This is a genomic window from Ruegeria sp. AM9, from assembly GCF_056540565.1.
In genome coordinates this window covers 173,014-230,684 of sequence record NZ_JBQFWY010000005.1, presented here as the reverse complement: position 1 = coordinate 230,684, position 57,671 = coordinate 173,014, and the positions used below count along the sequence as shown (strand labels likewise).

The 57,671-nt window shown below is 59.5% G+C and carries 45 protein-coding genes (2 of these 45 only partly in view); 24 read left to right on the top strand and 21 right to left on the bottom strand.

What is annotated here, in order from left to right; translation table 11 throughout:
- The 5 genes in view from ACR0DO_RS11665 to ACR0DO_RS11645 are tightly spaced (at most 7 nt apart) and all read left to right on the top strand, a layout consistent with a single transcriptional unit that may run on beyond the window.
- On the top strand, nt 1-2,251 hold the 3' portion of the coding sequence (locus tag ACR0DO_RS11665) for an Ig-like domain-containing protein (RefSeq protein ID WP_480558901.1). 1,583 nt of this gene lie to the left of the window's left edge; the window shows 2,251 of its 3,834 coding nt (coding positions 1,584-3,834); its start codon lies off the left edge, out of view; the stop codon is at nt 2,249-2,251.
- A 3-nt stretch (nt 2,252-2,254) separates the two neighbouring features.
- Nucleotides 2,255-3,130, top strand: a complete 876-nt coding sequence (locus ACR0DO_RS11660) for a SapC family protein (RefSeq protein ID WP_480558899.1) — start codon at nt 2,255-2,257, stop codon at nt 3,128-3,130.
- Nucleotides 3,131-3,137: 7 nt separating this feature from the next.
- Nucleotides 3,138-4,481 (top strand): TolC family protein, encoded by a 1,344-nt coding sequence (locus ACR0DO_RS11655; RefSeq protein WP_480558897.1) that lies wholly within the window; start codon nt 3,138-3,140, stop codon nt 4,479-4,481.
- The gene (locus ACR0DO_RS11650; RefSeq protein ID WP_480558895.1) at nt 4,478-6,625 is read left to right on the top strand and encodes a type I secretion system permease/ATPase; all 2,148 of its coding nucleotides are present in this window, start codon (nt 4,478-4,480) and stop codon (nt 6,623-6,625) included. The genes ACR0DO_RS11655 and ACR0DO_RS11650 overlap by 4 nt, the downstream gene beginning before the upstream one ends.
- Complete coding sequence (locus ACR0DO_RS11645; RefSeq protein WP_480558893.1) at nt 6,609-7,919, top strand: HlyD family type I secretion periplasmic adaptor subunit; 1,311 nt, start codon at nt 6,609-6,611, stop codon at nt 7,917-7,919. Before ACR0DO_RS11650 ends, ACR0DO_RS11645 begins: the two co-directional genes overlap by 17 nt.
- Before the next feature lie 60 nt (nt 7,920-7,979).
- Here the strand turns inward: ACR0DO_RS11645 and ACR0DO_RS11640 are convergent, their stop codons facing one another.
- From ACR0DO_RS11640 to ACR0DO_RS11625, 4 genes are all read right to left on the bottom strand, one after another.
- Nucleotides 7,980-9,767, bottom strand: a complete 1,788-nt coding sequence (locus tag ACR0DO_RS11640; protein ID WP_480558891.1) for an ABC transporter ATP-binding protein — start codon at nt 9,765-9,767, stop codon at nt 7,980-7,982.
- 284 nt (nt 9,768-10,051) lie between these two features.
- A complete protein-coding gene (locus tag ACR0DO_RS11635) occupies nt 10,052-10,753 on the bottom strand; it encodes a response regulator transcription factor (RefSeq protein WP_480558889.1) in 702 nt (233 codons plus the stop codon).
- The gene (locus ACR0DO_RS11630; protein ID WP_480558887.1) at nt 10,753-12,648 is read right to left on the bottom strand and encodes a PAS-domain containing protein; all 1,896 of its coding nucleotides are present in this window, start codon (nt 12,646-12,648) and stop codon (nt 10,753-10,755) included. Before ACR0DO_RS11630 ends, ACR0DO_RS11635 begins: the two co-directional genes overlap by 1 nt.
- A gap of 96 nt (nt 12,649-12,744) precedes the next feature.
- Nucleotides 12,745-14,277 carry an alkaline phosphatase family protein gene (locus ACR0DO_RS11625; protein WP_480558885.1) on the bottom strand — a complete coding sequence of 511 codons (1,533 nt, stop codon included), beginning with the start codon at nt 14,275-14,277 and terminating at the stop codon, nt 12,745-12,747.
- Between the two features lie 262 nt (nt 14,278-14,539).
- Here ACR0DO_RS11625 and ACR0DO_RS11620 point away from each other — a divergent pair, with 262 nt between their 5' ends.
- From ACR0DO_RS11620 to ACR0DO_RS11605, 4 genes are read left to right on the top strand one after another with little or no spacing between them, the layout of a single operon-like run.
- Nucleotides 14,540-15,664, top strand: a complete 1,125-nt coding sequence (locus tag ACR0DO_RS11620; protein WP_480558883.1) for an ABC transporter permease — start codon at nt 14,540-14,542, stop codon at nt 15,662-15,664.
- 1 nt (nt 15,665) lies between these two features.
- Nucleotides 15,666-16,481 carry an ABC transporter ATP-binding protein gene (locus ACR0DO_RS11615; protein WP_480558929.1) on the top strand — a complete coding sequence of 272 codons (816 nt, stop codon included), beginning with the start codon at nt 15,666-15,668 and terminating at the stop codon, nt 16,479-16,481.
- Between the two features lie 5 nt (nt 16,482-16,486).
- Nucleotides 16,487-17,803, top strand: coding sequence for an MlaD family protein (locus ACR0DO_RS11610; RefSeq protein ID WP_480558881.1), 1,317 nt, complete (start codon nt 16,487-16,489; stop codon nt 17,801-17,803).
- Entirely contained in the window at nt 17,800-18,450 is a 651-nt protein-coding gene (locus ACR0DO_RS11605) for an ABC-type transport auxiliary lipoprotein family protein (RefSeq protein ID WP_480558879.1), read from the top strand. Before ACR0DO_RS11610 ends, ACR0DO_RS11605 begins: the two co-directional genes overlap by 4 nt.
- A 48-nt stretch (nt 18,451-18,498) precedes the next feature.
- Here the strand turns inward: ACR0DO_RS11605 and ACR0DO_RS11600 are convergent, their stop codons facing one another.
- From ACR0DO_RS11600 to ACR0DO_RS11590, 3 genes are all read right to left on the bottom strand, one after another.
- Nucleotides 18,499-20,484, bottom strand: a complete 1,986-nt coding sequence (locus ACR0DO_RS11600; RefSeq protein WP_480558877.1) for a vWA domain-containing protein — start codon at nt 20,482-20,484, stop codon at nt 18,499-18,501.
- Nucleotides 20,481-21,020: an RNA polymerase sigma factor gene (locus ACR0DO_RS11595; RefSeq protein WP_480558875.1), complete on the bottom strand. Its 540-nt coding sequence runs from the start codon at nt 21,018-21,020 to the stop codon at nt 20,481-20,483. Before ACR0DO_RS11595 ends, ACR0DO_RS11600 begins: the two co-directional genes overlap by 4 nt.
- 61 nt (nt 21,021-21,081) lie before the next feature.
- A complete protein-coding gene (locus ACR0DO_RS11590; RefSeq protein WP_480558873.1) occupies nt 21,082-22,662 on the bottom strand; it encodes an FMN-binding glutamate synthase family protein in 1,581 nt (526 codons plus the stop codon).
- Between the two features lie 199 nt (nt 22,663-22,861).
- Between ACR0DO_RS11590 and ACR0DO_RS11585 the strand changes: the two genes are divergently transcribed.
- Nucleotides 22,862-23,269 (top strand): fluoride efflux transporter FluC, encoded by a 408-nt coding sequence (locus tag ACR0DO_RS11585; RefSeq protein ID WP_480558871.1) that lies wholly within the window; start codon nt 22,862-22,864, stop codon nt 23,267-23,269.
- Complete coding sequence (locus ACR0DO_RS11580; protein ID WP_480558869.1) at nt 23,266-23,628, top strand: fluoride efflux transporter FluC; 363 nt, start codon at nt 23,266-23,268, stop codon at nt 23,626-23,628. The genes ACR0DO_RS11585 and ACR0DO_RS11580 overlap by 4 nt, the downstream gene beginning before the upstream one ends.
- On the opposite strand, the gene ACR0DO_RS11575 is transcribed toward ACR0DO_RS11580, so the two are convergent.
- The 6 genes from ACR0DO_RS11575 to ACR0DO_RS11550 are packed head-to-tail and all read right to left on the bottom strand — an operon-like array spanning nt 23,625 to nt 30,067.
- Nucleotides 23,625-25,148, bottom strand: coding sequence for a DHA2 family efflux MFS transporter permease subunit (locus ACR0DO_RS11575; protein ID WP_480558867.1), 1,524 nt, complete (start codon nt 25,146-25,148; stop codon nt 23,625-23,627). The genes ACR0DO_RS11580 and ACR0DO_RS11575 overlap by 4 nt on opposite strands.
- Nucleotides 25,145-26,128 carry an HlyD family secretion protein gene (locus ACR0DO_RS11570; RefSeq protein WP_480558865.1) on the bottom strand — a complete coding sequence of 328 codons (984 nt, stop codon included), beginning with the start codon at nt 26,126-26,128 and terminating at the stop codon, nt 25,145-25,147. Before ACR0DO_RS11570 ends, ACR0DO_RS11575 begins: the two co-directional genes overlap by 4 nt.
- A 22-nt stretch (nt 26,129-26,150) precedes the next feature.
- Entirely contained in the window at nt 26,151-26,477 is a 327-nt protein-coding gene (locus ACR0DO_RS11565) for a cytochrome o ubiquinol oxidase subunit IV (protein ID WP_170446781.1), read from the bottom strand.
- Nucleotides 26,470-27,102: a cytochrome c oxidase subunit 3 gene (locus ACR0DO_RS11560; RefSeq protein WP_480558863.1), complete on the bottom strand. Its 633-nt coding sequence runs from the start codon at nt 27,100-27,102 to the stop codon at nt 26,470-26,472. The genes ACR0DO_RS11565 and ACR0DO_RS11560 overlap by 8 nt, the downstream gene beginning before the upstream one ends.
- On the bottom strand, nt 27,099-29,183 hold the full coding sequence (locus tag ACR0DO_RS11555) for a cbb3-type cytochrome c oxidase subunit I (protein WP_480558861.1): 2,085 nt from the start codon (nt 29,181-29,183) through the stop codon (nt 27,099-27,101). Before ACR0DO_RS11555 ends, ACR0DO_RS11560 begins: the two co-directional genes overlap by 4 nt.
- Nucleotides 29,180-30,067, bottom strand: coding sequence for a cytochrome ubiquinol oxidase subunit II (locus tag ACR0DO_RS11550; RefSeq protein WP_480558859.1), 888 nt, complete (start codon nt 30,065-30,067; stop codon nt 29,180-29,182). The genes ACR0DO_RS11555 and ACR0DO_RS11550 overlap by 4 nt, the downstream gene beginning before the upstream one ends.
- Before the next feature lie 248 nt (nt 30,068-30,315).
- Here ACR0DO_RS11550 and ACR0DO_RS11545 point away from each other — a divergent pair, with 248 nt between their 5' ends.
- From ACR0DO_RS11545 to ACR0DO_RS11515, 7 genes are all read left to right on the top strand, one after another.
- Nucleotides 30,316-31,551, top strand: coding sequence for a lytic murein transglycosylase (locus ACR0DO_RS11545; protein WP_480558857.1), 1,236 nt, complete (start codon nt 30,316-30,318; stop codon nt 31,549-31,551).
- A gap of 399 nt (nt 31,552-31,950) precedes the next feature.
- On the top strand, nt 31,951-33,579 hold the full coding sequence (locus ACR0DO_RS11540) for a peptide ABC transporter substrate-binding protein (RefSeq protein ID WP_170673948.1): 1,629 nt from the start codon (nt 31,951-31,953) through the stop codon (nt 33,577-33,579).
- Nucleotides 33,580-33,644: 65 nt separating this feature from the next.
- On the top strand, nt 33,645-34,568 hold the full coding sequence (gene oppB, locus ACR0DO_RS11535) for an oligopeptide ABC transporter permease OppB (RefSeq protein ID WP_170446771.1): 924 nt from the start codon (nt 33,645-33,647) through the stop codon (nt 34,566-34,568).
- 10 nt (nt 34,569-34,578) lie between these two features.
- A complete protein-coding gene (locus ACR0DO_RS11530; RefSeq protein ID WP_170446769.1) occupies nt 34,579-35,508 on the top strand; it encodes an ABC transporter permease subunit in 930 nt (309 codons plus the stop codon).
- Nucleotide 35,509: 1 nt separating this feature from the next.
- Nucleotides 35,510-37,315 (top strand): ABC transporter ATP-binding protein, encoded by a 1,806-nt coding sequence (locus ACR0DO_RS11525; protein ID WP_480558854.1) that lies wholly within the window; start codon nt 35,510-35,512, stop codon nt 37,313-37,315.
- A gap of 305 nt (nt 37,316-37,620) precedes the next feature.
- Nucleotides 37,621-38,514 carry a UTP--glucose-1-phosphate uridylyltransferase GalU gene (gene galU / locus ACR0DO_RS11520; RefSeq protein WP_480558852.1) on the top strand — a complete coding sequence of 298 codons (894 nt, stop codon included), beginning with the start codon at nt 37,621-37,623 and terminating at the stop codon, nt 38,512-38,514.
- Nucleotides 38,515-38,686: 172 nt separating this feature from the next.
- Nucleotides 38,687-39,763 (top strand): DUF2793 domain-containing protein, encoded by a 1,077-nt coding sequence (locus tag ACR0DO_RS11515; RefSeq protein WP_480558850.1) that lies wholly within the window; start codon nt 38,687-38,689, stop codon nt 39,761-39,763.
- 31 nt (nt 39,764-39,794) lie between these two features.
- On the opposite strand, the gene fcl is transcribed toward ACR0DO_RS11515, so the two are convergent.
- From fcl to ACR0DO_RS11500, 3 genes are all read right to left on the bottom strand, one after another.
- A complete protein-coding gene (gene fcl / locus ACR0DO_RS11510) occupies nt 39,795-40,772 on the bottom strand; it encodes a GDP-L-fucose synthase (RefSeq protein ID WP_480558848.1) in 978 nt (325 codons plus the stop codon).
- A gap of 10 nt (nt 40,773-40,782) precedes the next feature.
- Nucleotides 40,783-41,907, bottom strand: a complete 1,125-nt coding sequence (gene gmd / locus ACR0DO_RS11505; RefSeq protein ID WP_480558846.1) for a GDP-mannose 4,6-dehydratase — start codon at nt 41,905-41,907, stop codon at nt 40,783-40,785.
- A 195-nt stretch (nt 41,908-42,102) separates the two neighbouring features.
- On the bottom strand, nt 42,103-42,987 hold the full coding sequence (locus ACR0DO_RS11500) for a phytanoyl-CoA dioxygenase family protein (protein ID WP_480558844.1): 885 nt from the start codon (nt 42,985-42,987) through the stop codon (nt 42,103-42,105).
- 103 nt (nt 42,988-43,090) lie between these two features.
- On the opposite strand from ACR0DO_RS11500, the gene ACR0DO_RS11495 reads away from it, so the two are divergent.
- Nucleotides 43,091-43,981 (top strand): LysR family transcriptional regulator, encoded by an 891-nt coding sequence (locus ACR0DO_RS11495; protein ID WP_480558842.1) that lies wholly within the window; start codon nt 43,091-43,093, stop codon nt 43,979-43,981.
- On the opposite strand, the gene ACR0DO_RS11490 is transcribed toward ACR0DO_RS11495, so the two are convergent.
- Genes ACR0DO_RS11490 through ACR0DO_RS11480 form a run of 3 tightly spaced genes read right to left on the bottom strand, consistent with a single transcriptional unit; the run spans nt 43,954 to nt 46,371 of the window.
- Nucleotides 43,954-45,033: a helix-turn-helix domain-containing protein gene (locus tag ACR0DO_RS11490; protein WP_480558840.1), complete on the bottom strand. Its 1,080-nt coding sequence runs from the start codon at nt 45,031-45,033 to the stop codon at nt 43,954-43,956. The two genes, ACR0DO_RS11495 and ACR0DO_RS11490, sit on opposite strands and share 28 nt — an antisense overlap.
- 58 nt (nt 45,034-45,091) lie before the next feature.
- Entirely contained in the window at nt 45,092-45,838 is a 747-nt protein-coding gene (locus tag ACR0DO_RS11485; protein ID WP_480558838.1) for an anti-sigma factor, read from the bottom strand.
- Nucleotides 45,835-46,371, bottom strand: coding sequence for an RNA polymerase sigma factor (locus ACR0DO_RS11480; protein WP_480558836.1), 537 nt, complete (start codon nt 46,369-46,371; stop codon nt 45,835-45,837). Before ACR0DO_RS11480 ends, ACR0DO_RS11485 begins: the two co-directional genes overlap by 4 nt.
- A gap of 229 nt (nt 46,372-46,600) precedes the next feature.
- On the opposite strand from ACR0DO_RS11480, the gene ACR0DO_RS11475 reads away from it, so the two are divergent.
- On the top strand, nt 46,601-48,907 hold the full coding sequence (locus ACR0DO_RS11475; RefSeq protein ID WP_480558834.1) for a Tex family protein: 2,307 nt from the start codon (nt 46,601-46,603) through the stop codon (nt 48,905-48,907).
- A 38-nt stretch (nt 48,908-48,945) separates the two neighbouring features.
- Here ACR0DO_RS11475 and ACR0DO_RS11470 read toward each other — a convergent pair whose 3' ends face one another.
- Nucleotides 48,946-50,205, bottom strand: coding sequence for a replication initiation protein (locus tag ACR0DO_RS11470; RefSeq protein WP_480558832.1), 1,260 nt, complete (start codon nt 50,203-50,205; stop codon nt 48,946-48,948).
- 581 nt (nt 50,206-50,786) lie between these two features.
- Here ACR0DO_RS11470 and ACR0DO_RS11465 point away from each other — a divergent pair.
- Entirely contained in the window at nt 50,787-52,172 is a 1,386-nt protein-coding gene (locus ACR0DO_RS11465; protein ID WP_480558830.1) for an AAA family ATPase, read from the top strand.
- A complete protein-coding gene (locus tag ACR0DO_RS11460; RefSeq protein ID WP_480558828.1) occupies nt 52,165-53,250 on the top strand; it encodes a ParB/RepB/Spo0J family partition protein in 1,086 nt (361 codons plus the stop codon). The genes ACR0DO_RS11465 and ACR0DO_RS11460 overlap by 8 nt, the downstream gene beginning before the upstream one ends.
- 589 nt (nt 53,251-53,839) lie before the next feature.
- On the opposite strand, the gene ACR0DO_RS11455 is transcribed toward ACR0DO_RS11460, so the two are convergent.
- Complete coding sequence (locus ACR0DO_RS11455) at nt 53,840-54,616, bottom strand: FadR/GntR family transcriptional regulator (protein WP_170673923.1); 777 nt, start codon at nt 54,614-54,616, stop codon at nt 53,840-53,842.
- A gap of 333 nt (nt 54,617-54,949) precedes the next feature.
- Here ACR0DO_RS11455 and ACR0DO_RS11450 point away from each other — a divergent pair, with 333 nt between their 5' ends.
- A complete protein-coding gene (locus ACR0DO_RS11450; protein ID WP_480558826.1) occupies nt 54,950-55,999 on the top strand; it encodes a TRAP transporter substrate-binding protein in 1,050 nt (349 codons plus the stop codon).
- A gap of 116 nt (nt 56,000-56,115) precedes the next feature.
- Nucleotides 56,116-57,671: the 5' portion of a TRAP transporter large permease subunit gene (locus tag ACR0DO_RS11445; protein ID WP_480558824.1), read on the top strand. 508 nt of this gene lie beyond the right edge of the window; the window shows 1,556 of its 2,064 coding nt (coding positions 1-1,556); the start codon lies at nt 56,116-56,118; its stop codon lies beyond the right edge, outside the window.

The following is a 57,671-nucleotide window of genomic DNA, read 5'->3' as shown; positions in this document are numbered from 1 at the left end:
GACAGTCCCCGCCGCCGATCTGGCCGCCCTGCCTGACGGAGGGAATTTCACAATCTCTGCGGACGTTTCGGATGCCGATGGTCTGTCAGCGCCTCAGGCCAATGTACCTTTGGCCAAGGACGCGACCGCCCCAACACTGTCAGTCGACAGTTTCTCGGACGGAGCCGTGCTGAACGCGGCTGAGCAAGGCACCAACCTGACCATCACGGGTTCGACCACGGCCGAAGACGGCCAGACCGTGACCGTTTCGATGAATGGTCAAACCTACACCGGTGCAGCATCCGGTGGTGCGTGGTCCGTCACCGTTCCTGCTGCGGATTTGGCAGCCTTGTCGGATGGGGCCACCATTGCGGTCACCGCAGATGTGACCGACCAGGCAGGGAACCCTGCGATCCAGGCCAGCAACAGCTTTGATACCGATTTCACCGCCCCGACGGTGAGCATCACAAACCTGTCGGATGGAGCTATCATGAACGCCGCGGAACAGGGCACTGACCTGACAGTGACCGGCACCTCTGACGCTGCCGATGGCACGGTGATCACGGTCGAAATCGCCCGCCCCGACGGGACTGTTGACGTCACCGGCACCGCAACGGTCAGCAGCGGCACCTGGAGCTACACGGCCCCGGCCGCGGACTTGGGCGCACTGCAGGATGGGGTCACTTACGAAATGGACGCGTCGGTGTCGGATGCGGCTGGCAACTCCGCCCAAAACAGCGCAAGCTTTGACACTGATTTCACTGCGCCGACCGTAACACTCGACCCCTTGTCCGTGGGTTCCGAACTGGACGTGACCGAGCAAGGCAGTGACCTGACCATCACGGGCACAACCAGCGCCGAAGACGGGCAAACTGTATCTGTCACCCTGAACGGCCAGACCTATTCCGGTGTCGCCTCGGGCGGTACGTGGTCGGCAACTGTTCCAGCAGTCGATCTTGCCGCTTTGTCTGACAGCACCGGCTATCCGATCTCGGCCAGCGTCGCCGATCAGGCCGGCAACTCGGCGACACCGGCCACGACCACTCTGACTACGGATTTTAGGCCGGTTTTGACGCTGAACCCTGTCGGCACGAACAACGCTGTTTCGCTGGCTGACGCCCAAGCATCGGGTGTTACCGTTTCGGGAACCTCAACCGGCCTGAGTGCTGGCCAGGCAGTTGATATTTCCCTCAACGGAAGCACGATTGGCAGCACGACCGTGGCAGCCGACGGCAGCTGGTCTCTGGCGGTCCCGGCCTCGGACTTCTCGGGCATCGACTCGGGTGATGCCCTTGATTTTTCGGCGGACGCAACGGTTTCCGGCGGACCGGACCCGCTGACGGCAACCGACGAAAACACGGCGCACGAACCCGCAGGCTATGTCATTACACAGGCCGGGATTTCCGGGAACACAGTGACCTTCGAGGTCTACGCCGACTCGGACATGGACATTTCGGGCGGGCTCGCACTGGACGTGAAGCTGGGTTTCGATCCTTCGGTCACGACCTATGACCTCGGTTCCGAGATCCCGAACAGTGGTATCTTCGGTTTCTTCGCCAATCCGGACGGGGCCTCGTTGATCCGTTTCTCCGGTATCTCGAACACCATCACAGATCTGAGCCAACCCCTGATGACCTTCGACATGACTGTTGTCGATGCAAGCAAACCCATTGAACTGACGATCGCGACTTCTGTTGGCGGGCATTCCGTCTTTCAGCTTGGCACCAATGGTGATGACACGCTGGTTGCAACCGACGTGGACAACACCATCCGCGGGCAAGATGGCAACGATGCGATTGATGTTTCGGCCGCAGGACGCGACGTTGTCGTGTTCGAGGCAGACCCGGCGGCCAATGGCATCGACACGGTGACGGGCTTCACAATCGGCCCCGCAGCCGAGGTGACCGACGCCATTATGTTCAGCGGTCTGAGTGTCGGAACCCTGCGCGGGGACGGAACGGATGTCGAAACTCTGGCTGCTGGAGATGCGATTGGTGCCGATACCGGTTTCGTCGGTCTGACAACGGTTTTGGGTGATTTGTCCCAAAACACGATCGAAACCGCGGTTGAGAGCTTTACCGGACTCCAGACGGGTGACGAAATCTACGTCATGGCAACGGACGGGACTGACAGCGTGCTGGTCAAGGTCGATTACAGCGCTCCCAATGCCGCGTCGGTTGAAACCGTCGCGCAATTCACCGGTCTGGACGATCTGACCGGTCTGAACGCCGACAACATCCTGCACACCGATCCCACCGGGGCAACCGCCTAAACAATGAAATGGCTGCCGTTCGCACCGATCGGCAGCGATCCTGAAAAGCAAGGGGCAACAATGGCGCAGAACGGCCTGGTTCCAGTCACCGCCGCACGGCATGGGCATCAGCACTGGAAACGTTTCACCTCCTACAGATTTGCAACCAATCGCACTGATTGCGCGATTGTGTTGCAGGAAGTACCGCAAACTGCGGGAGCCTTTCCGATTGTTTTCCGGGAAACCAGCGAAGGCGTCGAACCCAAAGCCATCTTGTCCCTGTCAGCGGATATGCCCACCCCTTTCGTTTCCCCGAAGGGACAATGGTTGGCAGCCTATGTTCCATCCGACTTGCGCTGCCATCCCTTTCAGGCAGAGACCATCGGACAAAACACGCCTGACAGGCCTGCCCTGTTTCGGCTGACCGTGGATGAAACTTCAGGTCTTCTCAGCACAGATCCCAGAGATGAGTCCTTCTTTGACGGGGCTGGGACTCTGTCACCAGCATTGCGCGACGTTCAACGCTTTCTTCAAACCCGCGTAGCTGCCCGCGAGGCGACTCTGGAGCTGTGCCAGACAATCAAAACTATGGGGCTATTTAAACCCGCCGACTCCCATGATGGAATCGCTTTGCCCTCCGGGACCTTGGGCATTTCAGCCCTGCGGCTAAAGAAACTGTCACAGGCAGAAAAACTTGATCTGGTGGATTCGGGCGCGTTTCTGCTGATCCACGCCCACCAGATCTCGCTATGCCATTTCGCTTGGCTGTCGCGTGTGCAGAACCAGCAGGCAGAGCAAATCTCGCAACGGAAATACACCGAAAATTCAGACATTTCCGGTTTTCTTAGTGCAATGGCCAACGCGCAGAATGACGATTTCCTTGGAACCAGTGGGGTGTGAAACACCTATGCCAATACTCAACCGCAGACTCGGATTTGCACCATTACTCTTCTTTGCCGCCGTGTTGTCGGCCTGTACACCCACGCCCGATCTGACGGGCGTTGCGATGTCCCTGTCCAGCGGGTCCGTCGGGGCTGGCGCAAGCGAGCCTGCGCCTCGGCTGGCGCAGAGCGCGTTTGGTCAGCGGATCAGGGCGGCTGTGGACTCAAACCCGGACCTCGCGCAAAGCGCGACGCGGTTGGAAATTGCTGCAGCCAACGAGGATGCCGCCAAGGGGGCCTTTCTGCCCCGGCTCTCCGTTGGCGTAAACGCGCGGTCAGAACGCATCGAGTCCGACATTGCCGATGTCACGCCGTATCTGCGCATCTCACAATTGGTGTATGATGGTGGGGCTGCATCGAATGAATTGGCGGCGGCAAAGGCGCGCGTGCTGCAAAGCCGCGGAGATCAGGTGCAAACCGCATCAGCCGTCGCGCTGTCGGCAATCGAAGCCTATGTCGTGGTTCTCAACCGGCGAAAAATTCTTGAAATTTCGATCCAAAACGTCACGGTTCATGACGAACTGGTGCGTCAGATCACAGAACGCTCGGCACAAGGAGTGGGGTCGAACGCTGACGTTCTGACAGCCCGGTCTCGTATGGCGGATGCGCAGACGCGGCTGGCAGATGCCAGGGCGCGTTTGGACCGTGCAGATGCCCAGTATCGTGAGTTCTTTGGCACGGCCCCCGGGGCTCTTCCACCTGCTGTCACGGCTCCGAAACTGTCGCGGACCGACTCTCAGATCGTGCTGGATAGCCCGCAGGTCAGACGAGCCGACGCAGCTCTGCTGTCGGCGAAGGCAGAGCAGGCGGCCGCGCATGCACGACGCCAGCCCGGCGTTGAAATCGCAGCTTTTGCCGACCGGGATGACAGCAACGACGCAAATTTCGGGGTCGATCTGTCATTCAACTACGAAATCGACAGTACGGGGCAACGTCGGGCCGCCATTGCGGCCGCAGAAGCACAGGTCAAGGAGGCGGAATTCGCACGGGATTCGGTGATCCGGGACATTCGCCGCGAGCTGGAGTTCGTCCGTTCTGACCAACAAGCCGGCGCGGCTCGCCTGCAAGCCGCCCGGGTCGCCGTTCAGGCCAATGCCGACAGTGTTACCGCCGCGCGCGAGCAGTTCACAATCGGCAGGCGCAGCTTGATCGAGATTCTGGACGCGCAACGGGATTATGTGAACGCGCAAGAACGGCTGATCCTGGCAGAACAGAGTTTCTTCCTGACCAACTACGCCGCGCTGAGCCTAACCGGTGACATTCTGGACCTGCTGGGTGTCTCAACGGTGAAATGGGATGACAGTCCATGACACAGCTTTTGCCAATTTCGCGCGCACCTTCGCTTTCTGCTCTCGAGGCTTGTCTGTTGCATGTCGCGGCCCAACTGGACCGCCCCTTGACGGTGGCTGCCCTTCACGCGGCACAAACCGGCGCATCGGATGAGCTTACCCTTCGCGATGCCATTGAGGCGGCCCAGAACGCAGGGTTGCAAGCGGGTTATGGCAAGCGCAGGTTGCAGGATTTCGACACGAGCCTGTCACCTGCACTGTTGATCCTGCAGGACGACAAAGCCGTTGTCTTCCACGGTCGCACGCCCGACGGTAGCCTTCTAATTTTCGACCCTGACCTTGGCGACGGCATCGGTGAAGTGTCAGAGGGCAAACTGGCCCGCACCTACACCGGATACGCAATCCTGTTTCGCCGCAACCATCGGGCCGAGGTCTCGGGCGATACGGCCCCCTCGGCCGATCATTGGTTCTGGTCGGCGATGGCGGCAAACCGGTGGTCCTATACACAAGTGATCCTGGCCGCAGCGCTGGCGAATTTGCTGGGCCTGTCTACCTCGATCTTCATCATGGTCGTTTACGATCGCGTGCTTCCAAACGAGGCGACAGAGTCCCTGATTGCACTGACTGCGGGGGTTGGCCTCGCCCTCGGGTTTGATTTCCTTTTAAAGCTGTTGCGCGCCGGGTTCATCGATCGCGCCGGACAAAAGGCCGACATGCAGATGGGGCGGCGCGTTTTCGATCAGGTGCTGAACATTCGCATGAAGTCCCGCACCGGATCAACCGGCGCCATGGCGAGCACCGTGCGCGAATTCGAAACCCTGCGAGAGTTCTTTACCTCGGCAACCTTGGTTGCATTGGTTGATCTGCCATTCATTGCCCTGTTCGTCTTTGTCATCCATCTGGTCGGCGGCCCGCTGGCCCTGATCCCTGCCCTTGCAGTTCCGGTTGTTTTGCTGGCCGGGGTGGCCGTGCAGCCGGTGTTGTCGCGTCTGGCTGAAAAAAGCTTTTCCGACGGCCAGTCCAAGCAATCCGTTCTGGTGGAAACCGTCTCGGGGCTTGAGACGATCAAAACCACAGCGGCAGCCAGACCAATGCGAACCCGCTGGGAAAGCGCAATCGAGCGTCAATCCTCGCACGGTGCACGCAGCCGAATGGTGACGCAATTCGCCCTGAACCTGACCGGGTTCACCCAACAGGCGGCACAGGTTCTGATCGTCTTCTACGGCGTTTTCTTGATTACCGATGGTCAGGCGAGCATGGGGGCTCTGGTCGCCTCGGTGATGCTGACCGGGCGGGCTCTGGCGCCATTGGGACAACTTGCCCAGACCCTGACTCGCGTCAATCAAGCCCGCAGCGCGTATCGCAACCTGAACGCTTTGATGCAGGCCGAGAGCGAACGGCCACATGGGCGCAGCTGGATCAGCCGAAACAGCTTTGACGGGCGGATCAGTTTCAAGAATGTCCACTTCGCCTACCCGGATCAGCCCGAGGACACACTGGCCGGGGTGTCCTTCTCGATCGAGCCAGGTGAAAAGGTTGCGATTTTGGGGCCAATCGGGTCCGGGAAAAGTACAATCTCGCGCCTGTTGTTGGGGCTATACGAACCGCGGACCGGTTCAGTCATGCTGGATGGCGTGGATATCCGCCAGATCGATCCGGGCGATCTGCGCCGCAATGTCGGGTCGGTATTGCAAGATATCTGGCTGTTTTCCGGGACGGTGCGCGAGAACATAAGCAGCGGCACGGTCCGGCCACGCGATCAGGACCTGATCCGCGCAGGAAAAGTGGCCGGAGTGGAGGATTTCGTCGCCCATCATCCCAATGGCTATGATTTGAAGCTGGCCGAACGCGGTGAAGGTCTGTCCGGCGGGCAACGACAGGCCATCGCGCTGGCCCGGGCCTTGATCGGGCACCCTCCGGTTCTGTTACTGGATGAACCAACCAGTGCGATGGACGTGAAAACCGAAGCCGAGGTGATCGGCCGTCTGAAACAGGCCACGCAGGACACTACGATGATCATTGTCACACATCGCACCAGCCTGTTGGAGCTGGTGGACCGGGTCATCGTGATCGAAGGCGGGCGTGTGTCTGCCGATGGGCCCAAGAGTATGCTCGCCCAACACGCGCGCAAGGCAGGGAGGCACCTGAATGTCGCGGCATCCTGATCTCGCCACCCTCGCGCGCGAGATGCGCGGGCGTTCACCGATGCGCGGATCCCTGCTTTTGCTGGTGATTGCGTCGTGCCTGATCGCACTGGGCCTGTGGGCACATCTGACTGAGCTGGACGACGTGACCCGAGTGGATGGGCGAATTGTGCCTTCGGCTGATGTTCAGGTGATCGAAGCCACGGAACCCGGCGTTCTGCAATCGCTGAAAGTCCGCGAGGGACAAGTGGTCGACAAGGGCATGTTGTTGATGGAGTTCGAAACAACCCAGATCGACAGCCAGTTCAGCCAGGAGCAGCAACGCGCTTTTGGCCTGATGGCGCGAACGCAACGACTGCAGGCGGAAATCGACGGCACTGACCTGGATTTTTCACCGGACCTGATCAAAGGCGCGCCCGAGGTCGTGCGATCGGAAACCGCTCTGTACCAGGGGCGGCAATCCGAACTGTATGCCGAGATCGCCATCCTTGAACGCCAGCGCCTGCAAAGGCAGCAGGAATATGAAGAAGGCCTTGTGGATCGGGTCACTGCCGATGAAACGCTAAGGCTGTTGGCGGAAGAGCGCGCGATGATGGAACCTCTGGTGGCAAAGCGGATGGAGCCTGCGACGACGCTTTTGACGCTGCGCCGGGGTGAGGCCGAGTGGGAAGGTCGGAAAACCCGGGCTGTTGCCGCGACCAACCGCCTGAAAACCAGCCTGAACGAGATAGACGACCGCATCCGCGCGACCCGAAGTCGGTTTCGCAGTGCCGCGCTGACCGATCTGGCTGTGGCAACCACCGAGCTTGCTGCGCTGCGACCTGTCCTGCCCGCGCTTCAGGATCGGGCCGACAGGGCGCAGGTGCGGTCTCCGGTACGCGGCATCGTCAACCGGGTGCATCGCAGCACAATCGGGGGATTGGCACGCAGCGGGGAAGAACTGATTGAAATCGTTCCTTTGAACGACAATCTGCTTGTCGAAGCCTACGTTCGTCCAGAGGACATCGCATTCCTGCACGCGGGGCAATCGGTCAAGGTCAAGATCACGGCCTATGATTTTGCCCGGTACGGGGCGCTGGACGGTCAGATCATGCGGATCGGTGCCGATACGATCACGCGATCCGAGCGCAATGATGAAGAGGTTTTCGTCGTGGAAATCGAAACCAGCAATGTGATGCTGGATGCAGATGGTGTCGCCGTCGAGATCATTCCTGGCATGATTGCCGAGGTTGATATCCTGTCAGGCCGCAAGACGGTTCTGGAATATCTGCTGCAGCCCGTAGTCAAAATCAAGGACAGGGCTTTGCGCGAATAGGAGTTTCGACAGTCGGCACAGGCCTGCTTGTGCCGATTGCATCCCTTTGGCGCCCACACGTTATTGCGAAGAGGTAACCCCTTCGGACGCTGGCTGTTTAAACTGATGGTCGAACAACTGGCGGAACACCCCGTCCTTCTCGATCAGGGTTTCAAGATTACCTTCTTCAAGAACTTCGCCTTCCTGAATGACGACAATCTTGTCTGCCTCAAGCACGGTCGACAATCGGTGGGCAATGACAATCGTGGTCACATTCTCGGTCAGCCGGTCCAAAGCCTTTTTCACAAGAGTCTCGGATTCCGCGTCAAGAGCACTGGTAGCCTCGTCCAGCAACAGAATTTCCGATTTGCGCAGAATTGCACGCGCGATTGCGAGGCGCTGTTTTTGCCCACCGGACAAAAACGCACCATTCTCTCCGACAGGCGTATCGTAGCCATATTCCAGCTTTCTGATGAAATCATGGGCATGGGCGGCGCGGGCGGCCTCCATCACTTCTTCATCGGTGGCGTCCGGGCGCGCATATCTCAGGTTATCCATAACCGAGGACGAAAACAAAAATGTTTCCTGGCCGACATAGGAAATCTTCTGACGCAGTGAAGCAAAACTCACGCCCTGCAAGTCCTGATCATCGATCTCAACAGTTCCGGAATCGGGATCATAGAAACGCATGATCAGACCGAAGATCGTTGATTTACCACCACCGGATTGACCGACCAGAGCCGTCGTCTTGCCGGCCTCGAATGTCAGGTTCATATTCGAAAGGACCGGTGTGTCACCTTTGTACCCAAACGTCAGGTCCTTGAGACGGATTTCACCCGCACCCGTGACCAGGGTTTTGGCGTCGGGGCTTTCCCGCATCTGATCTTCTTCGTCCAGAAGCTCGAACATCATGTTGATCGGAACCAGGGTGGTTTCGATGATAACACGCATTTTCGACAGGCGTTTAGCGGGCTCGTAAGCCATCAGCAACGCTGTGATAAAGGACATCAGCTGACCTGCCGAAGTTGGTTCGCTGTCTCCGATGCCGATAGTGCTGATCACCAGAATGCCCGCAATCGCAAAACCTGCCAGAAGTTCCATCAACGGGCTGGCGATTGACTGCAGCTTGGAAATCGAGTTTGCACGTTCCTCGACCGTCCTGATAGCCCCGTTCATGCGATTCGCCATGTGGTCTTCAAGGGCAAAGACTTTGATGATCGTGATTCCGCCAGACGTTTCCTGCAGAACCTTGATGATTTCAGACAGTGCCATCATCTCGGATTGCATGATCGCTTTCACACGTTTCAGCAACATGCGAACGCTGATCAACGCAACCGGGCCGACGACGAAAAACAGCACCGATAGCATCGGTTGCTGGTAAATCATGACAAATATCAGACCGATCAAGGTCAGCAGGTCGCGCACAAAGCTTGTCACGACGACATCAACCAGCCGCCTGGCCGCCTGCGCACCCTGCGTGACGCGCAGCAACAGGCCCGAGGATTCGTTTCTTGAGAAAAAACCGACCCCGCGTTTGATCAGCTTTGCGTAAAGGCGCTCTTGCTGAACAGCAATGATGCGGTTGCCGGCGCGCGCCAGAAAGACTGCCTGAATGTACGACGCAAGCGCCTTGCCAAGAAACAGCCCTATGACGGCGGCGGCAATCAGCCCGACCTTGGATCGCATCTCCGGCTCGGTCATCGCGTTAACGATGTTTTCCATCATCCACGCGGTACCCGCCGTTGTTCCGGCGACACCGACCATGGCCACCATCGCGATCCCGTACAGCCAGCCCTGATTTCTGAGGCTTTCGAACAGCAGACGGCCAATATTACCGGATTTCCATTTGGCCCAGGTTTTTTTGATCATTCTATTCTCCAAAACCCTCAGCGGTTCCGATGCCTGACAGCGTCATGGTCTTACCCCGACCCCAAACCGCACCATTGCGGCAATGGTCGGACGCGGTGCTGTTAGTTATGCGCGACTGCACAAAGAATCCATAGGCAGCGCGCAGATATTGGGGCCGATGTGTCCCGGTTGACATCAGGAGCAACCTTTTTCGGTTTGGCTTGCGTGTAACAATATGTAATTGCTTGTCTATTTCATAAATGTGACAACAATAACAACAGTCGCACCAGATATTGATCGGCGTTTTATCGCCACTCGACATCCCCCAGGAAAATATATCCCGCCCCATAGATCGTCTTGATAAGGCGCGGATTTTTGGGATCTTCGCCCAGTTTTGTCCGCAGCCGGGATATACGCACATCCATCGCCCGGTCGAAACTGTCACCTGCGGCACCGCCCAGTGCTTCCTGCATCTGCGCCCGGCTGATCAGGCGTTTGGGGCTTTCCAGAAACAGCCGCAAAACCTCGCCTTCCGCATGGCTGAATGGCGTTTCCGCACCGCTGCCGTCCTCCAGCACATAGCGGTCAAAATGAGCGATCCAGCCATTGAAACGCGCCACATCCGATTGCGACACCTGCGTGCGCGGGGACCGCAATCTGGCCCGGATGCGCGCCACGACCTCGGCAGGGTCGAACGGTTTGGTTATATAGTCATCGGCCCCAAGTTCCAGGCCGGTGACACGATCCTGCACCTGCGCCCGGCCCGAGATGATGATCACCGCCGCCCCCTGTTCCAGCGCCAGCCGGTGGACAAGCGCCAGACCGTCTGTGTCGGGCAGGGAAAGATCGACCAGGCACACATCCGGTGTCACGCGTTTCAACGCAGCTTCGAATTCCCGAGCACGGGCGAAGCACTGGGTGCGAAACCCCGCCTCTTCCAGCGCATCGGTCAGAACGCACCGGATTTCGGGTTCATCATCAACAATAGTGACCAGCGGTTGTGTCATCAGGCGGCCTCGGTTCTGATCAGGGCGGACAGTTGCGCCCGGGTAAACGGTTTGCTCAGCACCGGGGCCAGCGTCAGCGCCTGCCGGTGCAGCGGATCGGAATAGGGCAAAGAGGTCATCAGAATGCACGGCAGCGCGGGTTTCAGCTGCGCCAACAAATCCAGCCCGGTCCCCTGCCCCTCCAGCCGAATGTCCGACAGCACAAACACGATATCGTCGATATCCGCCGTCAGCGCCAGCGCTTCATCGGCCGACGTCGCCTCGATCACCGAAAACCCGAGGTCGACCAGCATTTCCCGGAATTGCCAGCGCAGGTCGTCACTGTCCTCGACCAGCAAAACCAAACCTTCCTGTATCGGCGGCGCCGGGCGACAGGGCAAACGCATGGCCACCGTCGCGCCCGAAGGGGTATTGCGCAGATTCAGATCTCCGCCCGCAAGTTTCACGGTATCATAGACCATGGGCAGGCCCAGCCCCGACCCCTTGCTGCCTTTGGTGGTAAAGAACGGGTTCAGCGCCTTTTCCAACCCTTCCTCGGAAAAGCCCGAGCCGGTGTCCGAAACCGCGACCTCGATCCAGATATCGCCAATCTTATGGGCGCTGATGGTGATCTGACCGGACCCGCCGCAAGCATCGCGCGCGTTCAGCACCAGATTCAGCAGAGCATCCTGAACCATGCCCGGATCCAGCATCAGCGCCTCGTCGGGCAGTGTGTTCACCACCGACAACCCCACGCCACGCGGCAGGGAGGGCGAGGCCAGAATACGCAGGTCCTCGAGCAATCCGCGCATATCGGTCGCTTTCGGCTGAAAGGTGCGGTTTCCAGTCATGTCCGCGATCCTGTTCAGCAACTGACCCCCTCGCCGGGCCGTCTGCTGGGTGGCGGCCACCAGTTCCCGCGCCTCGGCGGACAGGTCCATCTTTTCCAGCCGGGACTGCATTCCCAGAATGATCGTCAACAGGTTTGAAAAATCATGCGCCAGCCCGCTGGTCATCTGCGCCGCCATGGCCCGGCGCCGGGTTTGTTGAAGGGCGACGCGCGCCTGGGTTTCCTCGGTGATATCGACCGACATCACATAGACGCCGCCTTCGCCATCCGGAGAAAACGACACGCGGATACGGCGGGAATCCTGATCTTCGGTAAACTCGAACACCGAGGCTTCGCCGCCATAGGCCTTTTGCAGATGGGGTTCGACACGCGGGAAGGCCGCAGCTCCCAAAGCCTGAGAAACATGCATGCCCAGAATCTCTGACGGGCGACCCGGCATGACCGAGCTGAGCCGGCGGTTCGAATAATCGTACCGCCCATCCGGGTCGAGATGCGCAATATGGGCCGGCATCATTTCGGTCGTCATGCGCGTACGGGCTTCGATTTCGGTCAGCTGGCGCTTGGCCTCTTCCAACGCGGCATTGGTGGCGGCCAGTTTACGGTTGGTTGCCGAAAGCTCTTCGGCGCGGTCCAACAACTGATCCGATAATTCCTCGGACCGGGCGCGCAGCAGGGCCTCGGCCTGTTTGGTGTTGGTGATATCGGTGTAGACCGAAACCCAGCCACCTTTGGGCAGCGGCGCCCCTTCGACCGAAATCACCCGCCCGTCGGCCCGGACACGTTCCATATAGTGCGGCTCAAACGTCAGCGCCTGTTGGACCCGCAAATCCACGATGGCCTCGACATCTGCGTCGGTACCGTATTCGCCACGCGCCGCCAGATAGCGGATCGTGTCCCGGAACCGCGCCCCCGGCTGGACCAGTTCATCCGGCAAATCGAACATCGCCTGAAACGGCCGGTTGCTTACAACCAGCCGCAACTGACTGTCATAAATCGACAATGCCTGCCCGATCAGGTTCAGACCGGCGGTCGTCATCTCTTTTATGTGCTGTTCGGTAATGTCCAAACTTACCCTCTCCGTAACACATGCGTAACACCGGATTTGTCACAGGTGTAGAGGGCACAGGCGCGACAGATTGGGATCGGCTGTTGTCGCCGCGGTTCAATACCGGGGTTTCGATTTCGGCCCTTCGGCGGTGATCGAATGCAGCGACAACGTATGATCCATGTTCCGCATCCGGTGCCGTAGCATCATCCGCCCCAGACGTGCCAAATCTGCGGCATAGTCGGGGTTTTCCGCCACGTTCTCCATTTCGCCTTTACCCTGTTGATCGAACAAAAGCGGCGGCAGGTCGGCGGCGAACTCGACCAGAGTGAACCGCTCGTCCCGCAGGATACCCAGACACGAGTCGCTGTTGCCCGTACCGAGATGCTGTTGCCACAAGCTGGGTTTTTCGGGGGCCGAGAAATCCAGTTCGCTGAACGAATAGCTGCGCCAATCCTCCGGGACCTCTCCTTGCAGCAACGGCATCAGGGACCGCCCGTCCATCGCGTTCGGAATAGGCAAACCGGTCCAGTCCAGTATCGTCGGGGTGATGTCGATGGACTCTGTCGGCACTGTCACCACGGTTCCTGCGTGATGCTGGTTGCCTGGCATCCGGATCATCAACGGCGTATGATAGGCCGCGTCATAAACTGTCATCTTGCCCCAGGTGTGGTGATCGCCCAGCATCTCTCCGTGGTCGGCGGTGATCACCACAAGGGTATCGTCATATTGACCGCTGTCCTTGAGGAACTGGATGACACGACCGACATGATGATCCACCTCGGTCGCCAGTCCCAGATAGACCGAGCGTAACATCCGAACGTTTTCGGGTGTCGGGTCCAAGGTATCGAACCCTTCGACGAAATCCTTCGCCGACTGCTTTTCCATCGCCGGGCCAAAGAAGGGATGCATCGCGCGTTCGTCGGCTATATCTGCAAACCCGGCTGGCAGAGGCAAAGCACCGGGATCATACATGGCATTGTAGGGCGCCGGGGCAACCAGAGGCGGGTGCGGCCGGATATAGGTCAGATGCGCAAACCAGCTCTGATCCTTGAACGGCGCCATGCTGCTGAGGAACGCGTCGGTCAGAAAGGCAGTGTCGCTGTCCTCGGCCCGGTACAAGGCCGGGTCGTTCAGACGCGGGGCACCACCATTTGGCGAAACCGGCTTGTATACGTCCCAATACTCGTCGAACGCGTACCCCTTTTGCATCAGATAGGACCGCCAGGGATAGGATTCCTCCAGCCGCATTTCGATAACCTCGTGAAACCCGGCCATCGGGTTTTCATAGGATTTCAGGATCGGATCACCCGGATCGAAAACTCGTGGATCGGCCGAGGTATCGGTGTAGCCGTACAACATGGGCAGGTAACCGGCCTTGCGCATCTCGGTCGCGATGTTCGGCGTGTCGTGCCGCAACGGCGTACCGTTGCGAATTGACCGGTGGTTCATCGCATACTGCCCCGTCAGGATCGAAGCACGCGACGGCCCGCAAGGGTTGGTCACTGAAAAGTGCCGATCAAACGTTACGGCCTCAGCCATGAACGCGCGCAAGTTGGGCAGATCGACATGGGCCGCAAGGGCCCCATTCAGGCAATCCGCCCGCAACTGATCGATGATGACGAACAGGACATTTCCGGGTTTCTTCATTTGACCTAACCTGATTCCACCGAGGCGCTTCAGATGTGATCTTTGTCGCGCTTCGCCCCTTCCGCAACCACTTCGTGACGTTGGGTTTTGATCAGGCATAAAAAACTGAACTTAAACGAAAAGCAGAGTTGATGCGCGCAATCCGCCGCACTGACGCCCGGTCGATCCGAAATTGTCACACTGCTGCTATTGTGCGGCGACAATTCCCGGTGGTGCGCAGAAATCCGTTGCAGCGCTACCCGGTTTCACATCTCATACGGCCATGACGCAGCCCATGATACATTCGGACCCCGACGCCGACGGCGTCTGCCTGCGTATTTCGGGCGAAATGCTGACCCAATCTCTGGAAAAGGTGGAACAGGCGTTCGCGGCGGTGCAGCCGCAGGGTCGCAAGGTCACATTTGATCTGTCCAATATCGAGGCGCTGGACACTGGCGGGGCGTGGCTGATCGCAAATCTGGCGCGGCGCGTGCGCGCCGTCGGGGCCGAGGTCAGGTATGAAGGGCTGAGCCCTGCGCATTCCGCCCTGCTGGATACTGTGGCTGAAAACATACCCGACGATCCGGGGATCGAGGCCGAGCACCGCAGCTTTGTCGACTGGGTCGCCAGCATTGGCGAACGTACGGTCGGGGCGTGGAAAGACTCGCTTTCGATGCTGGGTTTCCTGGGGTTGACGCTGCATCGCCTTGTCCGAACCATCGTCATGCCCTGGCGTCTGCGCCGCGCGGCGCTGGTGTCCCAGATGGAAGAGGTCGGATTCAAGGCGATCCCGATTGTGGCTTTGATGGGGTTCCTGATCGGTGTCGTGCTGGCCTTTCAGGGGGCAACTCAGCTGAAACAGTTCGGGGCCGAGATTTTTGTCGTCGAACTGATTTCAATCTCGGTTCTGCGTGAGCTGGGCATCCTGCTGACGGCCATCATCGTTGCGGGTCGGTCCGGGTCGGCCTTCACCGCGTCGATCGGCTCGATGAAAGTGCAGGAAGAGATCGACGCCATGCGCACGCTGGGTCTGGACCCGATCGAAGTGCTGGTCATTCCGCGGGTCGTGGCCTTGTTGATCATGCTGCCGATCCTTGGTTTCATTTCCGATATGGCCGCCCTGTTCGGTGGCGGCTTGATGAGCTGGATCGATCTGGACATCAGCCCCGGCATGTTCGTGACCCGTTTGAAGGAAAGCACCGGTATCTGGCACTTTGCCATCGGCATGATCAAAGCCCCGTTCTTTGCGCTGGTGATCGGGGTTATCGCCTGCTGGCAGGCAATGCAGGTCAAGGGATCAGCCCAGAGCGTCGGCCAGAGAACGACCGCATCCGTGGTGCAGGCCATCTTCATGGTCATCGCGCTGGACGCGCTGTTCTCGATCTTCTTTTCGGCGTTGGATGTCTGATATGGACGGAACCGTGCTGGAACAGACCTCGGACACCAACGCCCAGCGAGAGGCGGTGATCCGCGTGCGCAGCCTGACCAACCGGTTCGGACCACAGGTCGTGCATGAAAACCTCAATCTGGATGTCTGGCGCGGCGAGGTGCTGGGCATAGTTGGCGGCTCGGGTACCGGCAAATCCGTGCTGCTGCGGACGATTGTCGGGCTGAACACACCCGCCGCCGGCAGTATCGAGGTGCTGGGTGTCGACGTGCTGAATGGCCCCGAACAGGAACGCCGGCGCATCGAAAAGCGTTGGGGCGTTGCGTTTCAGGACGGCGCGCTGTTTTCCTCGCTGACCGTTTTGCAGAACGTCATGGCGCCGCTGCGCGAACATACCGGGATCAGCGAAAGGCTGATGCAGGCCCTGGGCAGCCTGAAGATCAGCCTTGTTGGCCTGCCGCAACTGAGCTGTGGCAAGTTTCCCTCGGAACTGTCCGGCGGGATGCGCAAACGCGCGGCCTTGGCTCGCGCCTTGGCGCTGGACCCCGAGATCGTGTTTCTGGACGAGCCCACTGCCGGGTTGGACCCGATCGGGGCTGCGGCCTATGACGAGTTGATCGGAGAATTGCAGCACGCGCTGGGGCTGACGGTGTTCATGGTCACGCATGATCTGGACAGCCTTTACGCGATTTGCGACCGCATCGCGGTTCTTGCGGAAAAACGCGTTCTGGTTGAAGGTCCGATTGAAGAAATGACCAAAGTCGATCATCCTTGGGTGCAGGAGTACTTCACCGGCCCCCGGGCGCGCGCAGCGCAAGAGAAGGGGCAGGACAGGTAGAGGCCATGGAAACCCGAGCGAACTATATCCTGATCGGCGCCTTCACCCTTGCCGGGATCCTTGGCGCATTTGGCTTTTTCCTGTGGCTCGCCAAATTCGAAGTCTCACGGCAATACGCCTATTACGACGTGCTGTTCGACAATGTCTCGGGCCTGTCGGCTGCGGGCGGCGTCAGCTATAACGGCCTGCCGGTCGGGCAGGTGATCTCGCTGCAACTGGACGATGAGGACCCGTCCAAGGTGCGGGTCAAGCTTGAGGTCGACGCCGATATCCCGGTGACCGATGATACAATCGCACAGCTGCAATCCCTGGGCGTGACGGGCGTCAGCTATGTCGAACTGACCGGCGGATCGGCCAGCGGCACCAAATTGCCGGAAAACAGCGTGATCAAAAGCAAGCGCAGCGCGATCCAATCGCTGTTCGAAGGCGCGCCGAAAGTGCTGGACGAGGCCGTCACCTTGTTGGAAAACCTCAATGCCGTGGTCGATGACAAGAACCGAAAGTCGGTCAGCGACATTCTGGACAACGTCGCCTCGGCTTCGGGCAAGCTGAACAAGACGCTCACGGATTTTGAGAACCTGTCAACGGATCTGGGTGGCGCGGCCAAGAAACTTGGCGATTTCACGGATCGGCTGGACAAGTTGGCGGATACCGCTGAAAGCACTCTGACCACTGGCACAGACACGCTGAACAGCGTGAAAACAGCATCGGAATCCGCAACGGCCGCGCTGGACAGCGCCAAAACCACCATCGAAACCGCCGACCGCGTCATTCAGCAAGATATCCGCCCGCTGATCGAGCGGGTGACGACATTGGCCGAAAACCTGAACGGCCTTTCGGGTGAGGCTGACGTGGCCCTGGCAACGATCTCGGAAACCTTCTTGAACGCCAACAAGACCCTGGGATCGATCACCGGCACGATGGAGACTGCAAAAGGTACCCTGACATCGGCAGAGCGCGCCTTTGACTCGGCCAACAAGGTCATAAACGAAGATATCGGCACGGTAATGAATGACATCCGAACGGCGGCGAACGAAGTGTCCTCGACCGTGAAAAACGTCACCAAGCGGCTCGACGATATCTCGGCCGATATCCTCAGCGCCTCCCAATCCGCCTCGGAGCTGTTGGGCACCATCGACGGTATCGTGCAGGCCAACCGCCGCCAACTGTCGGACTTTCTGCGGGTCGGCCTGCCCCAATTCACGCGTTTTGTCGAAGAGTCACAGCGTCTGGTCATCAGCCTGGACCGGCTGGTGGACAAGGTCGAACGTGACCCCGCACGCTTCCTACTTGGAACCCAGGCATCGGAGTTTCGTCAATGATCAGGTTTCTTCTTTTGGGTCTTGCCCTTGTGTCGTTGGGGGGATGCACGGGTTTGGAGACGCTCCGGCAAGCTTCCAAGCCTAATGACCTGTATCTGCTTACGCCCAAAAGCACATTTTCCACTTCGCTTCCGCGCGTTCAGAGGCAGATCGTGGTGCAGGAGCCGACGGCCACCGCAGCGGTCAACACCGATCAGATCGCCATCCAACCCACGCCGTTACAGGTTCAGTACCTGCCGCGCGCACGCTGGGTGGACCGGGCCCCGCTGATCGTGCAGGCGCTGTTGGTCGAAAGCTATGAAAACAGCGGCAAGGTCGCCGCAGTTGGCCGATCCACTGTTGGTCTGCGTGCGGATTACGTCATCGTGCCCGATCTGCGGGAGTTTCAGGGCATAGTAATCAATGATGTTGACGGCAAACAAACCATCCGGGTGGAAGTGCGCATCAACATCAAGATCATCGACGAGTTCGAAGACAAGATCATCGCTTCGGACTCGTTTCAGGAATACGTGATCGCGGCCAGCGATCAGACACCGGATCTGGTTAAGGCTTTTGATGAAGCTCTGGGCAAGACCATGCGGGATGCGGTGGAATGGAGCGTGCGTAGAATCAACACCCACACCGCCAACACTCCGCGACAGTTCTAGGACCCTGAGAACTGGGCGCCGACGGATGCCAGCACCCAGAAGCCAGTGTTATTGCGCCAGCGTTTCGGCCAGGCGCATCAGAGTCACGGCCTCGGCCCGGTAGCCAAACGGGTCCTGACCTTTGGCGCCATTGGCCAGGGCGATTGCGTCTTCGTACGACCAACTGCCCAGATATTCCCCACCACGCAGCAACTGGCCAAACCCCGCGATGGCATAGGAGAACCGGACATCCCCGGTCGACTGTCCCTGCCCCGGCAGGATCGGTTCTTCAATCAACTGGCTTTCGGACGCACCGGGCTTTTTATAGCGCAGCTTGAAGAACCCGATCTCATCGGACCCATCGGATGCCGATGGTTCGGCATAGCGCAGCGGACCATTTCGGATTGCATCCGAGCCCACGGGCGTCACCTCGTAGATCGCCGTCACCGTATGACCGGCGCCGATGTCGCCTGCATCCACCTTGTCGTTCGAGAAATCCTCGCGCCGCAGGGCACGGGTTTCATATCCGATCAGGCGATATTCGGCGATTTGTGCCGGGTTGAATTCGACCTGAATTTTTACGTCATTTGCAATCGGAAACAGGGCGCCGGTCAGCTGATCGACCAGCACTTTGCGCGCCTCGCCCAGCGTATCGATATAGGCCGCCTGCCCGTTGCCGTTCTGCGCCAGCGCCTGCATGGTCGCGTCGTCCAGATTGCTGCGGCCAAAACCCAGAACGCTCAGGAAGGTGCCGCTGTCTCGTTTGCGGGCGATGAAGTCTTTCAAGGCGTCGGGGTCCGACAGGCCGACATTGAAATCCCCATCGGTGGCCAGAATGACGCGGGTCACCTCTCCGTCCTCGGCCATGCCTTCCGCCACCTGATAGGCTTGTTGCAGCCCGGCCTGCCCGGCGGTCGAGCCACCGGCCTGTAACTGATCCAGCGCAGTCAGGATCTTGGTTTTCTCCGCCGCCGGCGTCGGCTCCAGCACCTGCCCCGCGCTGCCCGCGTAAGTGACGATCGAGACCTGATCCTCGGGCCGCAGTTCCGACAGCAACAGCCGGAAGGACTGTTTCAGCAACGGCAGTTTGTTCGTATCCTGCATCGATCCGGAGGTATCGATCAGAAAGACGAGGTTCAGCGGCGGGCGATCCTCGACCTGCGGAAGCGCCCCCTGAATGCCGATATGGACCAGTTGCGTGCCCTCGTTCCAAGGCGTTGGCGAGACGGTAATGGTCGGCCGGAACGGTGCATCCCCTTTGGGCGCGGGATAGCTGTAGGGGAAATAGTTCACCATCTCTTCCACCCGCACCGCGTCTTTCGGTGGCAACTGGCCGCGCAGCAACGAGGACCGGACAATCGAGTATGAGGCCGTATCGACGTCAATCGAGAAGGTCGATACCGGGTCGTCCGCTGTAACTTTCAACGGGTTGTTTTCGGCATTGGCAAAGGCTTCGGTGTTCTGTTCGGGTACAATATGAAGATCACTTTGAACGGGTGCCGGCGCCATTGAGGCTGTGCCGTCGTACAGTTCCGCACCCTCCCTAAGCTCGGTTGTGGCACCCAAACCTGTGGTTGCCCGTTTGCTCAAAACGCGGGGACCCGTTGAAGGCGGCACAGCTTCCTCAAGCACCATTGGTTCCTCAACAATCGAGTCCGGCAGGGCATCCTGCAATAGGCTGTGTTCAACCGCAGCCTCCTGATCTGTTTCCACTGTTTGAACCGGTACTTCAGCCCGTCGGTTTTCGGTCCAAGATGTGGGGTTCACCACGTAATCGCGGGTCTGCGGCAGGATCACGACCAGAGCCACAGCAGCAATTGCGGTTGTCGCGGTCAAAGCACCGCGATGCGAGAGGGCATTCAACATGGATTTCGCTCCTTCTGTCATGCGGGCCATCAGGCCTCGCTTGACAGTCGGACGCATGTCGGCGCGCGATCCTTGGGCGCGGGCGAAAACTTTTTGCGCCTGTTGCAGATTTTCAGCCCGCCGCTGCGCGTCTGGCGCGGGGGTGGCGGCGTCCATCAGGGTTTTGAGGTCTTCAAGATCGTCTGTCATGGGGCCAGCTCCTCTTGCCGCAGCACCCGCAGGCGCTTGCGGATATCCGACATGCGCCAGGACACCGTGCCCTCGGACACGCCCAGCACGTCGGCGGCTTCGGCATGGGTCATCTCATCTTCCAACGTCAGGGCCAGCGTATCCTGCAAATCCTGCGGCAGGGATCGCATGGCCCGCTGCAACCAATCGACGGCTTCGGCGGTTTCCGCAGCCTCGGCCCGCCGCATCTGTTCGACATCACCCCACCCCACAGCAGCGCGGCTGTGGCTGGCCTGACGACGGCGCGCGTCTTCGGCGGCATTGACGACAACCCGGTACAGCCAGGTGGTGAATTTGGCCTGTGCCCGGAAGCCGGCGATCTTAGCTGGAAGGGCCGCGCAGATATCTTGCGTCAGGTCCTCGGCCTGATCGGCCCGCCCGGTAAGGCGAAAGGCCAGACGGAAAACCCGATCATAATGCCGCGCCAACAGGGCAGCAAACGCGTCAGCGTCCCCTTTTGCGGCGGCTTTGGCCAGATTCTCATCCGATGTTGTCATGCGCATCACGATGGGTAAGACGGATCGGAAAGATCAATCCTTGGCGGCAGGACGAAAAAAATCAGAAACGATCCGCCGAAGCCATTTTCCAGTCTCTTGCAAACTCCTCCGGGATCGCGTCCGTCAGCAGAACACCTTCGTCGATGAACGTGTAGAGATCGGCATAGGACCATTCCCGTTCATCCGCCGTACGGCGGCGAATATCGCCCGGATGCAAGTCCGAGACCTTTTCCTTGCCCATGGCACCCAGAAGTTCGCGAAAGCTCTCGAGTGTGGCGTCGTGGAAACGATGAACCCGTTTGCGTTTTTGCGGCACGTGTACCGCGCGTCCACGGATCGGATCCTGCGTTGCCACGCCCGAAGGGCAGCGGTTGGTGTTGCAATGCAGCGCCTGAATGCAGCCCACCGCAAACATCATCGCCCGCGCCGCGTTGCACATATCGGCCCCAAGCGCGAATTTTTCGACCATGTCATAGCCGGTGGCCACCTTGCCCGAACAGATGATCCGAATCTTGTCGCGCAGGCCCACGCCGCGCAGGCAGTTGTTGGCGAAGATCAGCGCCTCGTTCAGCGGCATACCCAGGCGGTTGGTAAATTCGACCGGTGCCGCGCCGGTGCCGCCCTCGGCTCCATCAATTGTAATGAAATCAGGCAGAATGCCGGTTTCCAACATCGCCTTGCAGATTGCCATGAACTCGGACGGCCTGCCGATACACAGCTTGAACCCAATGGGTTTGCCGTCCGACATCTCTCGTAGATGTTGCACGAAATGCAACAAGCCGGTCGGCCCCTCAAAGGCCGAGTGGATGGGCGCAGAGATGACATCCTGATGCTCGGGCACGCCACGGATTTCCGCGATTTCTTTGTCGACCTTGGCTGCTGGCAGCACCCCGCCATGAGACGGCTTTGCACCCTGAGACAGTTTGATCTCAATCGCTTTGACCACATCCTTCTTGGCCTTTTCAGCGAACAGGTCCTTGTCGAACCCTCCTTCCGGCGTACGACACCCGAAATACCCGGTGCCAATCTGCCAGATGATATCGCCACCTTCGGCCAGATGGTGCGGGGACAGGCCCCCCTCACCCGTGTTATGCGCAAAACCGCCGTCCTTGGCACCGCCATTCAGCGCCCGGATCGCATTGGCGCTGAGTGCACCGAAGCTCATGGCCGAAACGTTAAGACGCGAGGCGCTGTAGGGTTTGGTGCATTGCGGACCGCCCAGCATGATCCGCTCTTCGCTTTCCGGCACTTCCTTGGGCGCAAGCGAGTGATTGGCGCGGTGATATCCTACAGTCAGGATATCGTATTGCGTGCCAAAGGCCTGCGTATCCACCTGCCCTTTGGCGCGGGAATAGACCAGGCTGCGAATGATCCGGTTGTAAGGGCGCCCGCTTTCGTTGGTTTCTACGAAATACTGACGGATTTCCGGGCTGACGAATTCCAGCATGTACCGGAAATGGCCCAGAACCGGGTAGTTGTTCAGTACGTTGTGCTTGGTGGTCAGCATGTCATACAGTCCAACCACGGCATAGGGGATCAGGATCACCAGCAACCAATGGGCCGGTGGCCAGAAAAAACCCCACAGCAAGGTCAGGGGAAGGCACACGTAGCTCAGGACATAATAGAGTCTGCGTACAATCATTTCGTGCTCTCCCAAAGTGCTGCCATATCAACCTTGTAGCAACCGTGGATCAAATCGGCATTTGATTGCAAGCGTTTGCGCCCCGGGCTCACGCGATCCGACGGGATTGTGAGGCAGGCAGAGGATTTGGCGGCAGTTGATCCAAGCTTCGGCAGTAGGTATGCCGAAACAGAGGTAAACTTGGGCAGGACAACCGGCCGTGACACAAACCCGACCCGCCGTCCGGACCACGGCCATCATGTTCACCGCCGTTTTCATGGGCGGCGCTGCTGGGTCGCTGCTGCGCGAGGCGTTCTCGGCCCAGATCCCCGGTGCGCCGGTGCTGACGGCGACCTTCGGTATCAATGTCGTGGCCTGTTTCGTGCTTGGTTGGCTGTATGCGGTTCGCAACCGTGTCCACGCGCATGTGCTGCATCTGGGGGCGGTGGGGTTCTGCGGCGGGTTGTCGACCTTTTCCTCTTTTGTGGCCGAACTGGAACGAATGGCTGAAGCGCACCTTTGGAGTGCCATTTCCGCCGCCTCACTTGAAATTGCCGTCGGCCTTGCCGCCGCTATTCTGGGCGAGGCCATTGGGCGGCGGCTTCACGGGCAGAGGTCGGCGGGATGAGTGTGCTCTATCTTCACGCCATGTTCGGATTGGGCGGCGGGTTGGGCGCGGTGCTGCGGCACTGGATCGCTTTGCGCGTCAACCATGACCTGCCCTTTGCAACGCTGATCGTGAACGTCCTGGGCAGCCTGCTATTGGGTCTGTGGATTGGTTACCTTGGCGGGCCGGTTGATCTGGGTGAAGAGGAAAGACGGCTGGTATTTGGCTTCTGCGGCGGCTTCACCACCTTTTCCAGCTTTGCGTATCAATCGCTGGAACTGCGGCGGGAACGGACAATCGCGCTGGCCGCGGGAAACATCCTGCTCAGCCTCGGCTTATGCTGGTTTGCCCTTTGGGTGGGTTTGGTGCTGATGCGCTAATGCGCGGCGACAGCAGCCTGCGTTCCGGGTTTGGGCGCTTTGCAGAAAAACAGCAGCGGTATAGTCGCCAGGGCCAGCAATCCCAGATTGTTGAAGACAGTCAGATAGGAAATCAGCTCGGCCTGCTGGCCGATCACCTGCCCCAGAATGGCAGCCCCTTCGGCACTTTCGGGAGTCAGGCCAAGAGGCTGCAAGTAAGCCTGCGCCGCCGGGTTATAGGGCGTCACATTCTGACTCAGGACCGCCGTATTTGTCTGCAACCCACGCACAACCCACGTGCCCACCAGAGATATCCCAACCGAAGAGCCCAGTTGCCGGGTCACGTTGAACAGGCCCGACGCTTCGTCCTGCCGGGATTTGGAGATGCTCTCGAACGCCAGAATCGACATCGGCACAAAAACCAACCCCATCCCCAGCCCGCTGACTGCCCCCGGCCAGGCCAGCTCCCAGAATCCCGCATTCATGTTCAGCGCGCCCATCATGAAATTGCTTATGGCCGTCAACAGCATCCCCAATCCGGCCAGAAGGCGGGGATCAAACCGCGATACCAACACTGCGCCCGTCAAGACCATCGATAACCCCGCCGTTATACCACGCGGAATGAACAGGTGCCCCGAGGCGATAACGGGATAATCCAGCAGGTTCTGCACAAAGGTCGGCAGGATAGCGATGCCGCCAAACAGCGAGATGGCAAAACCCGCGATGACCAGATTGCACAGGGCAAAGTTGCGATCCGCGAAAAACCGAAGGTCCACTACTGGTCGTTTGGTTGTCAGTGCGTGGACGATGAACCCCAGTGCCCCCAGAACCGAGGCGATCAGTGCGACCTGAATGACCCGCGAAGACAGCCAGTCCTTGGTCTCTCCCTGATCGAGGATGAACTGCAGGCACCCAATGCCGATTGCCAGCAGGGCCAGACCTGCCCAGTCGATCCGCACCTCTTCGGTTTCATCCTCGGGCAACTCGCCCGCCAGCAGCAGCAGCGCCATTGCGGCTACCGGAAGGTTGACGAAAAACACCATCCGCCACGAGAAATACTCGGTCAGAAGCGCCCCGACCGTCGGTCCCAAAACCGGGGCCACCACGACGCCCAGCCCAAAAACCGCCATCGCCTGGCCGCGTTTTTCGCGGGGGAAGGCATCGAACAGGATGGATTGGGATAGCGGGATCAGGAATGCGCCGAACATGCCCTGGGCAAGGCGAAAGATGACAATGGTCTCAAGGCTCCAGGACAGGCCGCACATGACGGACATCGTGGTGAAACCGGTGATGGCCGTCAGGATCAGCCGCCGGCGCCCGACCCGGCGGGCAACAAAGCCGGTCAGGGGCATGACGACAACCGCAGAGACGATATAGCTGGTCAGAATCCACGTCGCCTGATCGGTCGTGGCCCCGAACGCCGCCTGAATATGGGGCAGCGCGACGTTGACGATGGTGCTGTCCAGCACCTCGAGAATGGCGCTGAGCACAACGGCGACAACAATCACCGGGTTGACGCGGCTGGCCGCCGAATCGGTCATTTGCCGGGCTGGTCCGCTGTGGTGTCCACGGTCACTTTGCTGCTGCCACCCACGCGCAGCGGCATATCGGTCGGGTCAAGTTCCACACGAACCGGGAACCGGCGGGTCACTTTGACCCAATTGCCGCTGGCGTTTTCGGACGGCAACAGCGAGAACGTGTCCCCCGATCCGCGCCCGATCGAGGCCACTTTGCCCGTCAGGGTAACCCCCGGCAGCATATCAACCTTGATCGTAACCGGCTGGCCGGGCCGGATCCGCGGCAGTGCGGTTTCCTTGAAATTCGCGTCCACCCACCACTCCGAAGCCTCGACGATGGAAAACTGTGGTGCGTTGGCTGAAACTGCCGATCCAGGACGCAGGGACAGGTTGGCGACCCAGCCATCTGCGGTGGCGTAGACTTTGGTCCAGTTCAGATCGGCCTGTGCAATCTCAAGCTGCGCGCGCGCGGCCAAGACTTCGTCCTGCTTCGCGGCAAGCCCGCTTTGCAGCGCCAACAGTTCGGATTGACTGGTGGTCAGACGGGCCGAGGCCTCGGCAAACGCCGTTGTCGCCTGATCCAGCGAGACCTGCGCCACATCGCCGTCCGAAAACAGCGCTTTGGACCGTTCAAAATTGTTTTTGGCGGTGTTGTAGGCCGATTGAGACGACTGAACCGCAGCCTCAGCTGCGGTAATCTGATTGGAATAGGATTGCGCCTGTTGAAGCGAACTGTCCAGATCGGCCTGTGCCTGATCCACAGAGGCCTTGAATTGCGTAGCGTCGATCGTGAACAGCAGATCACCCGCCTTGATCGGCTGGTTGTCGGTGATCGGAACCTCGGCGACCTGCCCGGTCACCTGCGCTGCCACGTTAATGATGTTCGCGCCGACATAAGCGTCTTTGGTCGAGGGATACCGTTCCTCGTGCCGCCAATACAGAAACAGCCCGGCGGCGATGGCGATCAGCATGGCTGCGACGGCGGCGATTTTGAAGGACTTCATGCTTCGGGCCTTTCGCAGGTCTTTACATCGGATAGGTGTGCATCCGCACCGCCAGATTTCCCATGATCCAGACGGTCCCGAGGATGATGATCAGCAGGACCAGTGTCGAAAACAGGATCAGATCAAGGTCTTCGCGGCTGCTGCGGCGGCGGTCGATATGCAGGAAATAGACCAGTTGCACGATCAGTTGCGCCAGCCCCAGCAATGCGATCGAAAGGTAAACCCCCTTGGTTTCGATGCCGTATTTGTAAGCGATGAGGAACACCGCCGCCGTCAGCAAAAGCGAGCCGCCATAGCCGATGACATACCGCCGACGTTCGCGCCGGTGCATCTCGCTGCGCTTATCCATAGGTCAGCCCTCCGAAATAGACGATGGTGATGATGCCGATCCAGATCAGGTCGAGAAAGTGCCAGAACAGCGCCAGCCGCACGACGCGCGACATCAACAGGTCGGTCAGGCCGAACATCCGAAGTTGGATGCCCAGAACGATCAGCCATAGACACCCTGCCGCGACATGCAGCCCGTGCAGCGGAACCAAACCATAAAATGCGGACAGGAAACCGCTGCGCTGGGGGATGCCACCCTTTTCAGCCATGGCCAGGAAGTCGCGGATCTCCAGCACCAGAAAGCTGAGGCCCAACACAAGCGTCACGCAGAACCAGAATACGATCCGCCATCTCGGCAGGTTGTATTTCAGCGCCAGCATCGCCAGACCCACGGTCAGACTGCTGGTCAGCAGGATCAGCGTTTGGGCAAAGATGCTGTAAAGGTCGAACAGCTCATGCGGCCCCGGCCCCCCCGCCTGTGCGTCGATCATGGTGATGTAGATCGCGAACATCAGGCCGAAATAAACCAGATCGCTCATCAGAAAGACCCAGAAACCAAAGGTGACGACCTCGGTGGCCCGGTGGGCGCTTTCATGGCGCCGCCCAAGGTTCAGACCGGGATAGCTATGGGTGGGCGCGCGCTTCATGTCGCAGCCTCCAGATCGGGACGGGCAAGGCCGCGGTTTTCCGGGGCGGTTTCATGGTCACGATCCACGGCTGAGGCGTTGCGCACCAGATCAAGCCAGGCTTCGTGCTGCTTGCGCACCTCTTCGGCGGGGATGACCTCTTCAAAGTCGATGTTGAAGGTCCAGGCAATAAGGGACACAAGCATCAGAACCGTCATCAAAGCCGCCAGCCACCAGATCCACCAGACCAGCGCGAACATCCACACACCGCTGAGCACACATAGGGTAAACCCGATCGCGGTATTGCGCGGCATCGTGATGTCCTCATAGGCGCCAGGGCTGGGGTAGGCCTCGCCCCGCTCTTTGGCGGCGGCGAAATTATCCCGGTCGGTCACCTGCGGGATGATGGCAAAGTTATAGGGCGGCGGCGGTGACGGGATCGACCATTCCAGCGTGCGCCCGTCCCATGGGTCTCCGATCGGCACGCGGGTCTTCTCGCGGTCCCGAATGCTGACCCAGAGCTGGACCAGAATGGACAGCAGCCCGCAGGTGATGATCAGTGCGCCGACAATCGCGACGAGCATGTAGGGATGGAAAGAGGCGTCGCTATAGCTGAAGGACCGACGCGGCATCCCCATCAGGCCCACGAAATAGAGCGGCATGAAGGTCAGCAGGAACCCGACTGTCCAGCACACGACCGAAACCCGGCCCCAAAACTCGTTCAGGCGGAACCCGAAGGCCTTGGGGAACCAGTAATTATACGCCGCCAACAGGCCAAACAGCACGCCCGGCAGCAGCGCGTTGTGGAAATGCGCCACCAGGAACAGGGTGTTGTGCACCTGATAGTCGACCGTCGGGTTGGCGAGGATCACGCCCGACAAGCCGCCGATGACAAACAGCATCAGGAAGGCCAGACCATACAGCATAGGAACGGAAAACCGGATGCGACCGCGGTACAGGGTGGCCATCCAATCATAGACCTTCACCCCAGTCGGGACAGCGATCAGCATCGTCGCAATGCCAAACACCGCATTGATCAGTGCGCTTTGCCCCATTGTAAAGAAATGGTGCAGCCAGACGGTAAAGGACAGCACCGCGATGCACATGGTGGCAATGACCAGCGAGTTATACCCGTACAACCGCTTGGCCGAGAAGGTGGCGAAAACCTCGGAATAGATGCCATAGGCGGGCAGCACCAGCAGATAGACCTCGGGGTGGCCGAACAGCCAGAACAGGTTGGCGTAGTTCATCATGTTGCCGCCCAGGTCGTTGGTGAAGAAGTGGAAATCCAGATATCGGTCCGCCGCCAGCATCAGTGCAGCCACGCCGAGCGGAGGCATGGCAAAGATGATCAGGATCGAGCTGCTGATGATCGTCCAGCAATACATCGGCAGCCGCATGAACTTCATCCCCGGTGCCCGCAGCTTATAGATGGTGACGGCAAAGTTGATCCCCGTCAGCGTTGTCCCAATGCCTGAGACGACAATGGCCCAGATCCAGTAATCCGGCCCCACCCCGGGATTGAACGCTGCACCGGTATAGGGCGGGTATGCCGTCCAGCCACCGGTCGAGAAATTGCCCACCACCAGCGACACCATCAGCATCATACCGGCCGAGACCGTCAGGCCGAGGCTGATCTGGTTCATCACCGGAAAGGCCACATCCCGCGCACCGATCATCAGCGGCACCAGATAGTTCGCGACCCCGAACACAAAGGGCACGGCGACAAAGAACACCATGATGGTGCCATGGGTACTGAACAGCTCGGCGAAATGTTCGGCCTCTAGGAAACCATCGCCCGGCCCTGCTGCCTGTTGGGCGCGCATGACCACACCCTCGAGCACGCCGCGCGCCAGCATGACGATGGCAAAAACGATATACATGATGCCGATCTTCTTGTGGTCAGCACTGGTCAGCCAGTCACGCCATAGCGGCCCCCACAGGCGGAACCATGTCAGCAACCCGACCACGGCGATCACGCCGACGACAACAATGCCAGCGGCCGCATTCGCCACGATCTCATTCGTGTTAGGTGTCTGGATCAGACCGGTGATCGGAAACGCGTCCCAGTTCAGGCGGCCAAAGAACCCGGTATCGGTCATTGCGGGGCCTCCTGCCCAAACTCAACCGTTCCCGGCTGTTGATCCGCCGGCAGAGGTTGCCCGCCGTGATAACGATGCAGAACGGACTGGAACAGATCGCCCTCCTCCAGCGTGAAATACAAAGCGTTGAGCGGCATAAGGGCAGTACCCAAAGCCGCCTGTACTTCGTCCCGATCCGTACGCATCGCGAGCGTGCGATAGGTGTCCTCGGTCAGGGGGATGCCGTGGGCGCGGACACTTTCAACCCAGGCGTTGAAGTCCTCAAGCTGCATGGCCTGGGTCAGGAACTTCTGCTTGGTGAAACCACGGCCGTTATACTGCGTGTTTTCGCCCTGCATCGTCTTGGGCGCGTCCGCCACCAGATGCAGTTTTGTCGTCATCCCGGGCATGGCGTAAATCTGCCCCGCCAAGGCCGGGATCATGAAGGACTGCATGACCGTGTCGGTGGTCAGTGTCATCGCAACCTGCTGTTTGACCGGAATGCCCAACTCACCGACGGTGGCGATACCGAGGTCGGGGTAGATGAACAGCCATTTCCAATCGAGACCGACAACCTGCACGTTCAGCGCCGGGGTCTCGCCGAAAGCAGCGGAATAAGGATCCAGCCGATGCGTCGCTTTCCACAGATAGAAGGACAACAGCGCCACAATCAGCACCGGCACGCCCCACATGACGAATTCCAGCCGGGCGGAAAAATCCCATTTCGGCCGATAGGCGGCTGAGCCACCTTTGCGCCGCCGGTATCGCAGCGCAATCAACGGCACCAAAACCAACACCGGCAGCACCGCCACCATGATCAGAACGGTGGCGCGCAACAGATGCGTTTTCTGGATCGCAGCAATCGGCCCCTGCGGGTCCATGAAACTGCCACTCGCCCACGCCATCTGCACCGAAGCCGACACAATCGTGACTGCAAGCGGTATTGCACATGACAGATATGAAGGTCTGAGCAAAGCCACGCCTGGATGTCCTCTTGTCCTTCGTTTCGGCCAACTATCGGCAGAGTCAGGAAATTTCTCAAGGTTTTTTCTAAAACCACCAATTGTATCAGGCACCGCCCTATCAACCGGACCTCGCCAGACATAGGTGCCGCTGTTGACTTAACATCACGACCGGGCGAGACATTTCGGTGATGCGTCGGATATTAATCGCTCTCAGTCTCTGGTGCCTGTCGACGGGTGCGTACGCGCAGGACCGCGCGGCGGTTGAACGGCAATTCCAGGCGTGGCTTCAAGACACGGTTTGGCCTCAGGCCAAGGCCAAAGGCGTCTCACGCAAGACGATGAAACGGGCTTTTGACGGGGTAACGCTCAACTGGAAGCTGCCGGATCTGGTACCGCCGGGCCAAGCGCCGCAGACACCCAAACACCAAAAACAGGCAGAGTTCGGGTCGCCCGGGCGCTATTTCAACGCGGGCTCCGTTCAGGGGGCCACGGCCACCGGGCGGCAGATGGCGCGCCGCCACGCGGCGGCCTTGGCTCAGGTCGAAGCGCAAACCGGCGTGCCCGGCCGCATCATCCTTGCCATCTGGGGCCGCGAGAGCGGATACGGTCAAGTCCCCATCCGCCACAACGCGTTTCAGGTGCTGGGCACAAAGGGCTTCATGAGCACCCGTGCCCGGTATTTCACCGATGAACTGATCGCCGCATTGCAAATTGCCGAGGCCGGGCACGCCCCGTCCAGCACTTTGAAAAGCAGCTGGGCCGGAGCGTTGGGCCAACCGCAATTCATGCCCTCGAACTTTCTGACCTATGCGGCGGATGGCAACGGTGACGGGCGGTCCGATATCTGGGCCTCGCCCGAGGATACAATCGCATCCATCGGGAATTTCCTATCTCAACATGGCTGGATCGCCGGGCGCGACTGGGGATTCGAAGTGACCGTCCCAGCCTCGGTGTCTTGTGCCCTAGAAGGGCCGGATCAGGGCAAGCCCATTCAGGACTGGGCCGCGATGGGCATAACCCGCGTGTCGGGCAAACCGTTTCCGAACCATGAACTGCAGGGCGAAGGCTTTCTGATGATGCCCGCAGGGCGCAACGGCCCCGCCTTCCTCGTCACGCCAAATTTCTACGTTCTGAAGGATTACAACAAAAGCGATCTCTACGCCCTGTTCGTGGGCCATGTCGGAGACCGCATTCAATTTGGCGTAGGGGATTTCAGCGCCCGCTGGGGCAAGGTCGGCAATCTCTACCGGTCTGATGTGGCCGCCATGCAGAGAGCGTTGGAGCGCCAGGGCCATGATGTCGGCGGCGCAGACGGGTTGCCGGGATTCAAGACCCGCCGTTCGATCGGGCGCTGGCAACAGGCCACTGGGCGCACCCCGACCTGCTTTCCCGAAACCAGCATGAAAGCCGCCCTGAAACCTTAGCGATTCGCCTTGCGCCTTACGCCATCGGGGCGGCCAAACCCGCCCCCAAGGGCCAGCGCAAATTGCACCCTTCACAAAAGTGTTAAGAAGCTCTGCAGTTTCATCATTATATTTCGGAACCACCCCGGGTTTCATTCACAATCCACCTATAGCGGCCTCTTTTTCAGGCAAAGGCTTTATCCTTTTTTGAAATAGTGCCACTTTCCCCGGCAGTGAAAGGCGACTTTTGCAAACACGTTCCCGACTTCAAACCGAGAGACTGCGACGCGGTGTTCATTGCGATCTGACAGAGCAATCCTTGAACCATCGGCGATCTTTCTGAGTCGGACAAACATAGCGGTCGGCAGCCATCTTGAACTGATGCGGGCGCCGTGCCGCCAAAAATGGGAGTAGAACAACATGAACAAGTACATTCGGACATCTCTGGCGGGGCTGTTGACCTCGACCATGATTACCGGCGCTGCTTTTGCCGCAGGGACCCATCCTGAAACCGGCGAGGCGCTGGCGGATGACCAGACCTTTGTCTATCGCATTCTGGACGAGCACAGCTCGGTCGATCCGCAGGTGGTCGAGGACGTAACGGGCGCTGAAATCGTCCGCGACCTGTTCGAGGGCCTGATGAACCAGGACGCGGACGGAAACCTGATCCCCGGCGTTGCCACTGGTTACACCACCAACGACACCAAGGACGTTTACACCTTTACCCTGCGCGATGACGCCAAATGGTCCAACGGCGACCCGGTGACAGCCAGTGATTTTGTCTTTGCCTGGAAACGCGCCGTCGATCCCGCCCTGTCCTCGCCCTATGCCTGGTTCATGGAACTGATGTCGATCGAGAACGCATCGGAAATCATTGCCGGCGAAAAACCGGTGGATGAGCTGGGCGTGACTGCCATCGACGACAAAACGCTTGAGGTCAAGCTGAGCGCGCCGCTGCCGTATTTCGCGCAGATGACCACGCATTCGACCACCTTCCCCGCCCCGCAGAAAGTCATCGAAGAGTTCGGCGACGCCTGGACAAAACCTGAGAACATCGTCTCGAACGGCGCCTATGTGCTGACAGAACACCTGCCGCAGGAACGTTCGGTCCGCGAACGCAACGAGATGTATTGGGACAACGACAACACCATCATCGACAAGGTCGTGGCGATGGTCATCAACGACGAAAACGTCGCCCTGACCCGCTATCTGGCCGGTGAGCTGGATCGCACCGAAGTTCCCGCAGGCCAGTTCCCCCGTCTGCAGAAAGAAAACCCCGAAGAAGCCATCAGCTTCCCCCGTCTGTGCAACTATTATTACACCTTCAACCTGTCCGAAGGTGGCCCCGAAGAATTCAAGGACCCCAAGGTCCGTCAGGCCCTGTCGCTGGCCGTTGACCGTGACATCATCACCAAGAACGTCAAAGCAGGCGGCGAGCCGCCCGCATACACGTTCGTTCCCGAAGCCACCGCCGGCTTCACCGTCCCCGCCGTGGAAATGGCTTCGATGACGCAAGCCGAGCGCGACGAGTTGGCCAAGGAACTGCTGGCCGAGGCCGGTTATGGCCCGGACAATCCGCTGAGCTTCGAGATGGTCTACAACACCGACGAAGCGCATAAGAAAGTGGCCGTGGCCCTCAGCCAGATGTGGAAACAGAAGCTGGGCGTTCAGGTCGAACTGGCCAACATGGAATGGAAAGTGTTCCTGGAAGAGCGCGGCAACCAGAACTTCGATCTGGCCCGTGGTGCATGGTGTGGCGACTATAACGAAGCCTCGACCTTCCTGGACCTGCTGCAATCGGATTCCGGCTATAACGACGGCAAGTACAACAACGCCCGCGTTGACGAACTGCTGGCCGAGGCGAAAACCTCGGACGATCCGGCCCCCCTGTATACCGAGGTTGAACGGATCATCGCGCAGGAAACTCCGGTTATCCCGATCTATCACTATGCTGGTGTCTACATGATGGACAGCGATGTCGGAAACTGGCCGGTCAATAACGTAGAGCAGAACTGGTACTCCAAGAACCTCTACAAACGCGCCGAATAACCATCCTTAAAACACGCTTTGCCCCGAGAATCTCTTCGGGGCAAAGCCAATAATGGGGGCATGAAATGCTTGCCTATATCATCCGGCGATTGTTGATCGCCGTTCCGACGATACTACTGCTGATCGTCGCCTGTTTCTTTCTGATGCACTTCGCGCCCGGCGGGCCATTCACGTCAGAGCGGCCTCTGCCGCCGGCGGTTCTGGCCAATATCGAGGCGCGCTACGGGCTGGACCAACCGCTGTGGAAACAACTTTGGGACTACCTCTACAATATCGTGGTGCATTTTGACTTCGGCCCGTCCTTCAAATTCAAGGACCGGGACGTCAATGACATCATCGCGCAGGGTTTCCCGATCTCGCTGACCTATGGCTCGCTGTCCTTTCTGGTTGCGACCATCATCGGCGTGGGTCTTGGGATCGCCGCTGCGATCAAGCACAACAGCTGGATCGATTATTTCGCCGTTGGTCTTGGCATTGCCGCGCAGGCGCTGCCGAACTTCATCATGGGGCCGATTCTGATCCTGACTTTCACCCTGTGGCTGGGTTGGCTGCCCGGCGGGGGCTGGAACGGTGGTCAGTGGCAATATCTGATCATGCCGGTGATTGCACTGGCGACCTCATACATGGGGTCGATCGCCCGGATTACGCGGTCGTCGATGCTTGAGGTTCTGAACTCGAACTTCATCCGCACCGCCCGCGCCAAGGGTCTGCCGACCAGAACCGTGATCTGGCGCCATGCGCTGAAACCCACGTTGTTGCCGGTTGTGTCCTATCTGGGTCCGGTCTTTGTCTACGTGCTGACCGGATCGGTTTTTGTGGACATCTATTTCTCGACCGGTGGTCTGGGGCAGGCCTATGTCGGCTCAGCCCTGTCGCGGGATTACGCGGTGCTGCTGGGGGTCACGATCCTGTACGGCGCGCTGACCGTCATCGTGAACCTGCTAACCGACCTGGCCTACGCCTGGTTCGATCCGAAAATCCGCTACTGAGGGGCTGGCAATGCTTGGAAAATCACAAAAAGCCGCCCAACTGGCCGAAGATGTCACCGACTACACGGTCATTCAGGGGCGTTCGCTCTGGCAAGACGCGCGGATGCGCTTTGTCCGCAACAAGGCCGCAATGGCCAGTGTGTTCATTCTGGTGTTGATCGTTCTGTTCACGATCCTCGGCCCGTATTTCGCCGTGTGGAACAACGAGGAGATCGACTGGAACGTCATGGGTGACGTGCGCGGCATGGGTATGCCCTCTGTCGAGACCGGACACTTTTTCGGGGTCGATGACTTGGGCCGCGACCTCTACAGCCGGGTCATTCAGGCGACGACCACCTCTTTGCTGGTGGGGTTGATCGGGGCTGCGACTGCGCTGATCGTAGGCACCTTCTATGGTATCGCGGCAGGCTACATCGGCGGGCGCACCGACAGCGTAATGATGCGTTTCGTCGATATCCTGCTGGCCATCCCGGCCACACTGATCATCATCCTGTTGCTGGTGGTCGCTGGGCGGTCGTTCTTCATGCTGTTCATCGCTTTGGGTGCGGTCGGCTGGCTGACTATGGCGCGGATCGTACGGGGACAGACCCTGACCCTGAAAAACCGCGAATTCATCGAGGCCGCACGGGCCGCCGGTGTCAGCGAGTTCACTATCATGTATCGCCATATCCTGCCCAACCTGTTGGGTGTGGTGATCGTCTATGCCTCGTTGCTGGTGCCCGAGATGATCCTGACGGAAAGCTTCATCTCGTTCCTCGGACTCGGGATTTCGGAACCCTACACTTCGTTGGGTCGCCTGATCGCCGAAGGGGCGGGCACGATGGGCTATGGTACCCTATGGCAGCTGTTGTTCCCCCTGACATTCTACGTCGCCATCATCATCACGATGTTCTTCATCGGCGATGGTCTGCGTGACGCTCTGGACCCGAAGGATCGCTGATATGAGCCTGTTTTCTGTAAAAGACCTGAGCGTCCAGTTCGACACCCCCGATGGCGTGGTCGAGGCCGTCAAAGGCATCAGTTTCGACATCAACCCGGGCGAATGCCTTGGTATCGTCGGCGAAAGCGGGTCTGGCAAAAGCCAGACCTTCATGGCTGCGATGGGACTGTTGCCTTCGGCCGGGCGGGCCTTGGGATCCGCCACGCTGAACGGCGAGGAAATCCTGAATCTGCCCATCAATAAGCTGAACAAGATTCGCGGCGACGACGTCGGCATGATCTTTCAGGATCCGCTGACCGCGCTGACCCCGCATTTGCGCGTTGGCCAGCAAATGCGTGAGGTTCTGCAGGTCCATGAAGGGCTGCAGGGTTCTGCTGCACGGGCGCGGTGTCTGGAGTGGTTGGAACGTGTCCGCATCCCCGAGGCGAAGCGGAGGCTGAACCAATACCCGCACGAGCTGTCGGGCGGGATGCGCCAGCGCGTGATGATCGCCATGTCGATGCTGTGCAATCCCAAGCTGCTGATCGCGGATGAGCCCACGACCGCCCTGGACGTGACCGTTCAGGCCGACATTCTGGACCTGATGGTGCGCCTGCAAAAGGACGAAGGCACCGCGATTGCACTGATCACCCATGACATGGGCGTTGTCGCACGGATGTGCGACCGCATTCAGGTCATGCGGTTGGGTCAGTTCGTCGAGGCCGGGGACACGCGCGAAATCTTCCGCGCGCCGCAGCACGAATACACCCGTACGCTGCTGGAGGCGATGCCGCGCATCGATGCGGGCGACGCACCAAAAGCGTTGGCCAAGGTCGATGAGCCGCTGCTAAAGGTCGATGACGTCAAGGTGCACTTTCCGATCCATGTCTCGGGCGGGTTGTTCGGGCACAAGGTACCGCTGAAGGCCGTCGATGGGGTCAGCTTTGACATCCGCAAGGGGGAAACACTGGGCGTCGTGGGCGAGTCCGGCTGCGGCAAGTCCACGCTGGCGCGGGCGGTGCTGCAACTGATCGAACCCAGCGCAGGCAACGTCAGCTGGCTGGGCCACCCAATCGTCGGGCTAAGACGGGCAGAACTGAACAAGTACCGCAAGGATCTTCAGATCGTGTTCCAGGACCCGCTGGCCAGCCTTGATCCACGGATGACGATCTCGGCCTCGATTGCCGAGCCGCTGAAGACCTACCGCCCCGACCTGACCGATCGCGAACGCAAGGACTTGGTCGCGCAGATGATGGAGCGGGTCGGCCTGAAGGCCAACATGATCAACCGCTACCCGCACGAGCTGTCCGGCGGTCAGAACCAACGGGTCGGAATTGCACGGGCGATGATCAACAAACCCAAGCTGATCATCTGTGACGAGGCGGTCTCGGCGCTGGATGTCTCCATTCAGGCGCAGATCGTGGAATTGCTGCGCGAGTTGCAGCAAGAATTCGGTCTGTCGATGATCTTCATCAGCCACGACCTGTCGGTGGTGCGGGCGGTGTCGAACCGGATCATGGTTCTGTATCTGGGCCGGATCGTCGAACTGGGTGACGGGGAGGTAATCTGTTCCGATCCGATCCACCCCTACACGAAGTCCCTGATTTCAGCGGTGCCGATCCCGGACCCGGAGGTCGAACGGACCCGTCAGCGGTTGAAACTGCCTGGTGAACTGCCCTCGCCTATGGATCCGAAAGCTGCGCTTCGGTTCCTGCCCAGCCGGTTGGCCGCAGGTGAAACCAACTATGTACCGAAGCTGAGCGAGGTGAGACCCGATCATTTCGTGGCCGAACATGACCCGCTGGACGCCATCATAAAAACGGGCTGAGCCCCCTGCCCCGAAGCCAGTTACCCGGCTTCGGGGCAAATTGCTGCGACACCTCCGACCGGCCGCTTTTTCCCTGCCAGGGCACATATCGGGCGGATGCCTCATTTCGCCGCAGAGGGCGCAGAAAACCGCGATGTTTCAGCATGTGCGACCCGATCGTTTTGACTTATACCCCCCTGGGTGGCACCATCTCGGGAAATCGCGGTCTGAATTCCCGTTGGCGTTGAATGTTCGCGCCACGGGTCCTAAGAGGTCTTCGCAGCAAACAGACTGCCAGACATTGTTTAAGTAACTTGAGAGGTCAAATGGCACGTAAAGTCACAAAGGCGATCTTCCCCGTCGCAGGACTTGGCACCCGGTTCCTGCCAGCAACAAAGTCGGTCCCGAAAGAGATCATGACTTTGGTCGATCGCCCGCTGGTGCAATACGCCATCGACGAGGCGCGCGCCGCCGGCATCACTGAATTCATCTTTGTAACGTCACGCGGCAAATCCGCTCTGGAGGACTATTTCGACCACAATCTGGTTCTCGAGCAGGAATTGAAAGCCAAGGGCAAGGATCAGCTGCTGGAAACGCTGAGCGCAACCAATATGGAAAGCGGCGCAATCGCCTATATCCGCCAGCACAAGGCCCTGGGTCTGGGCCACGCGGTCTGGTGTGCCCGCCGTCTGATCGGCGATGAACCCTTTGCGGTGATGCTGCCCGATGACGTGATCGCTGGCGACACGCCCTGCCTGAAGCAGATGGTCGAAGCCTATGAGGAAACCGGCGGCAACATGGTTGCGGCCATGGAAGTTCCGGCTGACAAAACTAGCGCTTACGGCGTTCTGGATGTGGGTGAAAACATCGGCTCGGTCGTCCGTGCACGCGGTATGGTCGAAAAACCGAAACCCGAAGAGGCGCCGTCGAACTTGGCCGTCATCGGGCGCTACATTCTGGGCCCATCGGTCCTGTATAACCTGAACCAGATGAAAAAGGGCAGCGGCGGTGAAATCCAGCTGACCGACGCCATTGCCGAGGATATCGGGAACGGTGTGCCGGTCTTTGGCTACAAGTTCGACGGTCAGCGGTTTGACTGCGGGTCCAAATCCGGCTTCCTGCAAGCCACGGTTGCCTTTGCACTGGCCCGCGATGACCTACGCGAAGACCTGAGCCAGTATCTGCACGACATCATCGCCACAGGGCAGGCCGCGCAGTAACGTGCTGCTTTCAGGATTTTAGCCGGGGCGTTCAGCGCCCCGGCTTTTTTGTGCCCTCAAAGATTAGCAAATGGTTTTTCGGGCGTCCGGCCCGGTCAGACGGGATTCATGCACAGCACGGCAATGTGGCGCACAATGCAATTGTCTGACCGACAGCCTCAGGAGGACGCCCGTGTCACAGAACTCTCCCCGATTGAACCTGCCTTTTCTGCAGCCGTCACAGGCGCGGAAACACGTCACCCATAACGAGGCGTTGCGGCAGCTGGACCTGATCACGCAACTGAGCGTGGCCACGACAAATGCCACGACCCCGCCCGCCGTACCGGATCAAGGAGAGGTGCACGCATTGGGCGCAGCCCCCACGGGGGACTGGACCGGACAGGCCGGAAAGCTGGCCGCGTGGCTGGACAATGCCTGGCATTTCGTCACGCCCGGCACGGGCTGGCGTGCCTGGGACGAAAGCGCCGGGCAAATGAAAATCTGGGATGGTGCTGCTTGGATTGACCCTCCGGTCGCGACACAAAACCTAAACGGCGTGGGGATCGCCACAAGTTATGACAGCACGAACCGCCTTTCGTTACGGTCTCCGGCAACGCTTCTCAGCCATGACGGCGGCGGGCACCAGTTGAAGATCAACAAGGCCAATGCGGGCGACACTGCCTCGTTGCTTTTTCAATCCAACTGGACCGGACATGCCGAGATGGGTCTGTCGGGCAATACCAACTTTGCGATCAAAGTCTCGCCCGATGGCAGCACCTGGACTGACGCGCTGAGCTTCGACCCCACGACCGGAACCGCCAGCGGCGCGGCGGTTCAGGCCAGTGCTGATGACACGACCGCCGGTCACCTGATGCGGGCGGATTATGGCTATGGCCCAGGCAACCTGCTGGGTGTCGCGGCGCAGAACGGCGGCACTCCGACCGGGGCCGTCATCGAACGCGGGTCGAACGCAAACGGCGACTATGTGCGCTTTGCCGATGGCACCCAGATTTGCACCGTCTCTCTGGCGGCCACAGGTTGCACGAATGCAGAAGGTGCCTTGTTCGCAAGCGGCGCGGCGGTCTGGGATTTCCCGGTGTCTTTCGCAGCAGGCTCAACCGTGGCTGTGTCCGGCAGCGGAGGCGCTGCCACCCGGTTCATGGGGTTTGATGCGCCGACTGACGCTCAGGTGGGGTTCAAGGTTCTGTCCACCGCAAGCGATGCGACGGCGCTGGCACCAACGGCCACTGCAATTGGCCGCTGGTTCTGATCTCTAATTGCCCGGGTTCGCGTCCGGGCTTTTACTTGGCGCGCAAATCCGCGTCTGCCTGATCCAGGAACCAGGCATAGGTTTCGCGAATTCCGTCTTCCAGACCAACACGCGCGCGCCAACCCATATCGGCCAGACGAGACACATCCATCAGTTTCCGCATGGTGCCATCCGGTTTGCTGACGTCCTGGGTGATCTTGCCGGTGAATCCGGTGGTTTTCGCCACCAGGGCCGCCAGTTCCGCGATCGAGACATCGTCACCACAGCCCACGTTGATATGGCTCAGCATCGGCTGGGTGTTCGCCTCATAAACATCACGCGGCAGGTCGAGCACGAACAGCGAGGCCTCGGCCATGTCATCCACATGCAGGAATTCGCGGCGGGGTTTGCCGGTGCCCCAGATCACGACCTCATCTTGCCCATCCCGCTGCGCCTCATGGAACCGACGGATCAAGGCAGGCAGCACATGGCTGTTTTCCGGGTGGAAATTGTCGCCCGGCCCATAGAGGTTGGTCGGCATGACCGAGCGGTAATCGACCCCATGCTGCCGGTTATAGCTTTCACACAGCTTGATCCCGGCGATCTTGGCCACCGCATAGGGTTCGTTGGTCGGCTCAAGTACGCCGGTCAGCAACGCATCTTCGCGCATCGGCTGCGGCACAGCGCGCGGGTAGATGCAGGAACTGCCCAGTTGCAGCAGGTTCTTCACCCCGGCGGCAAAGGCCTGATGGATCACGTTACATTCGATCATCAGGTTGTCGTAGATGAAATCCGCTGGGTAGGTGTTGTTGGCGTGAATACCGCCCACCTTGGCCGCGGCCAGGATCACGACATCCGGGCGTTCGGACTGCATGAAATCACGTACGGCGGCCTGATCGGTCAGGTCCAGCTCAGCATGCGTACGGGTGACCAGCTCAAGCGCTTCGCCCGCATCCTTGCGATCCTGCAAACGGCGCAGGATTGCGCCACCGACCATGCCGCGGTGGCCTGCTACGTAGATCTTGCGCATGGCGCCCTCCTCAGCCGTTTTCCAGACTTACCGGCAACTCATAGCCATGCTCTTTCAACAGCGCATGGCGTTTCGCGGTCTTGAGGTCCTCGACGACCATCTCGGCGCACATTTCCTGAACAGTCAGTTCAGGTTCCCAACCCAGCTTGGTTTTGGCATTTGACGGATCACCCAGCAGCGTTTCCACCTCGGCCGGGCGGAAATATTGCGGGTCGATGCGCATGATCACGTCGCCCGGCTTCAGGGCCGGTGCATTGTCGCCCTCGATCGATTTGACCGTTGCAATCTCATCAACGCCCTCGCCCGAGAACTCCAGCGTGACACCCAGTTCCGCCGCCGACCATTCGATGAACTGACGGACCGAGTACTGAACGCCGGTCGCGATCACGAAATCTTCGGGGTTGTCCTGTTGCAGCATCAGCCATTGCATCCGCACATAGTCTTTCGCGTGGCCCCAATCGCGCAGGCTGTCGATGTTGCCCATATACAGACAGTTTTCCAGACCCTGTGCGATGTTTGCCAGACCGCGGGTGATCTTGCGGGTCACAAAGGTCTCGCCGCGGCGGGGGCTCTCGTGGTTGAACAGGATGCCGTTGCAGGCATACATGCCATAGGCCTCACGGTAGTTCACCGTGATCCAGTAGGAATACAGCTTGGCCACCGCATAGGGCGAGCGCGGGTGGAACGGCGTCGTCTCGCGCTGCGGGATTTCCTGCACCAGACCATACAGCTCCGATGTCGAGGCCTGGTAGAACCGGGTTTTCTTCTCAAGCCCAAGGAACCGGATCGCCTCAAGCAGGCGCAACGTGCCGATGGCATCGACATCGGCGGTATATTCCGGAGATTCAAAACTGACCGCGACATGGGACTGCGCGCCGAGGTTGTAAACCTCGTCCGGCTGCACTTCCTGAATGATTCGCGTCAGGTTCGACGTATCGCTGAGGTCGCCGTAATGCAGATACAGATTTGGGTTGGGAACATGCGGATCCTGATAGATATGGTCGATCCGCTGCGTGTTGAACGAGGACGCGCGGCGCTTAATCCCATGAACTTCATAGCCTTTTTCTAGCAAGAATTCGGCCAGATAGGACCCGTCCTGTCCGGTAATACCGGTAATCAACGCCTTTTTTGTCATCGTTTTTTCCCACGGAATACTGTGTGCATCTTTGACGCCTCAGAAACAGCAAGAAGTCGCGGAATGCAACCCAAGGCGGGAAATCGCTGCGAAAACCGGCGGCAGGTTCCTGCCTGCACGCCGGTCAGGGAAATCGAACGATAACAGAGGTTTTGCAACAGCGACGAAGTCAGCGGCTACCGCTGTCTGCCGTGGTCAGCTTGCACCATATAATGGAACCGCGCTTTTCGCCCCATCCGCCAGCGCCTTGCTCTGATCCCGGCGCACCTGCTCGTAAAGGGCCAGCGCCTGATCCGAGAACAGGTGGCTTGGCGGCTCGACATGCACAAAGTTTGATTGCCCGTCCTGCCCACGCGCCAACATGGCATAGTCACGATCCGCAACCAGCTGTTTTGCATTGGGGTTCAGATAGCGGATGGCGAGGCCGATCCTACGGTCATCGGACCGGTTCGGGCCCGAGCCGTGAATGGTCAGCCCGTGATGCAGGGACATCTGTCCCGGTGTCAGTTCGATATGGGTCTTGTCGTCCTCTGCCACATCAACGGCAACCTCCTGCCCGCGCGACAGCAGGTTGGTTTCGGAATAGGTGTCGTTATGCGGCAGGATCGGGTTCTTGTGGCTGCCCTGCACAAAATCCATGCAGCCGCTTGCGACCGTGGCCGGAGACAGCGCAATCCAGGCGGTGACCTGATCCGGCGTTTCACCCATGCCCCAATAGGTCAGGTCCTGATGCATACCCACGGTTTGATCAGTATGCGCCTCTTTGATGAAAAACTCGGCAGACCAGACCATGATATCCGGGCCCAAAACACCCTCGACCACATCCAAAACTCTGGGGTCCAGCGCGATCCTGGTCGCCAGCGGGATTACCAGATGCGCATTTACGCGCTTGTAGGTGTTCAACGGCAGGGGCAAATCCGCAGCCAACCAATCCTGTTCAATCTGTTCCAGCTCAGCGCGAATCTCGGCGGATTCCTGGGCTGAGAAAATCGTCAGCGGAAAAAGAAACCCGTCTTCCCAATACTGTGCGGATTGGGCTGCAGTCAGCGCGGTTTCAGACTTTGGGGCGGTTTGCGGCATGTCGTCCCTCTTGGATGCGTGTCGCTGCAGGATAGGGCACAAACCAATCAGACCAGCGCGCAACCTCTTGCCCGTGAGGATAAGTTCAGCTTAGCCTTTACGCATGTCGTCCCGCATCCCCTCTCTCAACTGGTTGCGCGTATTCGAGGCCGCGGCCCGCACCGAAAGCTTTGCCCGCGCGGCCACTCAGCTGAACATGTCGGCAGCAGCTGTCAGCCAGCAGGTCAAGGCGTTGGAAACCCGGCTGGGCACGCCGCTATTTCAACGTCATGCCCACGCGGTGACCCTGACCGAGGCGGGACGGGCCTATCTGCCGTCGGTCCAACAATCCCTGCTGATGCTGGAAACCGCGACCACCGGGCTGTTTGGCGAAACCCGGGCGCACCGGTTATTTGTACAGTCCGTCCTGTTGTTCGCGCATGGCGTGGTTGCCGGTGGTTTGCCGGATTTTCAGGCCGCGCATCCGCAGATCAACCTGTCCCTGACCACCGGCAATCAGGTGTCGGATTTCGCCAATCAGTTCACCGATTTGCAGATCGTGTTTGGCAACCCGGCGCTTTATGGAGCTGAAAGCGACAGGGTGTTGCATGAAACGCTTTACCCAATGGCCCCGCCGGAGATTGCAGCGCAGATCCAAAGCCCGCCGGACCTGTTTCAATTCCCGCTGATCGAGGTGTCGACCCATCGCGCAAGCTGGCTGCACCTGTTCGAAACCCTGCGCCTGCCGGCCGGTCAGGCGCGGTTTTTCTTTGCCGACAATTCGCTGATGGCGGCCGAGCTTTCGGCCAGCGGCGGCGGTATCGCGCTGGCTCGCGCGCCCGCGTCGGATCGCATCATGCACCTCTCGGGCCTTGTCCCCTGCCTGCCGGACATTCAGATTGCCGGGCAGGAAGCCTATCATCTGGTCTATCCCTCGCGCGCCGCGCTGCGCCCTCCGGCACGCGCCTTTCGCGATTGGCTGCTGGATTACAGCGCCGCAGTCCAGACCCGGTAACGCCCCTGCCCCGTCACCTCGCGGATCAAACCGCGCCGGGTGAAGCGGTCGATATTGCGTTGCACCGCCGCGCGTGAGGCTTTCGTCAATTCTTCGGCCAGCGGCGCCGAGACCATGGGCCACGCGGTCAGAACGTCGATCAACAGCGGTGGTGTCCGCCCGCTGAGCCCGCTGGTGGCCTCGCGCGCGCGCTGCTCCCAGGCGCTGACCCGGTCCAGATGCATCAGCGCGGCCAGTGCCGCCTGCCCTGCCCCCCGAACCCAGGCCGAGAGCTTTTCGTCCACCTCCCCTGCCCCGCGCAACGCGCCAGGACCGGACAGGGCCAAAGGCATGAACATCGCCCCGCCCCGCCCCATCGTGGCCGCATGGCGGGCCGCGATGATTGCGGCCTCGGTATCCTGGCCAATGCCCTGCGACAGCGCGCGCCAGGCGTGAAAGGCCATTGCGGCCTGCGTGACCGGGTGCAACCCTGCGGAATTTCGCATCACTTCGGCCAGATCGGCCACTGTTTCCGGAATGTCCTCGTACCCCTGTGCCATCCGGTCCAGAAAGGCAGTCAGGCCAGTCTCCCACCCGCCCTCTGAGGGACCGGGACCTGCCGTAAGCCGCCGCACCGCCCATCCGGCGCGGAACAGCGCCTGAACGTCGTCTCCGGTTGCACCGATGCGCAGACCGGTCCACAGCGCCAGCCGATCCACACTGATCCGGTCGCCGGTCCACCAGCCCAGATCGGACACATCCATCAGGGCCAGCCGATGGGTCCACCCATCCGGCCCCGTACGCAACCGTTCGTCCAACGCACCGAAGATCGCAGCCAGATCGGCCAGTTCATAAGACAGCTCGGCCTGCGCCGCGCGCCAGTCCCGCGGATCGAACAACAGGCGACGGTCGGCCTTGGGGCCGGGGATCAGGTAATCTTCTGCCGCCTCTTCATCCTCGGGCGGCAGAAACCACAGATCTTCGTCTTCGGGCGGGTCCGCGTCATAGATACTCGGAGGACCAACCGCATCGGCGTCCTCATCCGGATCAGGTATGACAGGTTTTGTCGTCATATCCGGTATATTTCGGGGAATTGCCGCGGTTCACAAGGCGTTTTTGCGCCCCATGCCCTCAGCCCGGGAAACTTGTGGTCAGGATGTCCAGCTGCCCGGCCAGATCGGTCTGATCCCTGGCGCCAATCAGCATGTATCCATACCCATCCTGCGCCCAGGTCGCCGTGGCCAATCCGCTGAGAACCGCCTCTTTCAGTTCCCTTGTCGGCGCGCCTTCGCCCTGCCGGATCACACAAAAGGCAAAAGGCTGACCCTGTTCGTCGGCAAATACGACCTGAACCAGCGGCTTGCCCTTGAAGGACAGAATCTGCGCGCGCTTCAGCTCTCCGCCCGGCAGCGCCTCAAGCGCCGCGCGGTTCAGCGACCGCCCCAGCTGTTCCTCGGCCATCGCAAACTGCGCATCCAGCGCCTGGGGCGAGCTGTCCAGCGACGCGATCGTGTCCGGTGTATAGAGCGACTGATAAATCGCCGCCTGCGCGGCCCAGCCCAAAGGTTTCGGACGCGTGAACCAGTAGGTGGCGGATACGGCCACAACCGCGACCGAGGCCGCTACGGCCAACAATCGCAACCCACCGCCCGCGGGCCGAACGGGCGCAGCAGGCGCGTGCTCGGGCAGATCGACCAAAGGCGTTTCGGCGGGAACACGCTCGAACACCGCCTGCACCACAGGCGCAAACGGGTCTAGCGCCATCAGGCGCTGCTCAAGCTCGGGGTCGGCCTCAACCGCGCTTTCGATGGCGCGGGCCTCGGCCTCGTCCAGTTTGCCTTCCAGATACGCTGTCAGCGTCTCGTCGGAAAACTTCATTTGCCACTCCGTCGAACGGCGTCTGCCGCCTCATGCTGCATCACGGTTTTCAGTTTCTGCCGGGCGTTGGACAGCCGGCTCATGATCGTTCCTATCGGCACCTCCAGCAACGCGGCGGCCTCGCGGTAGCTATAGCCCTCGACGAACACAAGCATGACCGTCTCACGCTGCGCTTCCGGCAGTTGCATCACTTGAGTAAACACTTCAGCGGCAAAAATATTCGTTTCCGCGTCCGGTCCTGCGGCAATCAGTTCCGCTTCGGGCGTGACCGACAGCGCCTGTGCCTTGCGGACCGAACGTGCCCGCACCTCGTTCAGCCAGATCGAGCGGCAGATTGTGATCAGCCAACTGTCCAGCCGCTCATAGGACGTCACCTGATGATGGCGTTCCAGCGCGCGCAGACAGGTGGATTGCAACAGGTCGTCGGCCACGTCCGACGCACCGGACAGCGCCAGCCCGAACCGCCAGACGCGCTTTGAATGCATCTGGATCGCGCCGCGCACGGCCTGTTCCGAGCTTGTTTCACCACTCATCGAAAATTCGCGACCTGCGTATCTGTCATTCACGGACCGGGGTCCGAAGGCTCAGAATTGACATAGCCCGAGGAAGAAAAAAATGAAACGTCTGATCCGAGCCGATATGTCAAAGTCGCAAAATCCCGGCGCGATGATCCGCAGGGCTTTGCCGAACAGGTCCGATCCCCCTTCCCCTTGGGGATGCGGCTGGCTAAGAAGTTCGTCCAGACATTTTCAGGAGGCCCCCTTGGACCGCATTGCCCGCACCATCGCCACCGAGATCAGCGCCCGACCCGAACAGGTTGGCGCCGCGGTGAAACTGCTGGATGAAGGGGCCACCGTCCCCTTCGTCGCCCGGTACCGCAAAGAGGTGACCGGCGGGTTGGACGATACCCAACTGCGCACCCTGTCCGACCGCCTGACCTATCTGCGAGAGCTTGAGGCCCGGCGCGAGACCATTCTGGGTTCGATCAAGGACCAGGGCAAGCTGACCGACGATCTGGCCAAATCCATCGCGCAGGCCGAGACCAAGGCGCAGCTGGAAGACATTTATCTGCCTTACAAACCCAAGCGCCGCACCAAGGCAATGATTGCACGGGAAAACGGGCTGGAGCCGCTGGCCGACGCCATTCTGGACGACCGGTCCGCCGATCCCGAAGCTTTGGCGCAAGGTTATGTGACCGAGGCGGTGCCGACCCCAAAAGACGCGCTGAACGGCGCGCGGGACATCATTACCGAACGGCTGACCGAAAACGCCGCCCTTCTGGGCGAACTGCGCGACTTCATGCAGCGTGAGGCGCTGCTGACCTCGAAAGTGATTGACGGCAAGGAACAGGAAGGCGCCAAGTTCAGCGACTATTTCGGCCACACTGAGCTTTGGTCGAAAACCCCGTCGCACCGCGCGCTGGCGATGCTGCGGGCCTCAAAAGAAGGAATCGTGACGCTGGATATCGCGCCGGAACCCGAAGCGGGTGCGGCCCGCGCCGAATCCATCGTCGCCGCCCATCTGCATACGCGCGGCGAAGGCCCCGCCGATGTGTGGCTGCGCAAAGTGGCCGGATGGACCTGGCGGGTGAAATTGTCCCTTTCGATGATGGTTGAGCTGATGGCGGACCTGCGCAGCCGGGCTCAGGACGAGGCCATTCAGGTTTTCTCTCGTAATCTCAAGGACTTGCTATTTGCTGCACCGGCCGGAGCGCGGCCGACGCTGGGTCTGGACCCCGGTATCCGTACCGGCGTCAAAGCAGCTGTGGTGGATGCCACGGGCAAGGTGGTCGCGACGGATACGCTCTACCCGTTTCAGCCAAAGAACGATCTGCGTGGCGCGCAGGCGGCTGTTCTGAACCTGGTTGCAACCCACAAGATCGAACTGATCGCCATCGGCAACGGCACCGCCAGCCGCGAAACCGAGAAGATGGTGGCCGACGCGCTGAAGCTGCTGCCCAAAACCGTTAAGGCCCCGACCAAGGTGGTTGTGTCCGAAGCCGGTGCGTCGGTCTATTCCGCCTCGGAACTGGCCGCGCGCGAATTTCCCGACCTCGACGTGTCTCTGCGCGGCGCCGTGTCCATCGCCCGACGATTGCAGGACCCGCTGGCCGAGTTGGTCAAAATCGAACCAAAGTCAATCGGCGTAGGTCAGTACCAGCATGACGTGGACCAGCACCGCCTGTCGCAATCCCTCGCCTCGGTGATCGAGGACGTGGTGAACGCAGTGGGCGTCGATCTGAACACGGCCTCGGCCCCCCTGCTCTCTCATGTCTCGGGCCTGGGGCCCGGTCTGGCCGAAGCGATTGTGCTGCACCGCGACGTGAACGGCGCGTTTCAATCGCGCAAGGAGTTGCTGAAAGTGGCCCGCCTTGGCCCCCGCGCTTATGAGCAATGTGCCGGCTTTTTGCGCATACGCGACGGCTCGGAACCCTTGGACGCGTCTTCGGTTCACCCCGAAGCTTATGACGTGGCGCGTCGGGTCGTTTCCGCCTGCGGGCGCGATATCCGTCAGATCATGGGCCATGACGGCGCTTTGAAAGGGCTGAGGGCCGAGCAATTCGTCAACGACACGTTCGGCCTGCCCACCGTACAGGACATCTTTGCCGAGCTGGAAAAGCCCGGTCGCGACCCGCGGCCGAGTTTTGTCACCGCCTCGTTCACCGATGGCGTCGAAGAGATCACCGATCTGAAACCGGGAATGGTGCTGGAAGGCACCGTCACCAATGTTGCCGCCTTTGGTGCTTTTGTGGATATCGGCGTGCATCAGGACGGGTTGGTGCATGTCAGCCAACTGGCCGACAGGTTCGTCAAGGATCCGCATGAGGTGGTCAAGACCGGACAGGTGGTCAAAGTCACTGTGGTGGACGTGGACGTCCCTCGCAAACGGATCGGCCTGACGATGCGCAAAGATGGCGGTACTTCGGCACGCGAAGATCGGGCCAGTCGCGGGCCCCAAAAAAGCTCCCACTCATCAAAAGCCAAAGGATCACAACGCGCAAAATCTGACAGTAATGCGCACAACAGCGCGTTTGCAGATGCGCTCAAGTCGGCGATGAAGGACCGTTGAAGTTCTGAGGGGCTGTGAGCAGCCCCTTTTCCAAACGCTTAGGTAAATACGTCGGGCTCAAGTTCTTCCCAGAAATCAAAGATAGCGTTGGCGTTCAAACCCGAACGCCAGCCATGAGCGCGGAAATGTTCCCGGTCCAAATCGTTGTCGAGCCCTGCCAGGAACAGCCGTTTGTCCGCATCCCTCTGCGTTGGGTTTCGCCGCGAAACCAGCTCTTCGACGATGGACAACTTGCGCGACCGCTCCGCTCGTTCCGCTGAGCGCGCTGCATAGGCCTGATCTTCCTGTGCCTTCTCGGCCTCTCGCACACGCGCGGCTTCGATGGCCTCAGGACTGGGCTCAGCCGGTGCTTCCTTTTCCGGCGGCTGATAATCGTCGCGTAAAGCCGCAGACAGATATCCGACCGTGGACTTCACGTCGCCCTGCCCGCTGACATAGTCGAGCTTTTGCTGCACGTAGTCCTCGCCGTGTTCAGCGATCCATTGACGTGCAAGCCGATCCGACACCCCCTGTTTGCGCAGCGTCTTGTAGACCTGCAGATTGCGAACGCCATCGCTGTCGTCAATTTCGAACATCGCCTTTTGCGGGTTCCCCTTGATCAGAAACCGGATATCGGTGACGGTGCGGCCCTTTTTCTGAAACTCGGGTTCGATCAGAATGTCCGAGCTTTTGTTCACCTCGGCAACGGCCGGCTTGATGATCTTCGCATTGAGGTGCTTGAAGCTGCTGTAATAGTCGCTGCCATCCACCCCCATGAGCTTGCGGAACACATCCAGCGCCCACCATCCGGTCGAGCCGGTCCGTACGAAACGATAGCAATTCTCATAAAGCGCCAGGCCATGGCCCGAACTGAAGTTCCTTTGAATTTGGACGTTGATCAGGGCATAGATTTTAGGATCGTACAATTTCTGCGCCAGAGCCGGAGAATAGGCATATTCGCAAATTCCGTTCTTCAGCTTGGCAAAACTGAGCAGCGAAGACACGCCCCATTCCTGTCGCCCCTGTTCGTCCAGCATGTCCCATTCTGCGACGGTTTCAGCCAACGCCCGCAGGCTCGCGCGCAACGTGTCGAAATCATTCGAGTTGTACCCCACCATCATCGCAAGGGTTCGTGCGTCAATCGTGTGCGTCGGCGCAGAGGTCAGTGCGTCATAGGCATTCAGCAACAGAACATTGGACAGCTTACGCTGCAACAACGTGAGCTTGCCGCTGATGTGAATCGCGGCGACGTTTTTCTTGACCGTCTCCCGGCGCAAAGCACCAGAGAGCTGATCCATATCCAGTTGGGTATCCGGCATGATTCTGCCTGACTGCTCATTTTCCGTATTTCTGACATGAAAAGTACCTGCGGATCAAATCAATTTGGGTACCCAAATACAGGAAGATCGGAATCCCGTATCCGGGTACCTCATGTGAAATTTGCCCGAGTTATCCACAAAATTGATATGTACATGGGCTTCAAATGGACTCTGCCGTCGAGCTCGCACCAACAGAAGGCCCGGATTTAGGGTCTAAACTCGCTGAAAATTCAAAGCCCTGCGAATCGGCTCCCTTCTTCCCGAAAGCCGGGACCCTTCATCCTGTGTACGGGTTCCTTTGGTACCGGAATCGGGTTCCTTTAGTACCGTATTCAGGTGCCCAAAACAAGTTTACGCATTGTTTTATTTAGACTTTTACGGCGCAAAGATTCTAAAACTTCTAAAAATAATAAACTCTTTGTTGGACTGTGTGTTCATTTTTCTTTTAGTTTCGTGACGAAACCCAAAGCCAATACCGAATTCTGCGGAAAACCTTCTTTCAAAGGATAGCCTCAACGCTAAATGTTCGCTATGTTGGGCAATATACGCCGATAAGGCGAACATTATCTGAGGCATCGACAGTGAATAAATCTACCCAACCTCCTCTGCCGCCCTATTTGAACTTGGACCCCGAGCTTGCAGCGGGAAAGCTGCCCGATCCTATCGGCACCTCTCGATTCGCAAAAGCGGCTACATTCTGTGCCAAGGGGCGCGAAGATCTGGCTCGTCGCGGATATGCTCCGGATGGAGAGAAACGACTTCGCCGTTTCTCGATTTGGGAGATCACCAAATACCTAATCCCGGTAGCTCCGGCCCATTTGCGCCGGGTGTTGAAGGCCAACCCGGACCTGCCCCAAGGTGAGGGCGAGGCCGGTTCGAAATGGTTCACGCTTGAAGAAGTGCTTGCACTCAGAAAGTATTTTGCTGCCGAAGGCGTCAGCACCAAGGAGTATTTGCCGTACCGACCGGAAGGACTGCCGGCAAAAGTTGTGGCAGTTGCCAATTTCAAAGGCGGTGTTGGCAAAACGTCGACTGCCGCACATCTGGCCATGTCGGCCGCATTGGACGGGTACAAAGTGCTGGTCGTTGATCTGGACAGTCAAGGGTCGATGACCTCGATCCTGGGGGGGAATGTTTCCGACGAATGGCAAACGGTATTCCCCCTGATTGCCAAGGATTATGCAAGGGCCGTGCAGGAAGAGAACCGGGTTCGGACTGCGGCAGGTCAGCCAGAGATTCCGCTGGATGAAACACTGCAAGAAGCACTGAACACCCTGCCCCGGGATGTTATCCAGAAAACGCACTGGCCAAATATCGATCTGATTGGCGCCCAGCTGAACCTGTATTGGGCCGAATTTCAGATTCCAGTCTGGCGAATGGGCTTGCGAAGCTGGCCGCTGTGGGACGGATTGACCAATTTCCTGCACGACGAGGGCGTTCTAAATGATTATGACATCGTATTCCTCGATACGCCTCCTGCACTTGGGTACCTAACGATCAATGCGCTGGCGGCGGCGGATATTCTGTTGGTTCCCCTGGGTGCGTCATTTCTTGAATTTGACTCGACGGGTCGGTTCTTCGACATGCTCTACACCACCTTTGCAAGCATTGAAGACGGTGAGAACGCGGCCCAGCGAGCCGCGGGCCTGCCCGAGCTCAAATTCGAATGGGACGTCGTAAGGGCGATCATCACCCGGTTCGACGCCAGCCAGCAGACGGATATGGCCAACGTCATTCAGGCCTATTTCGGCGATTTCATGAACGCTTACCGGCAGGACTACACCGCGTTGGTCGGGCAGGCCGGTGAACAGGTCAACGGCATCTATGAAGCCGACTACAGGGATTTCAACCGGGATACATATGTCAGGGGCCGGGAAACATTTGACCGCACCTACGCCGAATTCAAACAAGTTCTGATCGGCTGCTGGTGGCGCGACGCTCAGATGGGAGGAGAAGCAGATGGCTAAACGCAGAAGATTGACCGCTCCGGATACTGCGGAACTGGAACAGCTCGAGGCCGGTTTCGCGGCGAAACCCTCAATCAGCCCGTTTGAGACCAAGTCATCGACGCCTCCGATTGCTCAGGTCGCGGCAGAAGCTGCGACTTTGAACGGCATGACCGCTGTCACGGATAGGCTTGCACTGGCGCAGGACCAGGGGGATGCCGCCCGGTGGCGCGACGCACAGGATGCGGGATTGGTGGCGGAGCGGTTGCCGCTGGATCAGATCAATGCGGATTTCATTCGCCGCGACCGTATGGTCGAAGACGAAGAGGCCATGTCCGAACTGTTGGAATCGCTGCGCGTCCATGGCCTGCGTACCCCGATCGAGGTGACACGGGACGGAGATGGCTACGGGTTGATCTCGGGATTCAGGCGCCTGGACGCCTTTCGGCGCCTTGCGGGAACGGATCCGCGTTTTGCGGATATCCCTGCTTTCATTCGCGAGGCGGGCTCCGGTCAGGGTGCCTATGTCTCGATGGTCGAGGAAAACGAACTGAGGTCGAACCTCAGCCCCTATGAACGCGGTCGCATCGCGGTGCTGGCTGCGGGGCAGGGGGTGTTTGCGTCGACCGAGGCCGCCGTCGACGTTCTGTTCGCGGCGGCGTCCAAGGCCAAACGGTCCAAGGTTCGCAGCTTTGCGATGGTGCATGAGGCGTTGGGCGATCTGCTGCAACATCCCGTTGCCCTGTCTGAGAAGTCTGGCTTGAAACTGGCCTCGGCGTTGCGGGACGGTGCGCAGACCAAACTGCGGCAGGCATTGGCCGGGGTAGGGGAACTGGACCCGAAATCGGAATGGGCTTTGCTGGAGGCTGCTCTGAAGACATCGCCTGCCCCTGCGAAAGACAAAGCGCGTGGGGGCCGACCACAGCAGGTTCAGCGTCTTTCACCTGTCGCACTGTCTGGGGGGGGCGATATTGTAGCCGAGGTTTCTGCCGGAGAACTGCGCATTCGCATTCGCGGGAAAGATGTCTCTGCCGAAGACGCTCAGATCATCGTCGGGCAGCTTGCCGAATACCTTGGAGAGTTTCGCAGCGAAACCTGAGCTTGGACCAAAGTGCCAAGCGCCGTGGCGATATCGCGGGTGATGTGCATAATGATCATTTTTTGCGCATAACGGTAACTGTACGCAACATAGCTGGTCACTGCGAATGCTGATTATGAGTGGGTGAAACTGTAAGACGGAAATGTGCCGCCAGATATGCGGTTGTGTCGCAAACCTTCTTGGAGCCTTCAATACTTGGGAGGCTATTCCCTTGGCTTTCAGTTTGACGCCAAGCGCTGGCTGAATCTGGGCACCGAAAGACCGAAAGCCACGAAGGTCGACCCAAATTTACCCATTCACATGATGTGCATAGGAATAATACTCCACGCAAAACACTTTCCGAAACTACCCAACCTGGGTGCGTCGCTGACCAAATACACCGGCGCGTGGGACTTCGCAGCCATGCTGTCAGCCGGATGGTCTGATTATGACACGTTCAGGGCGGGCGGGATCATTGGCATGTTGCCCGGCGGTGGCATTGTGGACACCGTTGGCGTCAGCGCGATCAAGCACAAGATGAACCACCAGAATTTGCGGCTGAGCTTTGCCTATGATCGCAGGGGTGATGACATTGCCAGCCGTGTGACTGTTAATGCTCTGACAACATCCGGCGTTTTTCAGCCATGGTTTCGCGGCGGTCGCGTTCGATCCCCAGCCTGAAGGACTCTTCGACGAAATCGATGTGATCAACTGCGGCTTTTGCGGCGCGCGGCTCATCCCCGTCGATCACTGCCTTCCCCAGTTCCATATGCTGAGCCAGAAGCTGTTCGCCGGTGCCGTCAATCGTCTTCAGGAAATCGCGATTGTAGAATACGCCCTTGCGCGTGAGTTCGTAGATCGAGGCCATCATGTGGATCAGGGTCGCATTCTGACTGGCATCCACAATTGCCGTGTGCAGCGCGAAATCGGCCTCCTGCGCGGCCTTGGTGTCGTTCTCCTGCCAGGCCCGTTCATTTTCGGTCAGGATTTCCGCGATCCGTTCCTTGTCGGCCTTGGTCGCGCGCCGGGCGGCAAGACGCGCGGCAAAGCTCTCCTGTTCGCGCCGGTATTCCAGGTAATCGAAAAAGGCAGGCTCGTGCCGTTCATAAAGCGCCAACAGTGCAGGCATCATCGCCTGGCCCGTCAGGGCGGCGACAAACGTGCCCTCGCCATGCTGAGTGGTGACAAGGCCGCGTTCTTCCAGAGCCGCCAGCGCTTCGCGCAGCTTGGGGCGTGACACCCGCAGCATTTCGGCAAGATCCCGTTCCGAGGGCAGTTTGCGGCCCTGTTTCAGGATGCCGGATGCGATCAGGTCCTCGATCTGGGCGATGACGGCCTCGGCCAGCGATTCGTGTCCGACCGGTTCAAAAATCGCCGTGGGCCTCATGGCGTTGTGCCTCCGCTAGATGTCAGACTTAGACTTACTGGTAAACAAATATAACCATGTCGGTTAAAAACTCAAGCGATCGTGGAATGCAGCAATTAAGGGCCTAGCATTATGTAATTGAATGGAAATTACGAGAATCATGAATTCTTGCCGCATTGAAACGCTTCGAATGACGCAATTCAAATGTGGATGAGTAATGGGTTGACGAGGCCTGTGGTTAACAAACTTGTTGACTGGTTAATACTGGTAAAGTTAGTTTACCACCGGAGAGGCGCTGGAAGAGCCTGCGCCACTGATTGGGGTAGATGCCCTGACCAACCTGGAGGAGATTTCATGAAAAAGACCCTGACGAGCCTCGCCGTGGCCGCCAGCCTGATGGCCGCACCTGCGGTCGCCGCTGACAAGCTGCTGCTGAAAACCCCGATCGCATTCTCGACCGAGCTGCCGGGCCTTGGCTCGCCGATCCCGCGTGTAGCCGAGCAGCTGGACCTGATGTCCGGCGGCACACTGAAGATGAAAGTCTACGAGCCGGGCAAACTGGTTCCGCCGTTCGAGATTCTGGATGCCGTTTCCACCGGCAAGATCAACTCGGGCTACACCACCGCCGGTTACTGGGCAGGTAAAATCCCGGCCGCGCCGCTGTTCTCGGCTGTCCCGTTCGGCCCCGAGGCGGGCGAATATATGGCGTGGATGTACTATGGCAACGGTCTGAAACTGTATCAGGAGATGTATGATCAGGCGGGTTACAACGTCCATGTCATCCCCTGCGCCATCATTGCCCCCGAAACCTCGGGCTGGTTCGCAACCGAGATCAATAGCCCCGAAGACCTGAACGGTCTGAAGATGCGCTTCTTCGGTCTGGGTGGCAAAGTCATGCAGAAACTGGGCGTTGCGACCTCGCTGCTGCCGGGCGGTGAAATCTTCCCCGCGCTGGAAAAAGGCGCTATCGACGCGACCGAGTTCTCGATGCCTGCCATCGATGCGCGTCTGGGTTTCCACAAGCTGGTCAAGTTCAACTACTTCCCGGGCTGGCACCAGCAGGCGACCGTATTTGAACTGATGATCAACAAGGACGTCTGGAACGAAGCCAGCGATCAGCACAAGGCAATCATCGAAAACGCCTGTAAGGCTTCGATGGCGGACAGCTTTGCCGAAGGCGAAGCCATTCAGCACGCCGCTCTGATCGACAACGTTGAAAACAACGGTGTCACCATCAAGCAGTGGTCGCCTGAAATGCTGGATACGTTCCGTGCAACCTGGGAAGAGGTTGCCGCTGAAGAAGCCGCCAACGACGCCTTCTTTGCACAGGTTCTGGCCGACATGAACGAGTTCCGTGACGGCTACGACCTTTGGAAAACGAACGCTTTCCTCCCTCGTCAGTAACCTCCCAACTGACATCGTCGGGGCGGCTGTAACCGCCGCTCCGGCCCTTTTCCTTTATTCTCGGAATTTCTAACCAATCACTGCCCGCACGCCGGGCTGCTGAGCGAGGAATGACCATGGCCAGCCAAAAAAACTTCAACGATCCGGTCGAAGCCTATGAGGGCATCCTGGAGCACCCCGAGACAGACCGTCAGAAAATCGCCGTTGCCATAGACACTGGCGTAAAGGCCGTCGGCCATGTGGTCATGTGGGCAAACGTGTTGCTGATGGGGGCGATTTTCGCTCAGGTCTCGCTGCGTTACCTGTTCAGCCAGAACTATCCCAAACTGGATGAGATCCAGTGGCATTTCTACGGCATCGTCACGATGATCGGTATCTCTTATGCCTTGATCACGGACAGCCATGTGCGCGTCGACGTGCTGCATATGCAACTGTCACGCCGCGCGCAGCGGGTCATCGAGGTGATCGGCATTCTGACCCTGCTGACCCCGTTCATCTATCTGATGATCGATCAGGGATACGACTATTTCTATGAAAGCTTCCGCGTCAACGAACGGTCGGACAGCCCGACCGGCCTGCCTGCACGCTGGGCATTCAAGGCGGTCATTCCGCTCAGCTTTGTCCTGTTGGCACTGGCTGCACTGGCGCGGCTGATCCATGACGGGCATGCGTTGCTGTACGGACCCGAGACCGAGCGCGAAGGCGCGCCGCTGCGCCGGATCCTGCTGGTGCTGGCCGTGTTCGCCGTCGTCTGCGTCGGCCTGACCTTCCTGGTCGAAACGACCGAGGAAAAGCTGGTCATCGCGATGTTCCTGACGTTCATCGCGCTGCTGTTTACCGGGTATCCGGTGGCCTGGGTTCTGGCCGGTGTCGGCGTGGCCTTCTGTGGCCTGGCCTATCTGTTCGACAATGACCTGATGCTGTGGACAGGCCTGGAAGGCACCCTGACCGGGCTGGATTACCTGACCCTTGGTGCGGTGGTGAACCGGGTCTATGCGACCATGTCCAACGCGGTTCTGGTGGCCCTGCCGATGTTCATCTTCATGGGCCTGATGCTGGATGAATCCGGTGTGGCCGAGCGTCTGATGTCCTCAATGCAGCGCCTGTTCGGCACCGTCCGCGGGGGTCTGGCGATCACCGTGACCCTGATCGGGATCATTCTGGCCGCCTCGACCGGTATCATCGGAGCATCCGTGGTGCTGCTGGGCGTGCTGTCGCTGCCCTCGATGATGCAGCAGAAATACCAGCCGACGCTGGCTGCCGGCGTGGTTTCCGCGTCGGGTACGCTGGGCATCCTGATCCCGCCGTCGATCATGCTGGTGATCATGGCCGACCAGATGGCGCTTTCGGTGGGCGACCTGTTCATGGCTGCGGTCTTTCCCGGTGTGATCATCGGCGGGCTTTACCTGACCTACATCTTCATCCTTGCATTGGTGAAACGCGACGCGGCCCCCGTGCCCGAAGGCGCCAAGGCCCCCGACTGGGCCGCCGTCAAGGATGTGCTGATCGCGGTTATCCCGACGCTGATGCTGATCCTGGCCGTGTTGGGCTCGATCTTTGCCGGTCTGACCACTCCGACCGAGGCCTCGGGCATCGGTGCGCTGGGTGCCACGCTGCTGGCCCTGGGCTATCGCAAGCTGACCTTCAAAAAACTGTGGAACGTGCTGGTCTC

Bases quoted from the DNA above. Each gene is read 5' to 3' on its own strand.
- ACR0DO_RS11565 (WP_170446781.1), bottom strand. From the start codon at position 26,477: ATGGATAAGCGCAGCGAGATGCACCGGCGCGAACGTCGGCGGTATGTC.
- ACR0DO_RS11490 (WP_480558840.1), bottom strand. From the start codon at position 45,033: ATGACGACAAAACCTGTCATACCTGATCCGGATGAGGACGCCGATGCG.
- ACR0DO_RS11550 (WP_480558859.1), bottom strand. From the start codon at position 30,067: ATGGCGTGGGCGAGTGGCAGTTTCATGGACCCGCAGGGGCCGATTGCT.
- ACR0DO_RS11620 (WP_480558883.1), top strand. From the start codon at position 14,540: ATGACGCAGCCCATGATACATTCGGACCCCGACGCCGACGGCGTCTGC.
- ACR0DO_RS11605 (WP_480558879.1), top strand. From the start codon at position 17,800: ATGATCAGGTTTCTTCTTTTGGGTCTTGCCCTTGTGTCGTTGGGGGGA.
- ACR0DO_RS11495 (WP_480558842.1), top strand. From the start codon at position 43,091: ATGTCGTCCCGCATCCCCTCTCTCAACTGGTTGCGCGTATTCGAGGCC.
- ACR0DO_RS11530 (WP_170446769.1), top strand. From the start codon at position 34,579: ATGCTTGGAAAATCACAAAAAGCCGCCCAACTGGCCGAAGATGTCACC.
- ACR0DO_RS11655 (WP_480558897.1), top strand. From the start codon at position 3,138: ATGCCAATACTCAACCGCAGACTCGGATTTGCACCATTACTCTTCTTT.
- galU (WP_480558852.1), top strand. From the start codon at position 37,621: ATGGCACGTAAAGTCACAAAGGCGATCTTCCCCGTCGCAGGACTTGGC.
- ACR0DO_RS11545 (WP_480558857.1), top strand. From the start codon at position 30,316: ATGCGTCGGATATTAATCGCTCTCAGTCTCTGGTGCCTGTCGACGGGT.
- ACR0DO_RS11595 (WP_480558875.1), bottom strand. From the start codon at position 21,020: ATGACAACATCGGATGAGAATCTGGCCAAAGCCGCCGCAAAAGGGGAC.
- ACR0DO_RS11460 (WP_480558828.1), top strand. From the start codon at position 52,165: ATGGCTAAACGCAGAAGATTGACCGCTCCGGATACTGCGGAACTGGAA.
- ACR0DO_RS11540 (WP_170673948.1), top strand. From the start codon at position 31,951: ATGAACAAGTACATTCGGACATCTCTGGCGGGGCTGTTGACCTCGACC.
- ACR0DO_RS11470 (WP_480558832.1), bottom strand. From the start codon at position 50,205: ATGCCGGATACCCAACTGGATATGGATCAGCTCTCTGGTGCTTTGCGC.
- ACR0DO_RS11455 (WP_170673923.1), bottom strand. From the start codon at position 54,616: ATGAGGCCCACGGCGATTTTTGAACCGGTCGGACACGAATCGCTGGCC.
- ACR0DO_RS11615 (WP_480558929.1), top strand. From the start codon at position 15,666: ATGGACGGAACCGTGCTGGAACAGACCTCGGACACCAACGCCCAGCGA.
- ACR0DO_RS11450 (WP_480558826.1), top strand. From the start codon at position 54,950: ATGAAAAAGACCCTGACGAGCCTCGCCGTGGCCGCCAGCCTGATGGCC.
- ACR0DO_RS11580 (WP_480558869.1), top strand. From the start codon at position 23,266: ATGAGTGTGCTCTATCTTCACGCCATGTTCGGATTGGGCGGCGGGTTG.
- ACR0DO_RS11480 (WP_480558836.1), bottom strand. From the start codon at position 46,371: ATGAGTGGTGAAACAAGCTCGGAACAGGCCGTGCGCGGCGCGATCCAG.
- ACR0DO_RS11625 (WP_480558885.1), bottom strand. From the start codon at position 14,277: ATGAAGAAACCCGGAAATGTCCTGTTCGTCATCATCGATCAGTTGCGG.
- ACR0DO_RS11560 (WP_480558863.1), bottom strand. From the start codon at position 27,102: ATGAAGCGCGCGCCCACCCATAGCTATCCCGGTCTGAACCTTGGGCGG.
- ACR0DO_RS11555 (WP_480558861.1), bottom strand. From the start codon at position 29,183: ATGACCGATACCGGGTTCTTTGGCCGCCTGAACTGGGACGCGTTTCCG.
- ACR0DO_RS11590 (WP_480558873.1), bottom strand. From the start codon at position 22,662: ATGATTGTACGCAGACTCTATTATGTCCTGAGCTACGTGTGCCTTCCC.
- ACR0DO_RS11640 (WP_480558891.1), bottom strand. From the start codon at position 9,767: ATGATCAAAAAAACCTGGGCCAAATGGAAATCCGGTAATATTGGCCGT.
- ACR0DO_RS11500 (WP_480558844.1), bottom strand. From the start codon at position 42,987: ATGCCGCAAACCGCCCCAAAGTCTGAAACCGCGCTGACTGCAGCCCAA.
- ACR0DO_RS11570 (WP_480558865.1), bottom strand. From the start codon at position 26,128: ATGAAGTCCTTCAAAATCGCCGCCGTCGCAGCCATGCTGATCGCCATC.
- oppB (WP_170446771.1), top strand. From the start codon at position 33,645: ATGCTTGCCTATATCATCCGGCGATTGTTGATCGCCGTTCCGACGATA.
- ACR0DO_RS11635 (WP_480558889.1), bottom strand. From the start codon at position 10,753: ATGACACAACCGCTGGTCACTATTGTTGATGATGAACCCGAAATCCGG.
- ACR0DO_RS11610 (WP_480558881.1), top strand. From the start codon at position 16,487: ATGGAAACCCGAGCGAACTATATCCTGATCGGCGCCTTCACCCTTGCC.
- ACR0DO_RS11575 (WP_480558867.1), bottom strand. From the start codon at position 25,148: ATGACCGATTCGGCGGCCAGCCGCGTCAACCCGGTGATTGTTGTCGCC.
- ACR0DO_RS11600 (WP_480558877.1), bottom strand. From the start codon at position 20,484: ATGACAGACGATCTTGAAGACCTCAAAACCCTGATGGACGCCGCCACC.
- gmd (WP_480558846.1), bottom strand. From the start codon at position 41,907: ATGACAAAAAAGGCGTTGATTACCGGTATTACCGGACAGGACGGGTCC.
- fcl (WP_480558848.1), bottom strand. From the start codon at position 40,772: ATGCGCAAGATCTACGTAGCAGGCCACCGCGGCATGGTCGGTGGCGCA.
- ACR0DO_RS11645 (WP_480558893.1), top strand. From the start codon at position 6,609: ATGTCGCGGCATCCTGATCTCGCCACCCTCGCGCGCGAGATGCGCGGG.
- ACR0DO_RS11660 (WP_480558899.1), top strand. From the start codon at position 2,255: ATGAAATGGCTGCCGTTCGCACCGATCGGCAGCGATCCTGAAAAGCAA.
- ACR0DO_RS11525 (WP_480558854.1), top strand. From the start codon at position 35,510: ATGAGCCTGTTTTCTGTAAAAGACCTGAGCGTCCAGTTCGACACCCCC.
- ACR0DO_RS11485 (WP_480558838.1), bottom strand. From the start codon at position 45,838: ATGAAGTTTTCCGACGAGACGCTGACAGCGTATCTGGAAGGCAAACTG.
- ACR0DO_RS11650 (WP_480558895.1), top strand. From the start codon at position 4,478: ATGACACAGCTTTTGCCAATTTCGCGCGCACCTTCGCTTTCTGCTCTC.